This is a genomic window from Ruegeria sp. AH12 (assembly GCF_056541465.1).
In genome coordinates, this window is record NZ_JBQFYL010000002.1 from 336,458 (window position 1) to 391,430 (window position 54,973).

General features: G+C 58.2%; 62 protein-coding genes (1 of these 62 only partly in view). 12 read left to right on the forward strand and 50 right to left on the reverse strand.

The genetic code is table 11. The features are described 5' to 3' along the window. Positions 1-51: 51 nt before the first annotated feature. Complete coding sequence (locus tag ACR0EL_RS05735) at positions 52-744, reverse strand: HAD family hydrolase (protein ID WP_480498829.1); 693 nt, start codon at positions 742-744, stop codon at positions 52-54. Between the two features lie 23 nt (positions 745-767). Then, entirely contained in the window at positions 768-1,049 is a 282-nt protein-coding gene (locus tag ACR0EL_RS05740; RefSeq protein WP_480498830.1) for a DUF3572 domain-containing protein, read from the reverse strand. A gap of 89 nt (positions 1,050-1,138) precedes the next feature. Here ACR0EL_RS05740 and ACR0EL_RS05745 point away from each other — a divergent pair, with 89 nt between their 5' ends. Beyond that, positions 1,139-2,539, forward strand: a complete 1,401-nt coding sequence (locus ACR0EL_RS05745; protein WP_480498831.1) for a diguanylate cyclase — start codon at positions 1,139-1,141, stop codon at positions 2,537-2,539. A 2-nt stretch (positions 2,540-2,541) separates the two neighbouring features. Here the strand turns inward: ACR0EL_RS05745 and ACR0EL_RS05750 are convergent, their stop codons facing one another. From ACR0EL_RS05750 to ACR0EL_RS05765, 4 genes are read right to left on the reverse strand one after another with little or no spacing between them, the layout of a single operon-like run. Next, the gene (locus ACR0EL_RS05750) at positions 2,542-3,015 is read right to left on the reverse strand and encodes a periplasmic heavy metal sensor (RefSeq protein ID WP_480498832.1); all 474 of its coding nucleotides are present in this window, start codon (positions 3,013-3,015) and stop codon (positions 2,542-2,544) included. After that, entirely contained in the window at positions 3,012-3,365 is a 354-nt protein-coding gene (locus ACR0EL_RS05755) for a hypothetical protein (RefSeq protein WP_480498833.1), read from the reverse strand. The genes ACR0EL_RS05750 and ACR0EL_RS05755 overlap by 4 nt, the downstream gene beginning before the upstream one ends. Continuing rightward, positions 3,358-3,972: an RNA polymerase sigma factor gene (locus ACR0EL_RS05760; protein WP_480498834.1), complete on the reverse strand. Its 615-nt coding sequence runs from the start codon at positions 3,970-3,972 to the stop codon at positions 3,358-3,360. The genes ACR0EL_RS05755 and ACR0EL_RS05760 overlap by 8 nt, the downstream gene beginning before the upstream one ends. A 6-nt stretch (positions 3,973-3,978) precedes the next feature. Next, positions 3,979-4,443, reverse strand: a complete 465-nt coding sequence (locus ACR0EL_RS05765; RefSeq protein ID WP_480498835.1) for an EF-hand domain-containing protein — start codon at positions 4,441-4,443, stop codon at positions 3,979-3,981. A 200-nt stretch (positions 4,444-4,643) separates the two neighbouring features. Between ACR0EL_RS05765 and ACR0EL_RS05770 the strand changes: the two genes are divergently transcribed. Continuing rightward, a complete protein-coding gene (locus ACR0EL_RS05770) occupies positions 4,644-5,042 on the forward strand; it encodes a DUF983 domain-containing protein (RefSeq protein ID WP_480498836.1) in 399 nt (132 codons plus the stop codon). Positions 5,043-5,070: 28 nt separating this feature from the next. Then, positions 5,071-5,772, forward strand: a complete 702-nt coding sequence (locus ACR0EL_RS05775; RefSeq protein ID WP_480498837.1) for an NUDIX hydrolase — start codon at positions 5,071-5,073, stop codon at positions 5,770-5,772. 8 nt (positions 5,773-5,780) lie between these two features. Here the strand turns inward: ACR0EL_RS05775 and ACR0EL_RS05780 are convergent, their stop codons facing one another. The 30 genes from ACR0EL_RS05780 to ACR0EL_RS05925 form a co-directional block, all read right to left on the reverse strand. After that, a complete protein-coding gene (locus ACR0EL_RS05780) occupies positions 5,781-7,448 on the reverse strand; it encodes a ribonuclease J (RefSeq protein ID WP_480498838.1) in 1,668 nt (555 codons plus the stop codon). After that, complete coding sequence (locus ACR0EL_RS05785; RefSeq protein ID WP_480498839.1) at positions 7,445-8,224, reverse strand: type III pantothenate kinase; 780 nt, start codon at positions 8,222-8,224, stop codon at positions 7,445-7,447. The genes ACR0EL_RS05780 and ACR0EL_RS05785 overlap by 4 nt, the downstream gene beginning before the upstream one ends. 11 nt (positions 8,225-8,235) lie before the next feature. Next, positions 8,236-8,985: a biotin--[acetyl-CoA-carboxylase] ligase gene (locus ACR0EL_RS05790; protein WP_480498840.1), complete on the reverse strand. Its 750-nt coding sequence runs from the start codon at positions 8,983-8,985 to the stop codon at positions 8,236-8,238. A 30-nt stretch (positions 8,986-9,015) separates the two neighbouring features. Then, positions 9,016-10,458 (reverse strand): NADH-quinone oxidoreductase subunit NuoN, encoded by a 1,443-nt coding sequence (gene nuoN / locus ACR0EL_RS05795; protein ID WP_480498841.1) that lies wholly within the window; start codon positions 10,456-10,458, stop codon positions 9,016-9,018. 15 nt (positions 10,459-10,473) lie between these two features. Then, complete coding sequence (locus ACR0EL_RS05800) at positions 10,474-12,018, reverse strand: NADH-quinone oxidoreductase subunit M (protein WP_480498842.1); 1,545 nt, start codon at positions 12,016-12,018, stop codon at positions 10,474-10,476. Further along, on the reverse strand, positions 12,018-14,153 hold the full coding sequence (nuoL, locus tag ACR0EL_RS05805; RefSeq protein ID WP_480498843.1) for an NADH-quinone oxidoreductase subunit L: 2,136 nt from the start codon (positions 14,151-14,153) through the stop codon (positions 12,018-12,020). The genes ACR0EL_RS05800 and nuoL overlap by 1 nt, the downstream gene beginning before the upstream one ends. A gap of 7 nt (positions 14,154-14,160) precedes the next feature. Further along, the gene (gene nuoK, locus ACR0EL_RS05810; RefSeq protein ID WP_005984024.1) at positions 14,161-14,466 is read right to left on the reverse strand and encodes an NADH-quinone oxidoreductase subunit NuoK; all 306 of its coding nucleotides are present in this window, start codon (positions 14,464-14,466) and stop codon (positions 14,161-14,163) included. Positions 14,467-14,716: 250 nt separating this feature from the next. Beyond that, the gene (locus tag ACR0EL_RS05815; RefSeq protein ID WP_152458578.1) at positions 14,717-15,319 is read right to left on the reverse strand and encodes an NADH-quinone oxidoreductase subunit J; all 603 of its coding nucleotides are present in this window, start codon (positions 15,317-15,319) and stop codon (positions 14,717-14,719) included. Next, positions 15,316-15,726, reverse strand: a complete 411-nt coding sequence (locus tag ACR0EL_RS05820; RefSeq protein ID WP_480498844.1) for a carboxymuconolactone decarboxylase family protein — start codon at positions 15,724-15,726, stop codon at positions 15,316-15,318. Before ACR0EL_RS05820 ends, ACR0EL_RS05815 begins: the two co-directional genes overlap by 4 nt. Further along, positions 15,723-16,217, reverse strand: a complete 495-nt coding sequence (gene nuoI, locus ACR0EL_RS05825) for an NADH-quinone oxidoreductase subunit NuoI (protein WP_353008116.1) — start codon at positions 16,215-16,217, stop codon at positions 15,723-15,725. Before nuoI ends, ACR0EL_RS05820 begins: the two co-directional genes overlap by 4 nt. 3 nt (positions 16,218-16,220) lie before the next feature. Then, complete coding sequence (locus ACR0EL_RS05830; protein WP_480498845.1) at positions 16,221-16,847, reverse strand: hypothetical protein; 627 nt, start codon at positions 16,845-16,847, stop codon at positions 16,221-16,223. After that, positions 16,847-17,881 (reverse strand): NADH-quinone oxidoreductase subunit NuoH, encoded by a 1,035-nt coding sequence (nuoH, locus tag ACR0EL_RS05835; RefSeq protein ID WP_480498846.1) that lies wholly within the window; start codon positions 17,879-17,881, stop codon positions 16,847-16,849. Before nuoH ends, ACR0EL_RS05830 begins: the two co-directional genes overlap by 1 nt. Positions 17,882-17,926: 45 nt before the next feature. Further along, positions 17,927-19,945 carry an NADH-quinone oxidoreductase subunit NuoG gene (nuoG, locus tag ACR0EL_RS05840; RefSeq protein WP_480498847.1) on the reverse strand — a complete coding sequence of 673 codons (2,019 nt, stop codon included), beginning with the start codon at positions 19,943-19,945 and terminating at the stop codon, positions 17,927-17,929. A 7-nt stretch (positions 19,946-19,952) separates the two neighbouring features. Continuing rightward, positions 19,953-20,399 (reverse strand): DUF5333 family protein, encoded by a 447-nt coding sequence (locus ACR0EL_RS05845; protein ID WP_480498848.1) that lies wholly within the window; start codon positions 20,397-20,399, stop codon positions 19,953-19,955. Positions 20,400-20,401: 2 nt separating this feature from the next. Beyond that, complete coding sequence (locus ACR0EL_RS05850; protein ID WP_480498849.1) at positions 20,402-20,806, reverse strand: DUF5333 domain-containing protein; 405 nt, start codon at positions 20,804-20,806, stop codon at positions 20,402-20,404. Positions 20,807-20,904: 98 nt separating this feature from the next. Then, positions 20,905-21,276 carry a hypothetical protein gene (locus tag ACR0EL_RS05855; RefSeq protein ID WP_480498850.1) on the reverse strand — a complete coding sequence of 124 codons (372 nt, stop codon included), beginning with the start codon at positions 21,274-21,276 and terminating at the stop codon, positions 20,905-20,907. Positions 21,277-21,293: 17 nt separating this feature from the next. Further along, entirely contained in the window at positions 21,294-21,710 is a 417-nt protein-coding gene (locus ACR0EL_RS05860) for an MAPEG family protein (protein ID WP_480498851.1), read from the reverse strand. A gap of 5 nt (positions 21,711-21,715) precedes the next feature. Beyond that, entirely contained in the window at positions 21,716-23,014 is a 1,299-nt protein-coding gene (nuoF, locus tag ACR0EL_RS05865) for an NADH-quinone oxidoreductase subunit NuoF (protein WP_480498852.1), read from the reverse strand. Between the two features lie 6 nt (positions 23,015-23,020). Then, the gene (locus ACR0EL_RS05870; protein ID WP_170532293.1) at positions 23,021-23,248 is read right to left on the reverse strand and encodes a DUF5337 domain-containing protein; all 228 of its coding nucleotides are present in this window, start codon (positions 23,246-23,248) and stop codon (positions 23,021-23,023) included. Between the two features lies 1 nt (position 23,249). Beyond that, complete coding sequence (nuoE, locus tag ACR0EL_RS05875) at positions 23,250-24,350, reverse strand: NADH-quinone oxidoreductase subunit NuoE (protein ID WP_480498853.1); 1,101 nt, start codon at positions 24,348-24,350, stop codon at positions 23,250-23,252. After that, complete coding sequence (locus tag ACR0EL_RS05880; RefSeq protein WP_480498854.1) at positions 24,351-24,785, reverse strand: hypothetical protein; 435 nt, start codon at positions 24,783-24,785, stop codon at positions 24,351-24,353. After that, the gene (locus tag ACR0EL_RS05885; RefSeq protein WP_480498855.1) at positions 24,782-26,005 is read right to left on the reverse strand and encodes an NADH-quinone oxidoreductase subunit D; all 1,224 of its coding nucleotides are present in this window, start codon (positions 26,003-26,005) and stop codon (positions 24,782-24,784) included. Before ACR0EL_RS05885 ends, ACR0EL_RS05880 begins: the two co-directional genes overlap by 4 nt. Then, entirely contained in the window at positions 26,005-26,136 is a 132-nt protein-coding gene (locus ACR0EL_RS05890; protein WP_480498856.1) for a hypothetical protein, read from the reverse strand. Before ACR0EL_RS05890 ends, ACR0EL_RS05885 begins: the two co-directional genes overlap by 1 nt. A gap of 1 nt (position 26,137) precedes the next feature. Then, positions 26,138-26,311 carry a hypothetical protein gene (locus tag ACR0EL_RS05895; RefSeq protein ID WP_170532285.1) on the reverse strand — a complete coding sequence of 58 codons (174 nt, stop codon included), beginning with the start codon at positions 26,309-26,311 and terminating at the stop codon, positions 26,138-26,140. Further along, a complete protein-coding gene (locus ACR0EL_RS05900) occupies positions 26,311-26,916 on the reverse strand; it encodes an NADH-quinone oxidoreductase subunit C (protein ID WP_480498857.1) in 606 nt (201 codons plus the stop codon). The genes ACR0EL_RS05895 and ACR0EL_RS05900 overlap by 1 nt, the downstream gene beginning before the upstream one ends. A gap of 11 nt (positions 26,917-26,927) precedes the next feature. Further along, positions 26,928-27,461 carry a NuoB/complex I 20 kDa subunit family protein gene (locus ACR0EL_RS05905; RefSeq protein ID WP_037307875.1) on the reverse strand — a complete coding sequence of 178 codons (534 nt, stop codon included), beginning with the start codon at positions 27,459-27,461 and terminating at the stop codon, positions 26,928-26,930. Continuing rightward, entirely contained in the window at positions 27,452-27,817 is a 366-nt protein-coding gene (locus ACR0EL_RS05910) for an NADH-quinone oxidoreductase subunit A (RefSeq protein ID WP_170532281.1), read from the reverse strand. The genes ACR0EL_RS05905 and ACR0EL_RS05910 overlap by 10 nt, the downstream gene beginning before the upstream one ends. A 185-nt stretch (positions 27,818-28,002) precedes the next feature. Further along, positions 28,003-28,791 (reverse strand): crotonase/enoyl-CoA hydratase family protein, encoded by a 789-nt coding sequence (locus tag ACR0EL_RS05915; RefSeq protein ID WP_480498858.1) that lies wholly within the window; start codon positions 28,789-28,791, stop codon positions 28,003-28,005. Between the two features lies 1 nt (position 28,792). Then, positions 28,793-29,644: a hydroxymethylglutaryl-CoA lyase gene (locus tag ACR0EL_RS05920; protein ID WP_480498859.1), complete on the reverse strand. Its 852-nt coding sequence runs from the start codon at positions 29,642-29,644 to the stop codon at positions 28,793-28,795. Positions 29,645-29,703: 59 nt separating this feature from the next. Further along, entirely contained in the window at positions 29,704-31,635 is a 1,932-nt protein-coding gene (locus tag ACR0EL_RS05925; RefSeq protein ID WP_480498860.1) for an acetyl/propionyl/methylcrotonyl-CoA carboxylase subunit alpha, read from the reverse strand. A 46-nt stretch (positions 31,636-31,681) separates the two neighbouring features. Between ACR0EL_RS05925 and ACR0EL_RS05930 the strand changes: the two genes are divergently transcribed. Next, positions 31,682-32,404, forward strand: coding sequence for a class I SAM-dependent methyltransferase (locus tag ACR0EL_RS05930; protein ID WP_480498861.1), 723 nt, complete (start codon positions 31,682-31,684; stop codon positions 32,402-32,404). A gap of 27 nt (positions 32,405-32,431) precedes the next feature. Here ACR0EL_RS05930 and ACR0EL_RS05935 read toward each other — a convergent pair whose 3' ends face one another. From ACR0EL_RS05935 to ACR0EL_RS05950, 4 genes are read right to left on the reverse strand one after another with little or no spacing between them, the layout of a single operon-like run. Continuing rightward, positions 32,432-32,854: an ASCH domain-containing protein gene (locus ACR0EL_RS05935; protein ID WP_480498862.1), complete on the reverse strand. Its 423-nt coding sequence runs from the start codon at positions 32,852-32,854 to the stop codon at positions 32,432-32,434. Position 32,855: 1 nt separating this feature from the next. Further along, entirely contained in the window at positions 32,856-34,460 is a 1,605-nt protein-coding gene (locus tag ACR0EL_RS05940) for a carboxyl transferase domain-containing protein (RefSeq protein ID WP_480498863.1), read from the reverse strand. Then, a complete protein-coding gene (locus ACR0EL_RS05945; RefSeq protein WP_480498864.1) occupies positions 34,457-35,107 on the reverse strand; it encodes a lysozyme inhibitor LprI family protein in 651 nt (216 codons plus the stop codon). Before ACR0EL_RS05945 ends, ACR0EL_RS05940 begins: the two co-directional genes overlap by 4 nt. Beyond that, entirely contained in the window at positions 35,098-36,630 is a 1,533-nt protein-coding gene (locus ACR0EL_RS05950; protein WP_480498865.1) for an AMP-binding protein, read from the reverse strand. Before ACR0EL_RS05950 ends, ACR0EL_RS05945 begins: the two co-directional genes overlap by 10 nt. 136 nt (positions 36,631-36,766) lie before the next feature. Here ACR0EL_RS05950 and ACR0EL_RS05955 point away from each other — a divergent pair, with 136 nt between their 5' ends. Next, the gene (locus ACR0EL_RS05955; protein WP_170532263.1) at positions 36,767-37,372 is read left to right on the forward strand and encodes an OmpW family outer membrane protein; all 606 of its coding nucleotides are present in this window, start codon (positions 36,767-36,769) and stop codon (positions 37,370-37,372) included. 47 nt (positions 37,373-37,419) lie between these two features. On the opposite strand, the gene ACR0EL_RS05960 is transcribed toward ACR0EL_RS05955, so the two are convergent. From ACR0EL_RS05960 to ACR0EL_RS05975, 4 genes are all read right to left on the reverse strand, one after another. After that, complete coding sequence (locus tag ACR0EL_RS05960) at positions 37,420-38,583, reverse strand: isovaleryl-CoA dehydrogenase (RefSeq protein WP_480498866.1); 1,164 nt, start codon at positions 38,581-38,583, stop codon at positions 37,420-37,422. An 87-nt stretch (positions 38,584-38,670) separates the two neighbouring features. Further along, positions 38,671-39,225 carry an EF-hand domain-containing protein gene (locus tag ACR0EL_RS05965; protein ID WP_170532259.1) on the reverse strand — a complete coding sequence of 185 codons (555 nt, stop codon included), beginning with the start codon at positions 39,223-39,225 and terminating at the stop codon, positions 38,671-38,673. Between the two features lie 287 nt (positions 39,226-39,512). Further along, positions 39,513-40,712 (reverse strand): DegT/DnrJ/EryC1/StrS family aminotransferase, encoded by a 1,200-nt coding sequence (locus tag ACR0EL_RS05970; protein ID WP_480498867.1) that lies wholly within the window; start codon positions 40,710-40,712, stop codon positions 39,513-39,515. Between the two features lie 39 nt (positions 40,713-40,751). Continuing rightward, entirely contained in the window at positions 40,752-41,423 is a 672-nt protein-coding gene (locus ACR0EL_RS05975; protein WP_480498868.1) for an HAD-IA family hydrolase, read from the reverse strand. A gap of 134 nt (positions 41,424-41,557) precedes the next feature. Between ACR0EL_RS05975 and glmU the strand changes: the two genes are divergently transcribed. The 5 genes from glmU (at position 41,558) to ACR0EL_RS06000 (ending at position 46,392) form a co-directional block, all read left to right on the forward strand. After that, positions 41,558-42,910, forward strand: coding sequence for a bifunctional UDP-N-acetylglucosamine diphosphorylase/glucosamine-1-phosphate N-acetyltransferase GlmU (gene glmU / locus ACR0EL_RS05980; RefSeq protein ID WP_480498869.1), 1,353 nt, complete (start codon positions 41,558-41,560; stop codon positions 42,908-42,910). 4 nt (positions 42,911-42,914) lie between these two features. Continuing rightward, complete coding sequence (glmS, locus tag ACR0EL_RS05985) at positions 42,915-44,738, forward strand: glutamine--fructose-6-phosphate transaminase (isomerizing) (protein WP_480498870.1); 1,824 nt, start codon at positions 42,915-42,917, stop codon at positions 44,736-44,738. An 8-nt stretch (positions 44,739-44,746) separates the two neighbouring features. Then, positions 44,747-45,094 (forward strand): hypothetical protein, encoded by a 348-nt coding sequence (locus tag ACR0EL_RS05990; protein ID WP_480498871.1) that lies wholly within the window; start codon positions 44,747-44,749, stop codon positions 45,092-45,094. A gap of 61 nt (positions 45,095-45,155) precedes the next feature. Beyond that, positions 45,156-45,698: a pyridoxamine 5'-phosphate oxidase family protein gene (locus tag ACR0EL_RS05995; RefSeq protein ID WP_480498872.1), complete on the forward strand. Its 543-nt coding sequence runs from the start codon at positions 45,156-45,158 to the stop codon at positions 45,696-45,698. Between the two features lies 1 nt (position 45,699). Continuing rightward, positions 45,700-46,392 (forward strand): DNA alkylation repair protein, encoded by a 693-nt coding sequence (locus ACR0EL_RS06000; RefSeq protein ID WP_480498873.1) that lies wholly within the window; start codon positions 45,700-45,702, stop codon positions 46,390-46,392. On the opposite strand, the gene ACR0EL_RS06005 is transcribed toward ACR0EL_RS06000, so the two are convergent. Next, positions 46,380-46,805 (reverse strand): hypothetical protein, encoded by a 426-nt coding sequence (locus ACR0EL_RS06005; protein WP_480498874.1) that lies wholly within the window; start codon positions 46,803-46,805, stop codon positions 46,380-46,382. The two genes, ACR0EL_RS06000 and ACR0EL_RS06005, sit on opposite strands and share 13 nt — an antisense overlap. Positions 46,806-46,895: 90 nt before the next feature. Between ACR0EL_RS06005 and moaA the strand changes: the two genes are divergently transcribed. Then, positions 46,896-47,903 (forward strand): GTP 3',8-cyclase MoaA, encoded by a 1,008-nt coding sequence (gene moaA / locus ACR0EL_RS06010; RefSeq protein WP_480498875.1) that lies wholly within the window; start codon positions 46,896-46,898, stop codon positions 47,901-47,903. A gap of 1 nt (position 47,904) precedes the next feature. Continuing rightward, the gene (locus ACR0EL_RS06015) at positions 47,905-49,236 is read left to right on the forward strand and encodes a 3-deoxy-D-manno-octulosonic acid transferase (protein ID WP_480498876.1); all 1,332 of its coding nucleotides are present in this window, start codon (positions 47,905-47,907) and stop codon (positions 49,234-49,236) included. Positions 49,237-49,278: 42 nt separating this feature from the next. On the opposite strand, the gene ACR0EL_RS06020 is transcribed toward ACR0EL_RS06015, so the two are convergent. The 5 genes in view from ACR0EL_RS06020 to ACR0EL_RS06040 are tightly spaced (at most 25 nt apart) and all read right to left on the reverse strand, a layout consistent with a single transcriptional unit that may run on beyond the window. Beyond that, positions 49,279-50,442, reverse strand: a complete 1,164-nt coding sequence (locus ACR0EL_RS06020; protein ID WP_480498877.1) for a M20 aminoacylase family protein — start codon at positions 50,440-50,442, stop codon at positions 49,279-49,281. Positions 50,443-50,459: 17 nt separating this feature from the next. Continuing rightward, positions 50,460-51,623, reverse strand: coding sequence for a M20 aminoacylase family protein (locus ACR0EL_RS06025; RefSeq protein WP_480498878.1), 1,164 nt, complete (start codon positions 51,621-51,623; stop codon positions 50,460-50,462). Between the two features lie 15 nt (positions 51,624-51,638). Beyond that, a complete protein-coding gene (locus tag ACR0EL_RS06030; RefSeq protein WP_480498879.1) occupies positions 51,639-52,805 on the reverse strand; it encodes a M20 aminoacylase family protein in 1,167 nt (388 codons plus the stop codon). 25 nt (positions 52,806-52,830) lie between these two features. Beyond that, positions 52,831-53,997: an acetylornithine deacetylase gene (gene argE, locus ACR0EL_RS06035; protein WP_480498880.1), complete on the reverse strand. Its 1,167-nt coding sequence runs from the start codon at positions 53,995-53,997 to the stop codon at positions 52,831-52,833. 5 nt (positions 53,998-54,002) lie between these two features. Further along, positions 54,003-54,973: the 3' portion of an ABC transporter ATP-binding protein gene (locus ACR0EL_RS06040; protein ID WP_480498881.1), read on the reverse strand. Its footprint extends 850 nt past the window's final position; only the last 971 of its 1,821 coding nucleotides appear in the window; its start codon lies off the right edge, out of view; the stop codon is at positions 54,003-54,005.

The window sequence follows — 54,973 nt, forward strand, 5'->3', positions numbered from 1 at the left end:
CAGAAGTTGTCGGTTTTTAATCCCGATGTGCCGAATTTCTAATCGGTGTTGTCAGTTTCTTTCCAACCAGGCCGGGATATGCCCGATATCCGGCAAGACGACATCCGCCATCGGGGCCAACGCATCGGTTTTGGCAACCCCGGTCAGCACACCAATCGTGATCATGCCAGCGGCGCGCCCGGCCTGTAAGTCATGCAGGCTGTCCCCCACCATAGCGATGCGCGACGGATCGATCCCGACATGCGCGGCAAAGGCCAACAACTGACCTGGCCCCGGTTTGTAGCCATGGCCGCTGTCATAGCCTGCGATAAAGTCAAAATGATCCTGAATTCCGACTGACGCCAGATGCTGCATAGCTGGGTGTTCGCTGTCATTTGTGGCCACCCCGAGTTTGAGCCCAGATTTTCGAAGGCCTTCGAGAAATGGTTTGAGCGGCACGGCTGGGGATTGCGTGGCAGCGACGGCTTCGGCATTCATGACGTCGATGAGCCCGGTCAGCGTGAAGCCTTCGACATGTGGCAGCATGAATTCCGCAATCTCTTCGACGGTTGAGGCGATCACGATGCTGTCTTCAACATATCGATCCTGTGCAAGGTCGTAGCCGATCACATCCCCCAGCGCAGCCGCCCGCGTTTCATCATTGTTGGTCAGGCGCATCACAAGGGATCGTCCAAACGCGCCCCAAGTGTTAGCGAAATCGAACAGAGTACCGTCTTTGTCGAAGACAATAGCGTCAATTGGCATCAGATGCTCCTGCAGAGATGGGATCAAGTCCAGTGGATTTCGCCACCCGAAAGTGCGGCGCGCGCCTGGGCTGGACGGTCATAGGGAATGGAATGCGCGTCACAAAACGCAACGATCCACGAATCATCCATGAGCAGAAAATCCAGCACTGATGTCAGAAAGGCCGGATCGCCCGCACTGGCGCGCAAATCCTCGGATACAGCGCCGGTTGAGCCTAAAAAGACCGGCAAAAGCTCCTCATTTCCGACCAGCCACCCCAAGGCGGTTAGGGCTAGAGTTTCGGCGGAATCGGCGGAAAGTGACATGAACAGGCCCTGAAAACGATCTTGGAAAGGGTTTGTTAACCAGACTCATAAACACTTTGTTGACGCATGCAATCAATGGGTGAGCAACAATGTCCGTGCAGGGAACTATCCTTGTCCTCGACGGGGTATCAACCAACCGCATCATGCTGAAGGTTCAGCTGACGGCGGCCTGGTACCATGTGGTACAAGGGGAACGGCTTAAGGGTCTTGGGGCACTCTTGCGGCGGACACGGCCTGATCTGGTGCTGACTGCGCAATCCCTGCCAGATGGGACGGCGGCAGATGTGAAGAAACTGATCCTGAGCGAACCCGACCTGGGCGATGTACCGGTGATTGCCCTTGCCCCGCAGAATGACAAAGCCGCCCGCCTGCGCGCGCTAGAGGACGGTCTTGATGACGTTATGACCCATCCTTTCAAGGATACGTTGCTGCTGGCCCGCGTTCGAAGCCTGTTGCGCGCGCGCGCGGATACGCAGGATCTACGTGTCAATCACGGGACGCAAAGCATTGGATTTGCAGAAGAAACGAGCGCCTTCCTCACACCGTTCAAACCAGCGCGGGTTGACATCCTGTCCCTGTCGCCTCGGACCGGCGCTTCTTGGTGTAAAGACCTTGCAGATAAGTCACCGCATTCCGTTGCCTGGCACACGCAATCAAGTTTGCAGACGCTTTTGTCCGGCCACCCGTCTGACGCGATTATCATCGAACTGGATTCCAGCCCATCGGGGTTGAACATCCTGGCTGATCTCAGGTCACGCGGTGCAACGCGTCATACGGTTCTGATCGGGGTTCTGACCGACAAGAACGCTGCCATGGCATCCGAGGCCTTGGATCGGGGAGCAGATTCAGTTTGCCTCGGGGGTTACTGCGCGCAAGAGATCCAGTTGCGGCTGGCCAATCAACTGGCGCGTAAAACCCGTATCGACAAGATGCGCGCTTCATTGAAACGCGGCATCGCGGATTCATGGATCGATCCTCTGACCGGCTTGCACAACCGTCGCTATGGAATGCACGCGATGGCACAAATAGCGCGTCAGTCTTCCAAATCCGGACGCGGGTTTGTCGTGATGCTGGCCGATCTTGACCATTTCAAAGCAATCAATGACCGTTTTGGGCATGCCAGCGGCGATCTGGTGCTGAAACAAGCTGCCGAACGTATGCAACACGTGCTGGGAGACGCAGGCTTTGTCGCCCGTATCGGCGGTGAGGAATTCATGATCGGCGCATCAAACATGTCGCGCGCCCGCGCGCTGAAGCTTGCCGAAGCGGTATGCGACAGCATCTGCGATCAACCCTTTCACTTGTCTGATCATAAAACCCCAGTCTCTGTTACGATCAGCATTGGCCTAAAGTACGCCTTGCCTTCGGACCTGTTGGCAAAGGAACAATGCGAACCTGTAAACGGGTTACTGAAATCTGCGGACAAAGCGCTTTATGCTGCAAAGAAAGCCGGGCGCAATCAGGTCCGGATCAGGCAAAGCGCAGCCTAATCTCAGTCCCTATCCTTTTTTCCGTTGTGGCCACGTGCGACCACCTCTTGCAGGCGATCGGCGTATTTCTGTCGCTCGGCATCTGACATCGCGGTTACGCGTGCCAGCCAGCGAGTTTTCAGCTCGTCCTGAATTTCGACCATCGAGCGGGTCTGCTGCTGCAGTAGAACCTCAACCGCAGCCGGGTCAAACGGAACAGCCCGCAACGCTTGCGACATGGCGGCGAAATCCTCGGCCCGCTCCTTGGCCCCCTTTCTGTGCAGCGCAGACAATTCCCGCCACATGGCATTGCGCTCGCCTTTCGGCAACGCGCGATACAAGGCAGGCCCGAAGCCAGGCGGCGCCTTGGCGTGATCGCTTCCTTTCAGGCGCCAAGCAGCCCCTGCGGCCATTCCGATGACCAACAGATTCAAAGCCAGCGAGATGACCAGAACAATCGGCATCCAACGCCGCTTCGGTTTGGTTTCCGCGCTCATTCCGCAGCCTCCAGAAAACTTGTGTCAAATCCCAGATCCGAAACCAGATAGGCCGCATCCTGCCCCCCAACAAAGCTGACCGTATCAGGCAGAAATGCAGGCGCTGAGAATCCGATCCAGACCCCGGCTGCACTTGCAGCGACCAAACCGCCCAAACCCTGCCAGCCTCCAAGCTGACCCGTGACGCGAGACCAGAAGCCTTGCGTCGGCCTCGATGATTTCGAAAGACGTTCCAGCCGAACCGCTTCGGCGTCCGTCTGTATCCGTACGACCAGATCATCCGGCAACGCATCCCGGCGCTGTCGGGCCTCGGCGAACAGGTGATCCAATTCCATATCCATATCAGCCATTCTTGTACCCCAGTTCATCCCGTCGTTCGGCCAGAAGTGCGGCCAGACTGCGTTTTCCCCGCGCGGTCAGACTTTCAACCGCTTCTACCGAAATCTCCATGATCCCGGCAATCTCGGGGTTGGACAATTCCTCGATATGGCGCAGCACAACCGCTTGCCGCTGCCGATCCGGCAGCATGTCTAGAGCCGCTTGCAGCGCGTCCTTTCGCGCGACGTCCTGCATTTGCTCGACGACACCGGCGCTGTCATCCTCGGGCTCGGGCACATCTGACAACGGCTCGGGCCGTTTCTTGCGCCGAAGATCGGTACATAGGTTCAGCGTCACCCGATAGAGCCATGTTGAAACCTTGGCCTGCCCCGGCACCCAATCGGGCGCCATCTGCCACAGACGCATCATCGCCTCCTGCGTGACATCCTCGGCCTCAGCCCGGTTTCCCAACACGCGCAATGCCACCGAATAGCAGCGCGGGCCCAGACGGTCGGTTAGAATCCGTGCCGCGCCCGCATCGCCATCGGCAAAGCGCCTTAGCAACGCATCGTCGCCAAGTTCGGTTGCGGCGGAGGTGCCGCCGCAACCGGTCTGTGCGTGGGAGGTCAGATCCTCCATCCCGCATCAGCTATCGTCGCCGTCCGCCTTCTGGCGCTTTTTGTGTCGGCCCATTCTGTCTTTTGCATCAGCAAATTCCTGTTCCGAGATGCCGCCGCTGTCATCGGCATCGATCCGATCAAACATCTTGTCAGCCCGGCGCGGTTTCGGCAACTCATCATCGCTCAGAAAACCATCTCCGTTTGCGTCATGCTTCTCGAACATCTTGGTAACACGGTCGCTGGCTTTTTGCTGCGCAGCGGCCTGCATTTCATCGATGCTCAGCTGACCATCGCCATCCGTATCAGCGGTTGCAAATCGCGCGTTGCGATGGGCCGTCATTTCATCCTTTGTAATCTGGCCGTCCCCGTTTGCATCCAGCTCCTGAAACGACGCCGGCTCACGGTCTTTGGAGCCAGCCGCCAGCGCGGATGTGCCTGTGATGGCGACTGCCGCGAGAACAATCCCCGAAATAAATCTTGAGTTCTTCATAGGTCTTTCCCCTTTTTGAAGCGGCCTCATCACCGCTGCTCATACCTATTCAAACGCACCGCACAGGTATTTCCGTCGCCTGGATCGCATATTTTTTGCGCGGGCCCAAAAAATCAGATCGGCGCAAAGCGACGCACCCCCCTTTTAACTCGCACCATTCAGGCGCAATATCTGCGAAAGGCGAACGCATGAGTATTGCTATGGACCAGACAATCGACAAATCGACTGAAACCGCAGATGAGCGCGAGACTTGGCCCGCGCTGGTCAAGGGATTTCGCTGCAAATGCCCCAAATGCGGTGAAGGTAAGCTACTGCACAGCTATCTGAAGGTGAACGACCACTGCGCGAATTGCGGGCAGGAGCTGTTTCATCACCGCGCCGATGACGGCCCAGCCTATCTGACGATCCTTCTGGTCGGGCACCTGCTGGCACCTGTTCTGCATGTCTCGTATGTGCATTGGCGACCGGATCCCTGGACCATGGCGATCAGCCTCTCGATCGCTTGTGTGGCCTTGTCTTTGTACCTGCTGCCCCGGCTGAAAGGCGCCGTCGTGGCCTATCAATGGGCACGTCGTATGAACGGGTTTGAAAAGGCCTGATGACGCCCACCGCCAGAACCAACCACGCATGAGCATCGATAAGACCGCGATACGAGACGCCGCAACGGTCATCGTGTTGCGCGATAGGCTGTCTGATCCGTCGATACTGATGGGGCAGCGCGGCAAGAATGCGGTGTTCATGCCGAACAAGTTCGTGTTTCCCGGCGGTGCGGTTGATCCGGCAGACGCCGACATCACGCTTGCAAATGCCTTGCCTGCCCTCTGCCATGATCGCCTGGCCGAGCATTCCGACCCCGGTTTGCAATCGGCGCTGGCCGCCGCAGCGATCCGCGAGCTATGGGAGGAAACCGGGCTGATTTTGGGTCAGCCCGGCAACTGGCAAGGAGACGTACCCGCAGACTGGTGCGGCTTTGCTAGATCAGGTTTCCTGCCATCGGCCAATGCATTGCAATTTGTGTTTCGCGCGGTCACCCCACCGGGTCGGCCCCGCAGGTTCGATGCGCGGTTCTTTCTGGTGGATGCAGATCAGATTCAAGGAGATCTGGATGATTTCAGCCGCGCCTCGGATGAGCTTTCGCATCTGCAATGGGTCAAACTGAACCGCGCCCGCGATCTGGACCTGCCCTTCATCACCGAGGTCGTGCTGGCCGAAATCGAAACCCGTGTCGCGGACCCTAGCCCGCCCGCCTCAGTACCATTCTACAGCAACAATGACGAGGCGAGCCTGTTTTTCCGCCTTAGGGGCGTTCCAATGCCGGATGTCGACTGAGGCCTGGCTTACTTCATTCGGCTGATCACAACCGTCACTTCGGGCTTCTTACCGATCTCGGTTTTTGCCGTCTGACGCACGATCCGGCGCATCGCCTCTTCGAGCTTGTCATCGTCTCGCAACGTCTTGGCCTCGGCCCGCATCAGGAACTGATTCAAGTCTTCTTCCAGCACCTCGACCAGCGCCGCACGTGATGTTCCAATCTCAGTCAGACCCATCGTGTCGCACCAGGGCTCACCCAGCGGTTCATCCTCTTCATCCAGAATAACGGTCACTGTCACATGGCCATTTAATGCCATTCGGATTCGGTCGCGCACGATCCCATCCAACGCGCCGATCTTAACGGTACCGTCCAGATAAGTGCGTCCGGTTTCGATATAGTCGACTACTTTGGGCGCGTTGCCAGTCAGGTCAAGCATGGTACCATTCACCGCCAAGACACCCGTCCGTCCGCCGGCTTCTGCCAGCTTGGCATGTTCACGCAGATGGCGGTGTTCCCCATGCATCGGAACCACGAATTGTGGATCAACCAACGCATGCACTTTCTCAAGATCAGGCCGGTTTGCATGGCCCGAGACGTGATAAAGCCCCGAGCTGTCATCCACCACATCGACGCCCTTTTCGCTGAGCTGGTTCATGATGAAAATCACGCCACGCTCATTGCCGGGGATGGTCTTGGATGAAAACAGGAATAAATCACCCTCTTTCAACTCGATCCCACGATATTTGCCGCGTGCCAGCTGCGCACTGGCAGCGCGGCGCTCGCCCTGGCTGCCGGTCACGATCAACATGAGGTTCTGTCGCGGTAGGTCCACCGCCTCTTCAGCGCTGATCACCTTGGGGAAGTCCGATAGGATGCCGGTTTCTGTCGCCGCTTCAATCATCCGACGCATGGCGCGGCCCAGCAAAACAACCGACCGGCCAGCCCGTTGCCCGGCCTCGGCCAGTGTCTTCACCCGCGCCACGTTCGACGCGAAAGTGGTTGCGACGACCATGCTTTCGGCGCTTTCGACCAGCTTGGTGATCTCAGGCCCGACTTCGGATTCTGAACGTCCCGGGTGGGTCGAAAACACATTGGTGCTGTCACAAACCAGCGCCTTTACGCCGGATTTAGCAACCTCGGCCCACAGGTCCGGGTCAAATGCCTCACCCACCACCGGGTTCGCATCCAGCTTGAAATCGCCCGAATGCACGATCCGACCTGCTGGCGTATCGATCACCAGCGCCGCACTTTCGGGGATCGAGTGCGAGACCGGCAGGAACCCAACAGCGAAAGGACCAACCGAGACCTGCTCGGGCCAGGCCGAAGCCGTATGTACGGCATCTTCGGGATGGCCATGCTCTTCCATCTTGCGGCGGGCAATGTTGGCGGTGAAGGCGCGCGCATAGATCGGTGCCCCCAGCGCCTCATAGCAATGCGCAACCGCCCCCACGTGATCCTCATGCGCGTGGGTCACGAACACGGCCTCAAGCCGGTCGGCGCGTTCATGCAGCCACGAGATATCGGCGTGGATCAGATCTACCCCAGGCGTGGTGTCCATATCCGGAAACGTTACGCCCAGATCGACGAGGATCAGACGTTCCTTGCCCGGCTTGCCATAGCCGTACACATAGGCGTTCATGCCGATTTCACCGGCCCCGCCCAGCGGCAGGTAGATCAGTCTTTCGCTGCTCATGTTGAGCCATTTTCCTTGTTATAGCGATGGATCACGGTCAGGCCGTGCATCGTCAGATCATCTTCGATTGCGTCGAACCCCACGTCGGCCTGATCGAACAAGGGTGCAAGCCCTCCGGTTCCAACGACTTTCATCGGCATTCCGTATTCGGTCTTGATGCGGGCAATCAGCCCTTCGATCAGACCGGAATATCCCCAATACACGCCCGATTGGATACAGCCAACCGTATTCGTACCAATCACCTTGTCCGGGCGTGTGATGTCGATATGTGGTAGAGCCGCGGCGCCCTGGTGCAGGGCCTCAAGGCTGAGGTTCACACCCGGTGCAATGATGCCACCGACATAGGCGCCATCTGCGGCCACAACATCGAAATTGGTTGCGGTGCCGAAATCCACGACAACCACATTGCCGCCATGGCGGTCAAACGCACCAACGGCATTGGCCAAACGGTCCGGCCCGGGGACAGTGCCTTCGTCAACTCGCGGTGGCACCGGCAATAAGCAATCGGGCTTACCCACGACCAAAGGACGACAGCCAAAGAACCGATCCGCAAAGATACGCAAGTTGAAGACGACACGCGGCACGGTCGAGGCAATGATGACGTCACTGATCTCGGCCTCGATGCCGTAGTGTTTCACCAGCGTCGAATACCAGGTGAAATAGGCGTCAGCGGTGCGCGAATGATGGGTCGATGTGCGCAGCGTGCACAGGAACTTCTCGCCGTCCCAAATCGAGAACACAGTGTTCGTATTACCGCAGTCGATGGCCAGAAGCATCTGAGCCCCCTTCAGAAAAACACATCCGCCGCAGGAATGCTGACGCGGCCTTTGGCGGTGTTTAGGACAAGGTTGCCCCCCGCGTCTACCGTTTCAAAGGTGCCCACGGTTTCGGACGTCGCAGTACGGGCCGTGATGACCTCACCCAAGCGGGCCGCGCGCGCCAGCCATGCGGTGCGGATCGGCTCGAACCCATAGGACATAAATTGCGCCTCGAACCGCGCAAATGCGGCGGCGAGTTCGGTCAGGAAATCCTCGGGCGATACCTGTGCCCCGGTCTCTGACAAGAGCGAGACAGGGCGCACCGCGCCGGGCTCGACCATATCCGCACCCGGAGCGTCCATCAGGTTCACGCCGATCCCGATCGATAGATGCCCGACATTGCGCCCCTGCCCCGTACTTTCCAGCAGGATACCGGCCAGTTTGCCACCGTTCAGCAACACGTCATTGGGCCATTTCAACGCCAGCCCTTCTGCACGACCTGTCACCGCAACACAGGCATCAAAAAGCGCGAGCGCCGCCACAAAGCTCCGCAGCGCGGCCTGCTCGGGTTCCCCACTAGGGCGCATCAGCAGTGTTGCCGCCAGATTGCCTTTCGGGTGCGTCCAAGCCCGGCCCCGCCTGCCGCGCGCGGCTGTCTGGTGATGTGCCATGATCCAAACAGGCCCTTGCGCCCGCGGTGCCAAACGGGCAGCCTCATTCAGGGTACTGTCGACCTCCTGCATAACGTGCAGGCCATATCCGTCTGGCCAATTGCTCACGACAGGAAAGGCCCGATCGTTCGGAAGGGATCAGTTGACAAGCGTCGCCGCAGCGGCAGCCGCTGCACCCTCAACCCCGAACTGGTAGAATACGCCCACCAGCATCAACGCGGCCGAGCCCATCAGCGCCACCCATAAAACAGGCGTCGAACGCGTCTCGATCGGTTCTTCGTTTTCCGCACCGAAATACATGTAGAACACGATCCGCAGATAATAGAACGCCCCGATGACCGAGGCGATGGCCGAGACGATGACCAGACCGGTCAGCCCCGCGCTGACACCCGCTTGCCAAACGCCGAACTTGGCGAAGAAACCCAGCATCGGCGGCACGCCCGCAAGGCTGAACATCAGGATCAGAACCGCCAGCGCCTTGCCCGGATCGCGCTTGGAATACTGGCGCAGGGCGTCGATATCCGTGATAGGCTTACCATCGCGTTCCATCATCAGGATGAAAGCAAAGGTACCGATATTCATCGTCACATAGATGGCCAGATACATCAGCATGGCTTTGATACCAAGCTCGGTCCCGGCAGCCAGTCCGATCAGTGCGTAACCCATATGGGCAATCGACGAAAACGCCATCAGTCGTTTGATGTCGCGTTGACCTATGGCCGCGACTGCACCCAATAGCATCGACAGAACCGACAGCAACACGATCACCTGCTGCCAATCCTTCACAATGCCACCAAAGGCGTCATGCAACAGCCGCGCAAACAGCGCCATGGCGGCCACTTTGGGTGCGGTCGCGAAGAATGCGGTGATCGGGGTCGGAGAGCCCTCGTACACATCTGGGGTCCACATATGGAACGGCACAGCAGAGACTTTGAAGGCCAGCCCCGAGATCAGGAAGATCAGACCGAACAGCAAACCGATTGAGACCTCTCCGGCCTGCACGGTTCCGATGATGCCCGAGAACAGGGTGGTTCCGGTGAAACCATATACCAGCGACGCCCCGTAGAGCAGCAGTCCTGAACTGAGCGCGCCCAGGACGAAGTATTTCAAACCCGCCTCTGTTGATTTTGCACTGTCGCGGCGCAGTGCAGCTACGACGTAGAGCGCCAGAGACTGCAGCTCCAACCCCATATAGAGCGACATCAGATCGCCCGCGCTGACCATCATCATCATGCCAACAGCCGCCAATGCGACCAGCAACGGGTATTCGAACCGCAACAGATCGCGGCGCGCCATATAGTCCTGACTCATGACCAGAACGGCGGCGGCGGACAGAAGGATGGCAACCTTGGCAAAGCGTGAGAAGCCATCGTCGATGAACATGCCGTTGAAGGCGACATTCGTGCCGTCACCATTGGTGGCGATCCAGAAGGACAACAGAGCCATCAGGCCCGCCGTTGTCCAGACCAGCACCGGGGCCAACCCGTCTTTGGTGGTGTAGACGGCCCCGATCAGAGCCACCATCGCATACACGGCCAGAACGATCTCTGGCAGGATTGTTGTCAGATCAGCCTGGATCATGTCTCCAAAGCTCCCTTAGTGCGAGGCGGCCGACTGGGTCGCGGCCTCTGCCGCGGCCAGAGCCGTGTCATAGTTCGAAATCAGCGCGGCGGTGGATTGCCCGATCACATCAGTCACCAGCGATGGGTAGACGCCCAGCAGGATGGTCATGATGATCAGCGGTGCAAAGATCAGCCGCTCGCGCGCGCTCATGTCGGTCATCGCCTTCAGGCTTTCCTTGATCAGGTCGCCAAACACAACGCGACGATACAGCCACAGCGCATAGCCAGCCGAGAAGATCACACCGGTGGCGGCAACAGCCGTCACCCATGTATTGACCTGAAAGGCCCCCATCAGCGTCAGGAACTCGCCGATAAACCCGGAGGTGCCCGGCAGGCCCACATTGGCCATGGTGAACAGCATGAAGACCAGCGCGTAGGCAGGCATACGGATCACCAGCCCCCCGTAAGCCTCGATATCGCGGGTGTGCATCCGGTCATAGATCACGCCGACACACAGGAAGAGAGCGGCCGAGATGAACCCGTGGCTGAGCATCTGGAAGATCGCACCATCAATGCCCTGCTGGTTCGCCGCGAAAATCCCCATGGTCACAAAGCCCATATGCGCAACCGAGGAATACGCGATCAGCTTCTTCATATCTTCCTGCACCAGCGCGACCAGCGAGGTGTAGACAACCGCAATCGCCGACATCCAGAGCACCAGATCGGTCATCACCGCAGACCCCACGGGGAACATCGGCAGGCTGAACCGCAAAAAGCCATAGCCTCCCATCTTCAACAGGATCGCCGCCAGCACGACCGAGCCTGCAGTCGGGGCCTGTACGTGCGCATCCGGCAACCATGTGTGCACCGGCCACATCGGCATCTTCACAGCGAACGAGGCGAAGAAAGCCAGGAACATCAACGTCTGCATACCGCCGACGATATAGATGCCCAGCACGCTGAACCCTTCAGACGAGAACTGATGAGTCATCAGCGCCTCGATATCCGTAGTGCCCGCATCGGCATACATCGCGACCATCGCCACTAGCATCAGCACCGAGCCGAGGAAGGTATAAAGAAAGAACTTGAAGCTGGCGTAGATGCGGTTCGCTCCGCCCCAGATGCCGATGATCAGGAACATTGGGATCAAACCGGCCTCGAAGAACAGGTAGAACAGCACCAGGTCCAGGGCCATGAACACGCCCAGCATCAGCGTTTCCAGCAACAGGAAGGCCACCATGTATTCCTTGACGCGGTCGGTGACGTTCCAACTGGCCAGAATAGTGAGCGGCATGATGAAGGTGGTCAACAGCACGAACAGAACGCTGATGCCATCCACGCCCATCTTGTATTTCAAGCCCATCAGCCACTCACCCTCTTCCACCATCTGGAAGCCGGTATTCGAGGGGTCGAAACCCGTGTAGATGCCGATGGATACGAGGAAGGTTACCGTGGTCGCCAGCAGGGCGATCCACTTGGCATTCCGCTGTGCCGCCGCATCATCGCCATGCAGAAACAACGCCAGAATGCCTGCTGCAATCGCCGGGATGAAGGTGACGATGGAAAGGATATTGTCCATTACTGCGCCCCTCCGCCGATCGACATCCAGGTCACAAGGGCCGCGATGCCCAGCACCATCCAGAAGGCATAGGTAAAGATGTACCCGGTCTGCGCCTTGCCTGCGAGGCGGGTGAAGAAGGGAACGATGCCCATTGCTACTCCGTTCAGGAAGCCATCGATTGTGTTGCCGTCACCGCGTTTCCACAGGAAGCGGCCGATGGCGATGGTGGGTTTGACGAAGATCGCGTCGTAGATTTCGTCAAAGTACCATTTGTTCAGCAGGAAGAGGTAGAGCGGACGCTGGTTGGCGGCCAAACGCGCGGGCAACGTGGTGTTCACGATGTAGAACCAATAGGCCACGATGAAACCCAACAACATCGCTACGAAGGGCGAGACCTTGACCCATTTCGGGACGGCATGAGCGTCGTCCAGCACCGTGTTGTCGGGTGCGATATACAGCGCGCCCTCGCCCAGCTCACCCGCAAACACATAATGATGCTCGCCATGATCGTCTTTCTCGCCATGACCCGCATCGTCGCCATGTGAGTCATCAGCATGTGCATCGTCGGCGTGACCCTCGCCTGCATGGGCATCGCCATGCGCACCACCATGCTCTGAGGCCTCAGCCACCGGAATGCCGTAGAACTTGCCCACCTTGTCGGTATGGCCGAAGAAATTATTGTACCAGAGCATCCCGGCAAAAACCGCGCCCAGCGATAGAACGCCCAGAGGCACCAGCATCACCATCGGGCTTTCATGCGCATGATCATGCGTATGTTTGTCCCCGCGCGGTTCGCCGTAGAAGGTCAGGAAGATCAGCCGCCAGCTGTAGAACGAAGTGAACACCGCCGCGATGACCAGCATCCAGAAGGCGTATCCTGTGCCACCAGCAAAGGCGCTCTCGATGATGGCGTCTTTCGACAAGAACCCGGCGAACCCAAAGGTTGTAAGCGGGATACCAACACCAGTGATGGCCAGCGTTCCGATCATCATCGCCCAGAAGGTATAGGGGATCTTCTTCCGCAATCCGCCATATTCGGTCATTTCCTGCTCGTGATGCATCGCATGGATCACCGAACCTGCCCCGAGGAACAGCAGCGCCTTGAAGAACGCGTGGGTCAGCAGGTGGAACATCGCCGCCGAGTACATGCCGACACCAGCCGCTACGAACATGTAACCCAGTTGCGAACAGGTCGAATAGGCGATGACGCGTTTGATGTCCGTTTGCACCAGCCCCACGGTCGCCGCAAAGAAAGCAGTCGAGGCCCCAAGGAAGGTGATGAACGCCGTTGCACCCGGTGCGAACTCCATCAGCGGCGACATGCGGCAGACCAAGAACACGCCCGCTGTCACCATTGTCGCGGCGTGGATCAGGGCCGACACAGGGGTCGGGCCTTCCATCGCATCTGGCAACCAGGTGTGCAGGATCAACTGCGCTGACTTGCCCATCGCGCCGATGAACAGCAGCACGCAGATCACTTCGATAGCGGTCCACTCACCCCAGAGGAAGGTCAGTTGCGTTTCGGCCAGTGTCGGGGCCGAGGCGAAAACGTCCGAGAAATTGATACTGTCGGTCAGGAAGAAGATCGCGAAGATCCCCAGCGCAAAGCCGAAATCCCCCACCCGGTTGACGATAAACGCCTTCATGGCCGCCGCATTGGCGCTGGATTTACGGTAATAGAACCCGATCAACAGGTAGGATGCGACGCCCACGCCCTCCCATCCAAAGAACATCTGTACCAGGTTGTCGGCTGTCACCAGCATCAGCATGGCAAAGGTAAAGAAGGACAGATAGGCAAAGAAGCGCGGCTTATAGCTCTCGCCCTCACGCCATTGCGGGTCGTGATCCATGTAGCCGAAGGAATAAAGGTGTACGAGCGCCGAGACGGTCGTCACCACAATCAGCATGATCGCGGTCAGCCGGTCCAGACGGATGGCCCAACTGGTCGACAGCGAGCCGCTCTCGATCCAGCGCAAAATCTCGATCTGTTGCGTCTGGCCGTCGAAGGTTAGGAAGACAATCCATGACAGCAGACAGGCGAGAAACAGCAGGCCCGTTGCGGTCCACATGGCAGCTTTCTCGCCGATGAACTTCCAGCCGAACCCGCAGAGCAGCGCGCCCACCAAAGGGGCAAAGAGGATGGTGGTTTCCATAGTTCTCTTAGCCCTTCATCATATTGACGTCTTCAACCGCGATGGTGCCACGGTTGCGGAAGAAGCAGACCAGAATGGCCAGACCAATCGCCGCCTCAGCCGCCGCAACGGTCAGCACGAACAGCGTGAACACCTGCCCGACCAGATCGCCGAGAAAGCTGGAAAACGCCACGAGGTTGATATTCACCGCCAGCAGCATCAATTCGATACTCATCAGCAGGATGATGACGTTCTTGCGGTTCAGGAAGAGACCGAAGATGCCGATGACGAACAGCGTCGCCGCGACCGTAAGGTAGTGTTCAAGTCCGATCATTGGTCCCCGTTCCCAAAGTAGTCGCGCGCCCACATCGCAATACAAACCGGCTGTAAGAACTTCATGCTATTGAAGCAAACATCCGTTCCGTTTCTGTTGGAACGCCAAATGCCATAAACGTGCGGATGGAGGCCCGGAATATCTGGGCCTTGCATCTTTGCGGGCCACTGCGGCAAACCATCAACGTCCGTGGTCGCAAGAGCGGCGCTCGAAAATGCAGCCAGCATTATGGCAAGAGTTAAGCGTCGCATCACAACCCCTGCCCCGGCTTCACGTCCTTCAGCTCCATCGCCTTGGCCGGGTCGCGCATCATCTGGCCGATGATGTCCTGACGCTTGATGTCCTGACGGTGGCGCAGGGTCAGAACGATGGCGCCGATCATGGCTACCAGCAGGATCAGGCCTGCGAGTTGGAACAGAAGGAAGTATTGATCATAAAGGATGACACCCAGTGCCTCGGTATTATGGCGGTCTGCCGGGACCGGCTGGGCCAGATTGGCTGCGGCTCCCTGCGCACTGTCCCAGGCGCCAAAGGCCATGACGAACTGCATCAGGATCACCAGACCGATCAGCAAGGCCAGTGGCATATAGCGCGCCATCTCGGCCTTGAGCTCGGCAAAGTCCACGTCCAGCATCATCACCACGAACAGGAACAGCACCGCAACCGCGCCGACATAAACGATGATCAGCAGCATCGCCACGAACTCGGCCCCCAGCAGCACGAACAACCCCGCCGAGGACAGGAAGGATAGGATCAGCCACAGCACCGAATGCACCGGCTGGCGGCTGATCACCGTGAACAGCCCGCCGGTGATGGCGCTAATGGCGAACAGGTAGAAGGCAAAGACGGTCATTGATCCTCATCCTCGTTGTCGCCCATGACCTCTTGCGCCAGATCCAGCGCGCGGGTCATGGCCGGAATGCCGGCAAAGACCGACATCTGACCGATCGTTTCCACGATCTCTTGTTTCTTGGCACCCGCTTCCAGTGCATGGCGCACAGTTTGGCGTACGGCACTATCCGCCTGTGCGCCCTGACAGGTCAGCCCGGCCAGCGTCAGCAGCAGGCGGGTTTTGGCATCCAGACCGTCCTTGTTGACAGTATTGCCGAACATCATCTCCATGACCTCTTTGGGCATGGTAGGCCACAGCGCTTCGAACCCTTTGGGCGAGAAACTTTCCATCGCCGGGTTCATCGCCTTGGCCATGTCCTGAGCCTGCTTCATCATCAGCTCGAACGGATTTGTCGGGCTGTCATTCATCGGTACGGCGCGTCCATTTCCAGATTGCGGGCAATTTCGGCTTCCCAGCGTTCGCCATTATCCAGCAGCTTTTCCTTGTCGTAGAACAGCTCTTCCCGGGTTTCGGTGGCGAATTCGAAGTTAGGGCCTTCAACAATGGCATCGACTGGGCAGGCCTCTTGGCAGAAACCGCAATAAATGCACTTGGTCATGTCGATGTCGTACCGTGTAGTGCGGCGGCTGCCGTCTTCGCGCGGTTCCGCATCAATGGTTATGGCTTGCGCCGGGCAAATCGCCTCGCACAGTTTGCAAGCAATGCAACGTTCTTCGCCATTTGGGTAACGGCGCAGGGCGTGTTCGCCCCGAAAGCGCGGGGACAGGGGCCCTTTTTCGTGTGGATAGTTCACGGTGGCCTTGGGTGCGAAGAAGTACTTCATGCCAAGTTTGAAGCCGACCCAGAAGTCCTGCAGAAGAAAGTACTTGGCAGCGCGGGTGTAGTCGATTTGGGTCATGTCCTAGAAATCCTCCTCGCAATGGCCGGCAGTATCTTCGAGAATAAACTGAACTCGGTCTTTCACGTTCTCAGCGCTTGCATCAACTGCTATGATCCGGCGACCGGCCTCTATGATGCGCATACACTCTGCACTGTTTTGCGCCGAAAGCAGGGTTTCCACGTTGACATGGTCGGGTAGGTTTTCAGCCTCCACGCTCACGTTGACGAACTCTGCAAGCTTTTTTTTGTCATCCTTTGTTATTCGGAGGCAATCTACCAAATCCAACAATGCCGACGACTTGCCCCGCATTTTGTCTGAGATTGGTTTCCCGCTCCTCAGCGCTCCCATGTAAGCCGCCATATCCCCCAGTTGGATCGCGTTTACAACAGACCCTATGACGTACTTGTCAAAAACTAGGTGCTGTTTAGCAGTTACGAGTGGGTACTTTTGACCAACTTCATTTGAGAGGGAGGCCCGAAGGCTTTCGTCGAATTGAAAAACTTTTGTGAACTCAGGCGCGCAAACTTCTTGAGCAACGTCAAGCAAACTCCGCAATTGACCAGATTCAGTTTCGGCGGCGTAAGCGGGTGCGTTCAAAAAAGTGAACGCAATAAGCGCGGCAAGTTCCAGTCGCGTTTTTCGCTTCATCAGCCCACACTCCAACGCGCAAACGCGCCCCAGAACCAGTCGAATTTCGCCGCAAAGGCCACGAACACCACCCAGACCAGCGAGAACGGCAGGAACACTTTCCAGCCCAGCCGCATCAGTTGGTCATAGCGGTAGCGCGGTGTGATCGCTTTGACCATCGCGAAGAGGAAGAAGAAGAACGCCATCTTGGCGACCATCCATAGCACACCGTCTGGCAGGCCTGGGATCGGCGACAGCCAGCCGCCGAAGAACAGCAGAGTGGTCAGGGCGCACATCAGGAAGATGGCGATGTACTCACCGGCCATGAACAGCAGGAAGGGCGTGGCTGAATATTCGACCTGATAGCCTGCGACCAGCTCCGACTCCGCCTCGGGCAAGTCGAACGGCGGACGGTTTGTCTCAGCCAGCGCCGAAATGAAGAACAGGAAGACCATTGGGAAATGCGGTAGCCAGTACCAGCTGAAGAACCCGAAGGACCCATCCTGTGCACGCACGATGTCGCCAAAGTTCATCGACCCGGTCGAGATGATGATGCCGATAATGATCAAGCCAATGGAGACTTCATAGGAAATCATCTGCGCGGCTGATCGCAGCGACCCAAGGAACGGGTACTTTGAGTTCGACGCCCAACCACCCATAATCACGCCATAAACCTCTAACGAGGAGACAGCGAAGACATACAGAATGGCGACGTTGATATCCGACAGGACCCAGCCATCGTTGAACGGGATCACCGCCCAGGCGATCATGGCTAGAACAAAGGATGTCAGCGGTGCAAGAATAAAAACCGAGCGATCCGCACCCGCCGGGATCACGACCTCTTTGACCACATATTTCAGCGCATCTGCCACCGTTTGCAAAAGGCCGTAAGCGCCCACAACATTGGGGCCTCGGCGCATTTGGACGGCGGCCCAGATCTTGCGGTCGCCATAGACAAGGAACAATAGCGAGATCATCACAAAGGCAACAACCGCAAGCACTTGGGCAAGGATGATCAGGGCGATGCCGCCTGGGGTGTTAAAGAAATCAGCCATTGGTCCTCACACCGTGGGTCGTCGGGGATATATCAGCGGTTCGGATCATTCTGCGGCGATCCTGTCGGTTTTCAGGGCTTTGGCTTGCGCCGAAAGCTCGGCCATCAGTTGCGAGGCGCGGGCGATAGGGTTGGTCAGGTAGAAATCCTTGACCGCATTGCGGAATGTCGCGTCGCCCAATGCACCAGCTTCCAGCGGCTGCATCTCGTTTTCGATCACCTCGTCGATGCGGGCCAGATGTGGAACCGCTTCGATCAGGGCCGTGCGCAATTGCGCCAATGAGTCATAGGGCAGCGTTGCGCCCAGTTCTGCGGAAAGGGCCCGCAGGATAGCCCAGTTCTCCTTGGCCTCGCCCGGTGCAAACCCGGCGCGCATCGCCAGTTGCGGGCGGCCTTCGGTGTTTACGAACAGACCGTTTTCTTCGGTATAGGCCGCGCCCGGCAGGATCACATCGGCACGATGCGCGCCCCGGTCGCCGTGGCTGCCTTGATAGATGACAAACGCCCCATCATCGATTTCGACCTCATCCGCACCGAGGTTATAGATCACCTCTGCTCCGTCGATTGCCGCCTCGAGCCCGCCTTCCGTCACAGCACCTACGTCCATTGCTCCGACACGACCCGCAGCAGTATGCAGGACCATCAGTTTACCGTTGGTCCGGGCCGCTGCCTCCATGGCATGCCCCAGCACCGCTGCGCCATCTGCTTCACGCAAAGCGCCCATTCCGACGATGATCACCGAGGGCTTTTCCAGAATATCGTCGAACTCGTGCTTTTGAAGATCAATCAATGCATCGCGCCCGCTGCCCATCTGGAAGACGTCGTAGGTCAGATCAGCCTGAGCTCCGATATTGGCGATCTTGGCCCCGTTCAGCCACGCCTTTCGGATGCGGGCATTCAGAACCGGTGCTTCGTCACGCGGGTTGGTTCCGATCAGAAGGATGTATTTTGCGTCATCCACATCTTCGATTGACGCCGTCCCGACATATCCCGAACGGTTGCCAGCGGGCAAACGCGCATTGTCCACGCGGCATTCAATGTTGCCGTCCAGACCCTCGACCAATTGCTTTAGCGCAAAGGCAGCTTCAACCGGCACAAGATCACCCACTAAGGCCGCAACTTTCTTGCCCTTCAGCGCCTCAGCCGCTTTGGTCAACGCCTCGGGCCATGACGCAGGCCGCAGCTTGCCGTTTTCACGGATATAAGGCGTATCCAGACGCTGACGGCGCAGGCCGTCCCAGACAAAACGGGTTTTGTCACTGATCCATTCCTCGTTCACGCCATCATGGTTCCGCGGCAGGAAACGCATCACTTCGCGACCCTTAGTGTCCACGCGAATGTTCGAACCCAGAGCATCCATTACATCGATGCTCTCGGTCTTGGTCAGTTCCCAGGGACGGGCGGTGAAGGCGTAAGGCTTCGAGGTCAGTGCCCCGACCGGGCAAAGATCGATGATGTTGCCCTGAAGGTTCGATTGCAGCGTCTGGTTCAGATACGACGTGATTTCAGCATCTTCCCCGCGCCCGGTCTGACCCATCTGAGTGATACCAGCAACCTCGGTGGTGAAGCGCACGCAGCGGGTGCAGCTGATACAGCGGGTCATCGCGGTGCCTACCAGCGGCCCCAGATCCAAATCATCCACCGCACGCTTCGCTTCCTTGAAGCGCGAACCCGAGACGCCATAGGCCATGGCCTGATCCTGCAGGTCGCACTCACCGCCTTGGTCACAGATCGGGCAGTCCAGAGGGTGGTTGATCAGCAAAAACTCCATCACCCCTTCGCGGGCCTTTTTGACCATGGGTGAGTTCGTCTTGACCTGAGGTGCCTGACCTTCCGGACCGGGGCGCAGATCGCGCACCTGCATCGCGCAAGAGGCCGCAGGTTTCGGCGGACCGCCCACGACCTCGACCAGACACATCCGGCAGTTTCCGGCAATCGACAGACGCTCGTGATAGCAAAAGCGCGGAACCTCGACCCCGGCTTGTTCACAAGCCTGGATCAGGGTCATCGCGCCATCGACTTCGATTTCCTGGCCGTCGATATTGATCTTGCGGAGGTCAGACATTGTGACGTTACCCTTTTAGGAATGTGCCAATGGCAGAGCCTTTGGCGATCTCGCGACGGCCCGCCGAACACATGGTTTCCGGCACACCGATGACGATCCCGTTGCTTTGGATGTACCGGATTGCATCGTCCTGAATCCGTTTCCGAGGTAGATTTTGTTCAAGATACTTAAAGTCGTTTTCCTGATACCCTTTGGATTCAAGATCGTCAGCGACCGCTTTCATACTGCTCGCGATCTGTGGCCGGTTCATCGACAATGACGGGCATCCGATTGAGATTTGTTCGGCCATCGCATTGGCGAAGGCAACATTGTACAGGTTGTCCGGCATTTCGGTGCGGAACGGCGCACGTGCAGCCGCCACCTCGGGTGACTCGCTGGTGGTGGTCTGACACCCTGCCACAACAAGCAGAAGCAATCCGCCAAGAAGAGTTTTTTGCGCTGCCCTGAACCGCATCGTCAATTCGCCCTCAGATAGACGCCGATGGCGCTGTTTCTTTGGATTTCGGACTGACCCAGTGCGCAAAATGAGTTCGGTGTGTCATAAGACACTCCGTTTTGCGCCAGATAGGCCTCGCCCTTGGCGCGCATCCGGTCTTTTTCCGCGTCCGATTCCACATAGGCGCGGATTTCCTTGTCGGAATATCCCAGTTTGTGCGCCTTGGACCGCAGCCCCCACATCACGTTGATCGCCTTGAGGCGCCGACCACTGATCGAGGGGCAATATTCAGAAATCTCATTGGCAATGGCGATATAGTATAGTTCGTTGTCGATCTCTGGAACATCGCGCAGGGGCGGTTTTGCCTCGGCCGCAACTGGCAGTGTCATCAAAACGGCCAGGCTTAGGGATTTTGCTACAGACATGTTCTTTCCTTTTGTTTTGGGTTCCCCAAAACAAAAGGCTGACGGTCTGCTATGCGATAGCAAACACGCTTTCACGCGCTGATATGCAAAAACACAGATCATGGTCGCTGACACGTTCCTGCAAAAGACAGTTTATCGTCGCTGATCTGAAGCTGATCCGGCTCGGTATCAGGCCCGACCTTCCATTCGATACGGGAGGAGCCGAATTGCTCGATACAGTATTTCGTGCCCTCATAGCGCCCGGCTTCACGCGCGCCGTTCAGGGACTGCGAGACGCCGTTCACGACAACGGTAAAGTCAGTCGGGGCCTTTTTCTTGTCCACAGGTTTGGCCTTGGCACGGAAGAAGTTGCCTTCGAACTGAACCCGGTCACTTGACTTTGTGATCGTACCACAGGCCGACACAAGCGCTACGGCTGCAATAGCAACGCAGGTACCTGAACGAATGCGCCCAACCGTCGACCAGTTCACTTTACCCTTGCTCCTCATCAAAACGCCGCCATCAAAGCCATGACCCCAATCACAAACATGCAGGCCCAGCTCAGCACATAAAAGACCGAACGGATGCCTGAATTTGGCTTACCCGTTCCGCGGATATGGACCACCAGCATCGCCAACCGCGCAACCAGTGCCACCGAAGCCAACAGGTTCACCCAAAACGGGCTCGCCCCTAGCAAAATCGCGGCAATTGTTACCGCGACGAAAGCAGGCAGCGTTTCTGTTCCGTTCAGATAGGCCCGGTTCAGACGATAGGCCCGGTCTGCATAGTCCTGATCAGGCGTCGCACCCGGTGCCAACCCCTTGCTCTGTTTTGCCATCGCCGTGAAGGGCGACAACAACAACACGACCAGTGTGAAAATCACAACCGAAGCGACAGCATGAGAATAATCTGTGAATAGGTCCATGTTTCCTACTCCGCTGCTATCGCGCTTGAACGGCCTGATTTCTGGGCCTTGATGCGATCTTCGATTTCGTCCCGGAAATTGCGGATCAGGCCCTGGATCGGCCAGGCCGCCGCATCACCAAGGGCGCAGATCGTGTGACCTTCGACCTGTTTGGTCACATCAAACAGCATGTCGATCTCTTCCAGCTCGGCCTCGCCGCGCACCAAACGATCCATCACGCGCATCATCCAACCTGTGCCTTCGCGGCAGGGCGTACACTGACCGCAGCTTTCGTGCTTGTAGAACTTGGACAGACGCCAGATCGCCTTGATGATGTCGGTGGACTTGTCCATCACGATCACCGCCGCCGTACCAAGGCCCGAGCCCAGATCGTTGCGCAGATAGTCGAAATCCATGATCGCATCGCGCATGTTCTCACCGCGCACACAAGGCACTGAGGAACCGCCGGGGATCACAGCCAGTAGATTGTCCCAGCCACCGCGAATGCCGCCGCAATGGGTTTCGATCAATTCCTCAAAGGAAATCGACATCGCCTCTTCGACGACGCAGGGGTTGTTCACATGGCCCGAGATCGCAAACAGCTTGGTGCCCGCATTGTTCTGACGACCAAAGCCCGCAAACCAATCTGCGCCCCGGCGTAGGATGGTGGGCACAACCGCGATGGATTCCACGTTGTTCACTGTGGTCGGGCAACCATAAAGGCCTGCCCCCGCCGGGAACGGAGGTTTCATACGCGGCATGCCCTTCTTGCCCTCAAGGCTTTCGATCAGGGCTGTTTCCTCACCGCAAATATAGGCCCCGGCCCCGTGATGCAGGAACAGATCGAAATCCCAGCCCGAACCAGCGGCATTCCTGCCCAGCAGACCAGCGTCATAAGCCTCATCAATCGCGGCCTGCAACGCCTCACGCTCGCGGATATATTCGCCGCGCAGGTAGATGTAGCAGGTATGTGCATTCATCGCGAAGGATGCGATCAGGCAGCCTTCGATCAGAGTATGCGGATCATGGCGCATGATCTCACGGTCCTTGCATGTGCCAGGCTCGGATTCATCCGCGTTCACGACCAGATAGGCCGGACGTCCGTCGCTTTCCTTGGGCATGAAGGACCATTTCAAACCGGTGGGGAAACCCGCGCCACCGCGACCGCGCAAGCCGGAATCCTTCATCGTCTGGATGATCCAGTCGCGCCCCTTTTCGATCAATCCAGCGGTGCCATCCCAATGCCCGCGAGCTTGTGCACCGCGCAGCGTACGCTCATGCATCCCGTAGATGTTGGTAAAGATCCGGTCCTGATCCTTCAGCATCGCGTGTTACCTTCGGCTTTCCTGACGCATGCGCCAGAGTTGAAATATGTTGACGCCCGCATAGATGAACCCGGCCAGGGCGGCGAGGTCAAAAAACAATGCGTGGCGCGTTGTCAGCCCCAAAGCGGGACCGATGAACAGGTTCATGGCAAGCCAGATCGCCATCGTCACGGCAATGACGATGCCAATATGTCGACCCTTGCGGGCGATGGCTTGTTCTTTATCCGTGTCCATCTCAGTCTTCGTACATACCGTCTTTCTTGGCGCGCTTGGCAAACTCGGTCTCTTCCCCCGTCGCCAGCTTGGCCGCCTGTGCGATCCAACCGTCGCGTTCGATCCGGCCTTTGAATTTCAACCGTGTATCGACCCAAGCCACATGTTCCGGCGTCCAAGCTGCGATCTGGTCGAAATGGTAAAAACCCAACTCATTCAGCGTCTGCTCAAGCTTCGGGCCGACACCTTTCAGCATTTTCAGATCATCTGCCTTACCATCCCGCGCTGCGGTCAGCGTTTCTGGCTGATCTTCCTTGGCGGCCTTCGCCTCCTCCGCCTGTTTCACAGCAGGTTTGGCCGGTTTCGGCGCTTTGGGCGGTTTCGGGGCCGATTTGGTCGCCGCGGCCTTGCCATCCTTGCCCAGCCATGGGGTCAGGATCGGAACCTCAGTCCCGTCGATGCGCTTGACCGTGTCGCCCAGATCGGTGGCCAAAGCCACGCTGGCATTGTATTGCGGCTTGCCGGCGTCATGGTCCGTCAGGCTGGTCAGCCCGCCCAGTGGTTCAGCTGCGTATCGCCCGTTCTGAGGGCCCGGTGTTGGCACCTTGCCTGCGGCCAGATCGTCAATGATCTTACCAAAGCTCGCGGCGGTAAGATCTTCGTAGTAGTCCTTGCCGATCTGCGCCATCGGTGCATTCGCGCAGGACCCGAGGCATTCGACCTCTTCCCAGCTCAGCTTGCCATCGACGGACAGCTCGTGCGGTTTGGCGGCAATCTTTTCCTTGCAGACCGCGATCAGGTCTTCGGCCCCGCAGATCATGCAGGAGGTCGTGCCACAGACCTGAATATGCGCCACAGAACCAACCGGTTGCAGCTGGAACATGAAGTAGAACGAGGCGACCTCAAGCACGCGAATATAGGCCATACCCAGCATGTCAGCGACGGATTCAATCGCCGGACGGGTCAGCCACCCCTCCTGCTCTTGCGCGCGCCACAGCAGTGGGATCACCGCACTGGCCTGACGACCTTCTGGGTACTTGGTGACCTGCGCTTCGGCCCATTGCTGGTTGGCAGCGGTGAAAGCAAAGCTCTCGGGTTGTTCGGGGTGAAGACGGCGGAGCATTTAGTCTATTCCTACTTTCCGAATGAAACATCCGCTGTCTGAATCCTGAGCGGATGTCATCACAACAAAGAAATCATCACCAGCGCTTAAACTCGGTCCTGTCACTGGGAAACCACTTCTTTTCACTTCGCAATCGTTCGATTGAAAAAGCCCGTCCATTCCAACTGCAAGGGCATTCAAAGACGCAACAAACCGGACTTTATTGCGGCTGCTTTCGGCGATCTCTACAAGCTGCAAGCACGAGCTATCCGGCAATACGCATCCATCAAGAGCATCCAGCATGTCGGACATAACTACCGAGACAGGTTTGTCGGCACCGCTTTCGATGGATTTTGACCAATCAAAAAAACGGGACTGCCCATCCGTCAACGCGGCAACGGACGAACCGCTGATCCCCAGAGCCGCAGCAACAATGATGGTGCGTTTGAAACTCACCGATCTATCTCCCCGAACACGACATCCATCGTTCCGATGATCGCGGCAACGTCGGCCAGCTGGTGTCCTCCGGCGACGTGGTCCATGGCTTGCAGGTGTAGGAACCCGGGCGCACGCAGCTTGGCGCGGTAGGGTTTGTTGGTTCCGTCGGCGACCAGATAGACGCCGAATTCGCCCTTGGGGGCCTCGACGGCGGCGTAAACCTCGCCTGCGGGGACGTGGAACCCTTCGGTGTAGAGCTTGAAGTGATGGATCAGGCTCTCCATCGAGGTCTTCATATCCGAGCGTTTCGGCGGGGTGATCTTGCCGCGTGCCAGAACGTCGCCTGGGCATTCACGGATTTTGGCGATGGCCTGACGGATGATCAGCAGCGACTGGCGCATCTCTTCCATGCGGCAGAGATAACGGTCGTAGCAGTCGCCATTCTTACCGACGGGGATCTGGAATTCGAACTCGTCATAGCATTCATAGGGCTGCGCGCGGCGCAGGTCCCATGCGAGGCCCGAGCCACGGACCATCACGCCCGAGAAACCGTATTTCTGGATGTCATCCTCGGTCACCACGCCAATATCGGCGTTGCGCTGTTTGAAGATGCGGTTTTCGGTCAGAAGACCGTCGATATCGTCCAGTACAGCGGGGAATTCGTGGCTCCACGCTTCGATATCGTCCAGCAGTTCCGGTGGCAGATCCTGATGAACGCCACCGGGGCGGAAATAGGCAGCGTGCAGGCGGGCCCCGCAGGCACGCTCGTAGAACACCATCAATTTTTCGCGCTCTTCAAAGCCCCAAAGCGGCGGGGTTAGCGCGCCCACGTCCATCGCCTGCGTGGTCACGTTCAGCAGGTGGTTCAGGATGCGCCCGATCTCGGAATACAGCACCCGGATCAGCGAGCCGCGGCGCGGCACTTCAACCCCGGTCAGCTTTTCGATGGCCAGACACCAGGCATGCTCCTGATTCATCGGCGCGACGTAGTCCAGACGGTCGAAATACGGCAGGTTCTGCAGATACGTCCGGCTTTCCATCAGCTTTTCGGTGCCACGGTGCAGCAGACCGATATGCGGATCGCAACGCTCCACAATCTCGCCGTCCAGCTCAAGCACCAAGCGCAAAACCCCGTGCGCCGCAGGGTGTTGTGGGCCGAAGTTGATGTTGAAGTTGCGAATCTTCTGCTCGCCGCTCAGCGCATCCGCGCTGCCGTCATCATATCTTGAGCCGTCCATCAACGCCTCCGTCTTTTCTTTGCTTCAGCCCGAACCCGGACCTTTTTTGCCTCAACGGCTTTGGCAGCAGCCCCGGCCAGCAATACACCCAGCGCGCCCAATGTGATCAGTTCGCCCAACATCGTCAGCATATTAACGGCGCTCCATTTCCTGTAGCTTGATCCCGACCCACCAGAGCAGGGCAATCGTGCCAAAAGGGACCAGACATAGCAGGCACCAGACCTTGTTGATCCCGAAGAACGGCAAAATCTTTACCATCGGAATGATGGTCAGCGCGGAAAGGATCAGCCACCAGATACCCCCCATCACTCGGCCTCCTGCTTCTCATCCCCCGGCAGGATGTAGTTCGCACCTTCCCACGGGGACATGAAATCAAACTGACGGTATTCCTGCACGAGGCTGACGGGTTCGTAGACCACGCGTTTTTGCGCCTCGTCATAGCGTACTTCGGTATAACCGGTGGTCGGGAAATCCTTGCGCAGCGGATAGCCCCGGAAGCCGTAATCGGTCAGGATGCGCCGCAAATCCGGATGGCCCGAGAACAGGATGCCGAACATATCGAACACCTCACGCTCAAACCAGTTGGCCGAGGGGTGCACGTCAACGATCGAGGGCACCATGTCTTCTTCACGGATCGAGACCCGCAGACGGATGCGCTGGTTCTGGTACATCGACAAGAAGTGGTACACCACGTCGAACCGTTTAGCCCGCTCTGGGTAGTCCACGCCGGTGATATCCACTAAGGTCGAGAATTGACAGGACCGGTCGCTTTTCAGGAATTCAGTGAATTCGACAAGGTTCGACAGCGCAACATCAACGTTCAATTCTCCATGGGTCACATCCCAGGACAGAACACAATCCGAGCGTTTCAGTTCAAGCTGTGCGCCGAGTTCTTTGAGTGCTTCGCTCATCTGCCCCTCCCTCAGCGTACAATCGTGCCGGTGCGGCGGATCTTACGTTGCAGTTGCATCAGGCCATAGAGCAGCGCCTCGGCGGTCGGAGGGCAGCCGGGTACGTAGATGTCCACCGGGACGATCCGGTCACAGCCGCGCACGACCGAATAGGAATAGTGGTAGTAGCCACCGCCATTCGCGCAGGAGCCCATCGAGATCACATAGCGCGGTTCGGGCATCTGATCGTAAACCTTGCGCAACGCCGGGGCCATCTTGTTGGTCAGGGTACCAGCCACGATCATCACGTCCGACTGACGTGGGGACGCGCGGGGCGCGATGCCGAACCGTTCCGCGTCATAGCGCGGCATCGAGGTGTGCATCATTTCGACCGCGCAACAGGCCAGACCAAAGGTCATCCAGTGCAAGCTGCCAGTGCGCGCCCAGTTGATGATGTCCTCGGTCGAAGTCAGCAGGAACCCTTTGTCCTGAAGCTCGGCGTTCAGGGCCTGGGTGGCGACCTCTTTATCGACGCCAGCGGTGTTTGCACCCGTCATCACTCCCATTCCAGGGCCCCTTTCTTCCACTCATAGGCAAAGCCAATGGTTAGAACGCCCAGGAACACCATCATGGACCAGAAACCAACATCGCTGATGTCCTTGAAGCCGACGGCCCAGGGAAACAGAAAGGCGATTTCAAGATCGAAGATGATGAAGAGAATCGCGACCAGATAGAATCGGACATCAAATTTCATCCGCGCGTCATCAAATGCGTTGAAGCCGCATTCATATGCGCTGACTTTTTCGGGATCGGGATTGCGGACGGCCAAAACGACAGCCGCCAGAATCAGTACGATTCCAAGGCCCACGGCCACGGCCAGAAACACCAGGATCGGGAGATATTCCCGCAACAGCTCTTCCAAGAGTAGCTCCTTTCCTGCGCGATCCATATTGAGCGCGCGGTCAATTGGCGAGTTGACTGGACATTCTCTATCTCTGCAGGGTCAGAGGGTCAACCGATCACAAGCGCGCAGGTCATCAACCTTGAACTTGACAAACACCCAAAGGCGCTCGCGCGTTCAGTAACCAACTGCGCTCGGAATCAGGGTTAAACTTTGTTGATCCACTTGGGCTTACGTTTCTCAAAGAAAGCGTTAATGCCCTCATGCGCTTCTTCTGTTTCCCAGCGCGAAACCAGCGCATTGATCGTATGGTCAATCACCTGATCGTCAATCTGAGGCCCAAGATCCTGCACCAGCGCCTTGGCCGAGGCAACCGCCCCCGGTGCGCAGTTCAGATAGGGAAGAACTTCGCCCTCGATGGCCTGATCCAACCCGTCTGCCGCGACCGTTTTGGCCAAAAGCCCAAGCCTCACCGCCTCGGCCGCATCAAACAGACGCGCTGACATGAAAACCCGGCGGGCCTTGGCCGCCCCCATACGTGCGATAACATAGGGCCCAATCGTCGCCGGGATCAGGCCCAGCTTTGTCTCGGTCAGTCCCATCTTCAGAGTTTCGACACCAATCGCCACATCGCAGACCGCTGCCAGACCCACGCCACCGCCGAACGCATTGCCCTGCAACGCTCCGATCAGGGGTTTCGGCATCGTGTTGAGCGCTTGCAGCATCTCCGCAAGCTTGCGTGCTTCGATGAAACGCGTTGAGGGATCGGCTGCCATCTGATCCTGCATCCAACCCAAATCCCCTCCGGCGCAGAAGGATTTACCAGCGGCTGTCAGTACGACAACCCGCACAGTGGGGTCTTGCCCCAAATCCTGCGCTGCGCGCGTCAGTTCGGCGATCATCGTGGCCGACATCGCGTTGTGTTTTTCCGGGCGGTTTAGGCACAGGGTCGCAACGCCGCGTGCATCTGTGACGACAGAGATCGTTTCGTACATTTTAGCCCCTCATGGCGCGCGCCATTTGCGCGGCTTGATCCAACACTTTGGCATCCAAGCCGGTGGCATATCCCAACCGTTCCAGATGCGCCGCAACGGCTTCAGTCGCGACATTGCCCGCTGCACCGGGGGCGTAGGGGCAACCACCAAGGCCACCAACGGCGGCATCGAATACACGGACGCCCAGTGAAAGCGAGGCATCTATATTGTCCAACGCCCTGCCATTCGTGTCGTGAAAATGACCGGCCAGTCGGGTCACGGGAACACGCTCGCGCACCGCCATCAGCATCCGCGCGATCTTGTCTGGCGTCCCCTGCCCGATTGTATCGCCCAAAGACACCTCATAGCAGCCGTGTGAGAACAAAAGATCCGCGACCTCGGCCACCTTTTCGGGCGGTGTCGGCCCATCATACGGGCAGTCGGTCACGCAAGAGACATAGCCGCGCACTGGCAGGTCGATGTGCCGCGCGGCGTCCAGGATCGGCGTGAACCGTTCAATCGACTCGGCAATGGTGGCATTGATATTGGCTTTCGAGAATCCCTCGGACGCCGAGGCAAAAACCGCGATCTCATCCGCTTTGGCCGCCAATGCATCTTCATACCCCCGCATATTGGGGGTCAGGGCCGCATATCGCATGCCCTTTGCGCGCGTTATGCCGGCCAGAACCTCGGCGCTGCCTGCCATCTGGGGAACCCATTTGGGTGAAACAAAGCTGGCCACTTCGATCCGGTTGAACCCGGCATCCGACAGGCAATCGACAAGCGTAATCTTCTCGGCCACCGGAATGTCGCGCGTTTCGTTCTGCAACCCGTCCCGAGGCCCGACTTCAAAAATTTCTACCCGTTCGCCCATGCCTCAACTCCCTTTGGTGTCCAAACTGATCGTGACACATGCTCAGACTTTCGAACAGCCTAGCTATCTTCCAACCGGACCAAGGCGGCACCGGCTTCGACCTGAGCACCTTCTTCGGCCAGAACCTCTGCGACAACACCATCCCGAGCAACAAGCAGGGAATGTTCCATCTTCATCGCCTCCAGCACCGCCAAACGGTCGCCCTCCTTGACGGTTTGACCGACCACTGCAAAGACCGCTTTGACAAGTCCGGGCATCGGCGCCTCAATCAGGTTGGTATCCCCAGCCGCGCTGGCCTCGCGATCCAACGGATCGACCATGTCAAAACCCTGACCATAATCCTGGAAGACCGTGATCCGGGGACCAGTGATCGCGACATTGGGCATCGGTTTTCCGTTGATCAGCCAGCGCCCGTCCTGGCGTTGAGCCGTGACGACCGTCTCGCCCACCTGCCATTCCTGTCGCTCGGCGCTGATGACTTGAACATCAAGCTCGATACGATCCTCACCGGATATCAACTGAACCGCCCGATGCAGAGGCGCCCAAAGCGAGAAACCAGCGTCTGCCTGCATGTCCACCAAGTTCGAAGCCCGCATGGCTGCCGCCACAAGGGTTTCAGGCCGTGGCGGTACCGCCCGCACCAATTCGTCAAGGTCGCGCCCGATCAGCCCCGTATCGACATCGCCCGAGGCAAAGCCAGTATGCCGGGTCAAGGCCCCCAGGAATGATAGGTTGGTAACCGTTCCGGCGACCTCAGTCCCTTGCAACGCGCGGTGTAACTGTTCAAGTGCGACCGCCCGCGTTGGCCCGTGCACAATCACCTTTGCAATCATCGGGTCATACCAGGGGCTGATCGTGTCCCCTGCCCGCACGCCGCTATCCGCCCGGCACCCTTGAGGAAAGCGCAGATGGGTCAGGGTACCTGTTGCTGGCAGGAATCCCTTGGGTACATCTTCGGCATAGAGCCGCGCCTCGAACGCGTGGCCGTTGATTGACAGTTCATTTTGCTGTTTCGGCAAGCTCTCGCCCGCTGCCACACGCAACTGCCATTCGACCAGATCGACGCCCGTGATCGCCTCGGTCACCGGGTGTTCAACCTGTAGGCGCGTGTTCATTTCCATGAACCAGAACCGATCCGGGCGCAGTCCCTCGGACGCGTCGACGATGAACTCAACCGTTCCTGCCCCTTTGTAGCCAATCGCCTCAGCCGCGCGGACACCTGCCTGTCCCATGGCGTCGCGCATTTCAGTGGTCATGCCGGGGGCCGGAGCCTCTTCGATCACCTTCTGATGCCGTCGCTGCAACGAGCAGTCCCGTTCGAATAGGTGAACTGCGTGCGTGCCGTCACCAAAGACCTGCACCTCGATATGGCGGGGCTTCGCAACGAATTTCTCAACCAATACAGCATCATTGCCGAAGGCGGTTTTCGCCTCACCGCGCGCGCTGTCGAGAGCCGGCAGAAAATCCTCGGGATTTTCGACCAGCCGCATCCCCTTGCCGCCGCCGCCTGCCACGGCCTTGATCAACACAGGATAGCCGATGGTTTCCGCCGCTACGGCCAGATGCTCGGGGTCCTGATTGTCCCCGTGATAGCCTGGCACCACAGGCACGCCTGCCTCCTCCATAAGAACCTTGGCCGCGTCTTTAAGGCCCATCTTGCAGATCGCCTCCGCCGATGGTCCGATGAACGTCAAACCCGCAGCCTCAACCGCATCCACGAATTCGGGATTCTCGGACAGAAACCCATAGCCCGGATGGATCGCCTGCGCACCAGTGTCCAGCGCCGCCTGAATGATCACATCACCCTTCAGATAACTTTCAGCCGGGGCCGCGCCACCGATATGCACCGCCTCATCCGCCATCTGCACATGCTTGGTCGAGGCATCGGCATCGGAATAAACAGCGACACAGGACACGCCCATTTTCTGAGCCGTCTCCATAACTCTGCAAGCAATCTCGCCACGGTTGGCAATCAGGATTTTATTGAACATTGGTAACCCCTTGAAATCCGGTTCTCCTCTCCGCAGGGTCCAGACCATGAGCAATGACATCTATGACCCCGACTTTGTGGCAGGCGTGTTCGACCGGTGTTCGGATTCCTACCGAAATTGGAGCGCAGTCGCGTCCTTCGGCCTGGTTCGCGCATGGCGCAGAGCATGTGTGAAAGGGCTGACCTTGTCCAAGGACACGCAAGCGTCCGGAGTCGATCTCATGGCCGGCACCGGAGAAGCTTGGCCTCATCTGCTTGCCGAGTTTCCTAGAATCGCGAACGTTACCGCGGTCGACATAAGCCCGGGGATGCACAAACATGCTATGAGCCGTTTGCACAAAAGCCGGGATGGCCGCATCACCCACCTCTGTGCCAATATGTTGACGACAGATCTTCCAACCGCCTCGGCGGATTTTGCGATTTCTACCTTTGGATTGAAAACCTTTAACGCACAGCAGCATCAGGTTTTCGCCAATCAGCTTTGTCGTATTCTCAAACCCGGCGCTCCGTTTTCGTTGATCGAGGCAACGGACCCTGTGGATTGGTTTTTGCGGCCTGTTTACCGTTTCTATCTTGATGGAGTGCTTCCGCAAGTTGAGCGTTTCTTTCTGAATGGTGCGCAAGACTTCACCATGATCGGTGAATACACACGGAATTTCGGAAAAGGTGAGACCGTTTTGACAGCCCTTAAATCCGCAGGGCTGAACGTCGAAATGACCTACTATGTAAGTGGCAGCGCTGTTCGGTTTTCTGGAACCAAACCAAACTGAGCGGCGCGTTTCCGTAAGCATCCCCATCTACCGTTTGCCCGCCAGATCTTCGACAAGACGAAATCGCTCGCAGACCAACTCCATCTCAGGATCGAACCCGCCATTGCGCTCGAAATAGCGGCGGTGATCATCGCGCCACCCCGCAAGCGTTTCATTCTCGCCCTCGGCCAGCGCAAAACCTTCGGTCACATCGCAATAGCGACAGATCGTAACCTCGACCGTTTCGATCACCAGCGCCGGGCGATCATCCCAGCTCAGAGCAATATCGCGCCGCCCGACCACGGGCATGTCGAGAGAGCCCTCGGGATAGTTCCGCAGCGCATCGCAGGTCGCTGTCTTCTTTCCTGCGCGCACAAGGGCCAGCAGTTCGGCACTCAGCGCCGCGTTGTCCCCAAACTTGAAGGTCTGTGCGCCTGGGTAGCGGTTTCTTAGCTGTTCCAGATCGGTCATCTTACATCCTGAACACGCCGAAACGTGTCTCCTCAATCGGGGCATTCAGCGCAGCGCTGAGCGATAAGGCCAACACATCACGGCTTTTGCGCGGATCAATGATGCCGTCATCCCAGAGCCGGGCCGAGGCGTAGAGCGGGTGTGACTGTTCCTCGAACATCTGCAGTGTCGGGCGTTTGAATTCGGCTTCTTCCTCGGCGGACCATGTACCGCCCTGCCGTTCGATCCCGTCGCGTTTGACGGTGGCCAGAACACCCGCTGCCTGCTCGCCACCCATCACGGAAATCCGAGAATTCGGCCAAGTCCACAGGAACCGAGGCTGATAGGCCCGCCCCGCCATGCCATAGTTTCCGGCCCCGAATGAGCCTCCGACAAGCATCGTGACCTTCGGCACCGAGGTTGTTGCCACCGCCGTCACCATCTTGGCCCCGTGCCGCGCGATGCCCTCGTTTTCGTATTTGCGACCGACCATAAAGCCGGTGATGTTCTGCAGGAACACCAGTGGGGTTTTGCGTTGCGAGCACAGCTCGACAAAATGCGCGCCCTTCTGGGCAGCTTCGGAAAACAGCACGCCATTATTGGCGATGATGCCGACCGGGCAGCCTTTGACATGGGCAAAGCCGGTCACCAGCGTTTCCCCGAACCGCGGCTTGAACTCATCGAACCGAGAGCCATCGACCAACCGCGCGATCACCTCGCGGATATCATAAGGCGTGCGCAGATCAGCCGGAACAACGCCGAGGATTTCCTCGGGGTCATAGGCCGGGTCTTCGGGGCTGGCCCAATCGACCGTTTGCGGCTTGCGCAGGTTCAACGAGCCGACAGCCCGTCGCGCCAAAGCCAGAGCGTGGGCGTCATCCTCGGCGAGATAGTCTGCCACGCCGGACAGGCGGGTATGCACGTCACCGCCGCCCAGATCTTCGGCACTGACGACCTCGCCGGTCGCTGCTTTCACCAGAGGCGGACCGGCCAAGAAGATCGTGCCTTGTTCTTTCACAATGATGGTCACGTCCGACATTGCGGGTACATAGGCCCCACCAGCCGTACAGGACCCCATCACCACAGCGATCTGAGCGATCCCCTTCGCGCTCATCCGCGCTTGGTTATAAAAGATACGGCCAAAGTGATCGCGGTCGGGGAAGACCTCATCCTGATTTGGCAGGTTCGCACCGCCGCTGTCGACCAGATAGATGCAGGGCAGATGATTTTCCTCGGCGATCTCCTGCGCGCGCAGGTGTTTCTTCACCGACATCGGATAATAGGTGCCGCCCTTCACCGTGGCGTCGTTGCACACGACCATGACCTCGAGCCCCTGCACCCGACCGATCCCTGCGATCACCCCGGCACAAGGCGCGGCATCACCATACATCCCATGCGCCGCCGTCGCGCTGATCTCTAGAAACGGAGACCCTGGATCGAGCAGGTTCGCCACCCTGCGCCGAGGCAGCATCTTGCCCCGAGATATGTGCCGCGAACGGGATTTCTCGCCCCCGCCCATGCGGGCGGCTTCGGCAGCTTCGGAGATTTGCGCTAGCGCGCCGAGATGGGCGATGCGGTTTGCCTTGAAACCCTCGGAGGTGGGCATGGCTTTGGAGGTTAGTTTCATCGTTCAGCTACCCCGCGTGCTTCACAAATTTCCCGTATAATACTGCCTTGTTGCCAGCTACAGATTCCCACTATCTTTCGCTCCATCTTTAGAGCCTGCTCAGCCGTTCTGCGCATCCAGCATGCGCCTCTGGTCGGCCCAGCAGCTGTTCCACCCCAATAAACACTGGCTCGAAAACGGCAGTCAGCTTCGGAATACACTTTCCATTCGGCTTGCATCTTTTTTAATGTCTCAGGCGCAGTCCCTTTGAACGCATGATCATCTTGGGAGACATGGCCATGAAGTCTATGAGCCCATTCTGCCAAATCTGAGTAATTTTCTTCCAGCATTCTATCCCAAAAAACGGTCTCGGCGTCCAAACACACAATCATTCCATAGGTCGAATAGTCAGTCCGCTCCATGCAGTCTTGGGCAGCAATACCAATGCACTCATAAACCGCGTCTGGGATTGCTCGCAGAGGCTTTTTCTTTTCGAGACCCACTCGGGCATCAACTAAGCATTCCTCAATGATTTCAGATTCCACCCAATAGCTGTCGTTTTGTGCTGAAGCGATCTCATAAGCATGAGAGGTTTGAGCAAGAACGCCTACACCCGACGCAAACATGATAAGAATACATACTAATCTTGAAGACTCTTTCAGCGGCATTTCCTTATCTCCCCAGCCGCCCGCGCCTTCAGTTCCTTCCGGATCACCTTCCCCGTGACCGTCATTGGCAATTCCTCCAAAAACGCCACCTCGCGCGGATACGAATAATGCGCCAGACGGTCCTTGACCCAATCCTGCAACTCGCGCTCCGCCGCCTCAGCCCCCGGTTTCAGCACCACATAAGCCTTAACGATCTCTGTCCGCAGCGGGTCGGGCTTGCCGACCACGCCGACCGTTGCCACCGCCGGATGGGTCAGCAGGCAATCCTCGATTTCGGCCGGGCCAATGCGGTATCCGGCTGAGGTAATCACGTCATCATCGCGACCGACGAAGCGCAGATAGTCGCCCTCCCAAACGCCGCGATCCCCGGTGATCAGCCAATTCCCCCGGAATTTCTCGGCCGTCGCTTGCGGATTGTTCCAGTATTCCAAAAGCATCGAGGCCGATCCACGCCGGATAGCGACGTCGCCTTCCTCGCTCGTCGGATTGCCATCCTCGTCAATCACCGCCACCTTATGCCCCTGAACAGGCTTACCGATACAACCGGGGTTCACCGGGAAATCCTGAGCGCAGGAAGACACCACCATGTTGCATTCGGTCTGACCGTAGAATTCGTTGATCGTCAATCCGAACGCCTGTTGCCCCCATGCTAGAATCTCGGCGCCCAGAGGCTCACCCCCTGAAGCGACCGAGCGCAAGCCGGGGATGCTCTGATCCGCCGCTTTCAGCATCCGCAGCGCGGTCGGAGGGAAGAACACGTTTCGCACCCCAACCTGCGCGATGACATCTGCGCAAGCCTCCGCCGAGAACTTATCCAGCCGTGCCGCAACCACTGGGACGCCCAACGCCAATCCCGGCATCAGCACATCGAACAAACCACCAATCCAGGCCCAATCGGCAGGGGTCCACAGGCAGTCCCCGTCGCGCAGGTGATTATGGCTGATTGAAACGCCGGGCAAATGGCCCGTCAGCACCCGATGCCCGTGCAGCGCGCCCTTGGGGCTGCCGGTTGTGCCCGACGTATAGATGAGCACCGCCGGATCATCCGGCCCAGTCTGAGCAAAGGGAAGTGGAGCGCCGGGCACCCCTACCTCGGATGCGATCAGAGGCTTTGCGATCCCTTCGAGCAGCCCGGCGCCTTCGACATCGGTCAGCACAACACTTGCACCCGCATCACTGACACGAGACCGCAAAGCCTCCTGTTTGAACAGCTTGAACAGGGGAACCGAGATCGCGCCCATCTTCCAGATCGCCAGATGTGCGGCGGCACACCATTGGGATTGGCTGAGCAGGACACCGATCCGGTCACCTGGCTGCACCTGCTGCTGCAAGGCACGGGCGATCCCGTCGGTCATCTGATGCAGCTGTTCATAGGTCACACGCTGTTCGGAAAGGCCGGTCAGATCGATCACGGCAATACGATCATTAGGATGATCCAGACACTGACGCGCCATGTTCAACCGGTCGGGCAGATCCCAGCCACCCTCTGGGCGCAAACCAGGTATGCGCGTAGGGTCAAGCATCTGCTAGGCCTCTTTTTTCATTGAATTTTCCCGCTGGACACAGGCAACCAGAACCAAGCGAAACTTGATGCAGATCAGAGCGCGGATGGGCCTTTGCCGTCACACACGGGGCATCAACAAAACCAAAGGCAAGATCATGATGAAAACGCTCGCCGCTTTGACATTCTCGACCGCACTGGCCGCTTTGGCCGTGCCCGCATTTGCCCAATCGCAGGGCGACTGGACCCTTGGCGTAGGTGTGGGATATCTGGACCCGAAATCCGACAACGGAACGCTTGCGGGGCTTAGCGCAGATATCGACGCGGATACCCGCCCGATCTTCACCGCCGAATACTTTATCCGTGACAATCTGGGGATCGAGCTTTTGGCTGCAACGCCCTTCAGCCACGACATCACTCTGGGAGGCAGCACTGATGCGGGCAGCGTCAAGCACCTGCCCCCGACCCTGTCGCTGAACTATCACTTCCCGACCAACAGCGCCTGGAAACCCTATGTCGGGGCCGGTCTGAACTACACGATCTTCTTCGACGAAAGTTCTCCGCTGGGTGATCTCAAAGTCGACAACTCGTTCGGGGTCGCGCTGCAGGCCGGGCTGGACTATCAGGTCACCCAAAACGGGGCAGTCCGACTGAATGTGCGCTGGTTCGACATCGACTCTGACGTGACCCTGGATGGCGCCGATATCGGCACCGCCGAAATCGATCCCTGGCTGGTCGGTGTGTCCTACGTCCATCGGTTCTGATCCAATCCAGAGCGCCCCGCCGACCCAAAGTCAGCGGGGCGTTTTCTTCACTGCATCTCACTCATCAGCTCGCGACCAATCAGCATCCGGCGAATTTCGCTGGTGCCTGCACCGATCTCCATCAGTTTGGCATCTCGGAAAATCCGGCTGACCGGCGCGTCCGACAGGAACCCGGCCCCACCCATTGCCTGAACCGCCTGATGCGCCTGCGTCATCGCCGCCTCTGAGGCATAGAGACAGCACGCCGCTGCATCCTGCCGCGTCACATCCCCACGATCGCAGGCCTTTGCAACCTCGTAGACATAGGCCCGGGCAGAGTTCATCGCGGTGTACATATCTGCGATCTTGCCCTGCATCAGCTGGAAGCTGCCAATGGGTTTGCCGAACTGTTTGCGTTCGGCCAGATAGGGCATGATCTCATCAAGACAGGCCGCCATGATCCCGGTTCCGATCCCGGCCAGAACGACACGTTCGTAGTCGAGCCCAGACATCAGAACGGCAACGCCCTTGCCTTCTTCGCCCAGAACATTTTCGAACGGCACTTCGACATCTTCAAAGATCAGTTCCGCTGTATTGGACCCGCGCATTCCAAGCTTGTCGAAATGCGGTGAGGTCGAGAAGCCCTTCATCTCTTTTTCGATCAGAAACGCGGTGATCCCTTTAGAGCCCGCCTCTGGGTCTGTCTTGGCGTAGACGACCAGCGTATCCGCATCCGGCCCGTTGGTGATCCAGTATTTGTTGCCATTCAGCCGGTAGTGATCGTTGCGTTTTTCCGCGCGCAGCTTCATCGAAACCACATCCGATCCTGCCGAAGCCTCTGACATCGCCAATGCACCCACATGCGCGCCAGAAATCAGGCGCGGCAGGTACTTTTGCTTTTGCTCCTCATTGCCGTTCAGCTTGATCTGATTCACACACAGGTTGGAATGCGCCCCATATGACAGCGAAACCGAGGCCGAGGCACGCGCCACTTCCTCGACCGCAATTGTATGAGCCAAATACGACATTCCGGCCCCACCATATTCCTCGGGCACCGTCACGCCCAGAAGGCCAAGCTCTCCCATCTCCGCCCATAGCTCATTGGGAAAAGCATTAGACGCGTCGATCTCGGCGGCCATCGGCTTGACCCGTTCCTGCGCCCAGCGATGCACCATCTCGCGCAGCGCGTTTACATCCTCGCCGAGATCAAAAGTCATTGCCGCCTGGAACATTTAGTCTGCCTTTGCGCTATACATCAGTAATTGAACACATGTTCATTTATAGCGAGGCGAAGAGTGTCTGTCCAGTTGGAATGCGGTCTAGTGGTTCACGAACTCACCCAAGCTGATCCGCCCATCACCATCTGTATCTATTTGCTCCAAAATCTCAGAAGCGCGGGCGGCGCTGTGCATACCAATGGCCGCTCTGCATTCCGCGCTGACTTTGGCTTCGTCTTCACGAAAGCCGAACTCCAACTCTGCCAAGGTCACAAATCCGTCCTCGTTGGTATCGGCGGATGTGAAATCGTCAGCCCGGTAGCGTTCGTTTGCCGCTACGACTTCAGACAAGGTAATGCGGCCATCGTTGTCAGCATCTGAGAAGCCAATAGCATCATCTGCCAGTTCTTCCGGCGACATTGACCAAACCTTCGCCAGTTCGGTTCCATCACAATCGCTAGGTAAGTTCACCTGTTCGGCCTGCTGCGTCATGTAACTCAGCATTTCGATCCGATCGACAAATCCATCGCCATTGGTATCCTTGGCACGAAAGTTGCCAGCGAAATCGGTTTTTGCAGATGCTCCAGACATCGATACAGCGGCTAAGATAGCGATCGTCAGAATTACTGGAGACGCCGCAACTACTGTCTTTTTCATGGTCGAAACCTCCTTCGAGTTTGAATGAGGCACTCCATCTTCAGCGATCAACCGGCGCAAAGCCGCGCTCATGGTTTCCCCGCGCGCAGCAACCCGTGCGGCGAACGCGTTTTTTTCCGACAGGCTTAGCCTGACTTCCAGAGATTCAGATTTTTTCTCTTTGGTCATGGTTCCGCAATAATATCTGATGGTGTGCCCGCTCAAAGAAGCAAAGACACCTCAATTTGCCAGCATCATAACGTCCGTACGCAAGCGAAATCGTGTCCGGACAAAAGAGTTTGCTGTTTTTATGCCGTCGCCAGATTGTGGATCCGCGCGACTTCTTCCCGAATTATTCGAGCGATCAGATCACAGTCCTGTAAAGAGAACGTAAGAGGGACACGCATATCCAAAATACCCGTAAGGATACGATCCGATCCCGGCATACGTTCGCTTTCGACATAGCGCCAGCTGTCATAGCGAGAGGTGAAGCCTGTCGGTTCAGCCCCACCAAACCATTTCAACTCGACCCCCCGTTTTGCGCACCGTTCAATAACCTCGGTGATCCGATCGGGCGCCCAGTCCAGAAGCAGGAACTGGATCGACGAACCGACATAGGTTTCTTCCTCTGGCCGGTCCACAATTGTCAGCCCCGGTGTTCCGCGCAAGCCAGCCTCGATGGCCCGGTATCTTTCATTCCAACGCCCTACCTGCCGGTCCAGATCGCGCAACTGCGGACGTAGGATCGCGGCGCGCAGATTATCCATCCGGCCCGAAACATTGGGGGTGTTGTATTTGACGCGCTCGAACACCTCGGGTGATGGTGCGGCCAGATGACGTTCGTACAGCATGTAGGACCCCGACAACATCGTGGCCTTGGCTGCAAGCTCCTCATCATCGGTGATCAGCAGGCCGCCTTCGCCGGAATTCACGTGCTTGTAGGTCTGGCAGGAATAGCAGCCGATTGCCCCCTGCCGACCGGACAATTGCCCCCTCCAAGCTGCGCCCATCGTGTGTGCGCAGTCTTCGATCACAACGACGCCAGCGGCATCGCACATCTGCATCAGGCGATCCATGTCGCACAAATGCCCCCGCATATGACTGAGCATCAGAACCCGCGCCTGATCCAGTTTGGCCGAAAGATCGTCCAGATCGATGGTCAGGTTCTCGGACACGCCCACGAACACAGGCTTGGCCCCGACCGAGGCAATCGAGCCCGGCACAGGTGCAAGAGTAAAGGCATTCGTCAAAACCGGGTCACCCGGTTGAACACCCACCGCGCGCAAGGCAGTTGCAAGCGCATACCCGCCCGAAGACACGGCGAGACAAAATTTAGCCCCCATCTGGGCGGCAAATTCCTGTTCCAACAATGCGGTCTCGCCCAACTCACCCGGTGCGACGTTATAGCGATGCAGACGCCCGTGACGCAGCACGGCCAGCGCGGCCTCGATCGCTTCGTCGGGGATCGGTTCTTGCTGGGTGAAACTGCCGGTGAATGTCTCAGTCATGGCTCAGTCATGGGGCTCTATCCGCTTCGGGTCAAGAGATCACGCCGCCGCACCGATCAGATCGATCACAACACCCGGCAGATCGTCAAAATGATGCAGCAAAGCCTCGGGCTCCAACGCGGCCATATCATCCCCCGAAGGACCGAAGGTAACCAACACAGATGGCACGCCTGCGGCCTTGGCTGTGTTGCGGTCAGTATCGGAATCTCCGATCAAAACACACAGATCAGGATGTCCCCCGGCCCGACGCGCTGCTTCGCGCAGGGGTTCAGGGTCCGGTTTGCGCACCGGCAGTGTGTCGGCCCCCACCAGCGCGGCGAACTGATCCCGAACACCCATCTGAGACAAAAGCTGATGCGCTAAGGCCTCAGGCTTGTTGGTGCAAATGCCAACGCCGTAACCGGCCGTCTTCAGGGTTTCGACCGCTTCCAGCGCACCCGGGTAGAACCGCGTGTAGGTGTCGATATCGCTGGAATAGGCCTCAAGTAATACGGGGTAATAGGCGTTTACAGTTGCCTCATCATAGGCCCCGACCCGTTTCAACCCGTGCGTCAGCATCATCCGACCACCACGCACCGCAATGCCCGCATCCTGTCCACGAACCAGCACATCCCCATGACCCATCGCGCGAAAACAATGGTTTGCGGCGGCCAGCAAATCACCGGATGTATCCGCCAAAGTCCCATCCAGATCGAAGATGACCGTGCGCATCGCGCCTCCTTGCTCGGCAGTTTTTCGCCATGTCATGTTGCAAACGGCAATCTTGTTTGATGGCCGAACGGCTTGCGCCTTTGCCCTCAGCGGATAAAACGGTCGGCAAGAAAACACAAAGAGAAAACGATTTCATGACCACTGCCCTTGTCATCCTTGCCGCCGGAAAAGGCACCCGGATGAATTCGGATATTCCAAAGGTTCTGCATCCCATCGCCCAAGTTCCGATGCTGATCCACGCCATGCGCGCCGGATCGGTGCTGTCGCCCGAGCGCACCGTGATCGTCACAGGCCATGGGTCCGAAGCCGTCGCCAAGGTCGCGCAGGCAGAGGATGAGACGGCGCAAATCGCCGTGCAAGAAGAGCAGTTGGGTACCGCGCATGCGGTTGCGCAAGCGCGCGACGCGCTGCAGGGGTTCGAGGGCGACGTCGTGGTCCTGTATGGTGACACTCCGTTCTTGAGGCCCGATACGCTGGAACGCATGATCGAGGCCCGCGCGCAGAATGATCTTGTGATCCTGGGCTTTGAGGCCGCAGATCCCGCACGCTATGGGCGTCTGGTCATGAATGGTGACACGCTGGAGCGGATTGTCGAATTCAAAGAAGCATCAGATGAAGAACGCGCGATAAGTTTCTGCAATTCAGGGCTTTTGGCATGCAACGCAGAAACACTGTTGTCGCTGATTGATGCGGTGAGCAATGACAATGCCGCGGGCGAGTATTACCTGACGGATGTGGTCGAAATCGCTCGCAGTCGTGGTCTGAGCGTAACCGCCGTAGCTTGTGACGAAGCCCAGACACTGGGTGTGAATTCTCGCGCTGATCTGGCTGCGGCGGATGCTGTGTTTCAGACGCAGGCGCGGGCCGAATTGCTGGATCTGGGCGTGACTCTGATGGCGCCGGAAACGGTTTATCTGGCCGCCGATACGGTCATCGGGCGCGATACGGTAATCGAACCCAACGTGGTCTTTGGCCCCGGCGTGACCGTAGAAAGCGGCGCGACGATCCGGGCTTTTTCGCATCTGGAAGGCTGCCATGTCAGCCGAGGTGCCGTCGTGGGCCCCTATGCCCGCCTGCGCCCCGGTGCGGAACTCGCAGAAAACGCGAAGATCGGCAACTTTGTCGAGATCAAGAACGCTGAGATTGCCGAAGGCGCGAAGGTCAATCACCTTAGCTATGTCGGTGATGCTGTAGTTGGGGCCGCAACGAATATCGGCGCGGGCACGATCACCTGCAACTATGACGGCGTGATGAAGCACAAAACCACGATTGGTCAGAATGTCTTTATCGGTTCTAACACCATGCTGGTTGCTCCGGTGACGGTGGGCGATGGTGCGATGACGGCGACCGGTACGGTGGTGACCAAAGATGTCGAAGCCGATGCCTTGGCCGTTGCGCGGGCCAAGCAAGAAAACAAACCCGGCTATGCGCGTAAATTGTTTGATATGTTAAAGGCGAAAAAGGCTCGCCGCGATAAAGAGGCCTGAGTTTATGTGTGGAATTGTAGGTGTTCTGGGGCAGCATGAGGTCGCCCCTATTTTGGTTGAAGCGCTGAAACGGCTGGAATATCGCGGCTATGACAGCGCGGGGATCGCCACGGTGAATGACGGAGCGTTGGGGCGTCGCCGGGCGGTAGGCAAGCTGGTCAACCTGAGTGACCTGCTGGTCCACGACCCACTGCCCGGCAAGTCCGGGATCGGCCATACCCGCTGGGCTACCCATGGCGCGCCATCGGTCAACAACGCCCACCCGCACAAGGCCGGTCCGGTCGCCGTTGTGCACAACGGCATCGTCGAAAACTACCGCGAACTGCGCGCCGAACTGGCCGAAAACGGGATCGGATTTGAGACCGAGACCGACACCGAGACCGTCGCACTGATGGCCGAACATTTGCTGAATTCAGGCCTGTCCCCGGTCGAAGCGGCATTCAAGACCATCGATCAGTTGGAAGGTGCATTTGCGCTGGCCTTTCTGTTTGATGGTCAGGATGACCTGATTGTCGCAGCGCGCAAGGGCTCACCCTTGGCCATCGGGCACGGAGATGGAGAGATGTTTGTGGGTTCCGACGCCATCGCATTGGCCCCTCTGACAAACAAGATCACCTATCTTGAGGAAGGCGACCGCGCGGTGTTAACCCGCACCTCGCTTGAAATCCGCAATGAGGCCGGTGAATTGGCCAATCGGGAAATGCGCAAGATCAAGCTGGATCATGCGCGGGCCGATAAGGGCGAACACAAACATTTCATGGCCAAAGAAATCGCCGAACAACCGGTTGTTGTGGCCGAGGCGATCCGGTCTTACCTACCAACCGGCGGGGATCGGGTGGTTCTGCCAGATATCGATCTGGATTTCACCAAGCTTGACCGCCTAACCATGGTCGCCTGCGGAACCGCATTTTACGCTTGCCTGACGGCGAAGTACTGGTTCGAACAACTGGCCAAAATGCCGGTCGAGGTCGATATCGCCAGCGAATTCCGCTATCGCGAACCTCCGATCAGCGACCGCACCATGGCCCTGTTTGTCAGCCAGTCGGGCGAAACTGCCGATACGCTGGCTGCCCTTCGCTATTGCGAAGGTAAGGCTGACAAGATCGTCTCTGTTGTTAACGTCCCCGAAAGCTCGATCGCACGGGAAAGCGATGTGGCACTGCCCATCCACGCAGGTATCGAGATCGGTGTCGCCTCGACCAAGGCCTTCACCTGCCAACTCAGCGTCTTGCTGATGCTGGCGCTCAAAGCCGCCGCCGACCGGGGCACTCTGACCGATGAGGAACTGGCCGATCACGCCGCCGCCTTGCGTGGGCTGCCCTCGGTTCTGAACTCGGCGCTGGATCAAAATCGCGCCATCCGCAAATCCGCCCAGCGATTGTCCGAGGCGCGCGATGTCCTGTTCTTGGGGCGCGGCCTCATGTACCCGCTGGCCATGGAAGGCGCGCTAAAACTGAAGGAAATCAGCTATATCCACGCCGAAGGGTATGCATCAGGTGAGCTGAAACATGGCCCAATCGCGCTGATCGACAAACATATGCCGGTTGTGGTGATGGCACCCAAAGATACCGTGTTCGACAAGACCGTGTCCAATATGCAAGAGGTCATGGCGCGCAAGGGAAAGGTCATCCTGGTCTCAGACGATGATGGCATTGCCGAGGCCGAGGACGGGGTTTGGAGCACGATCCGAATGCCGCATATCCACCCCAGCCTTGCCCCGATCCTGTATTCTGTCCCCGCACAGCTGCTGGCCTATCACACGGCGGTGGCCAAGGGCACGGATGTGGATCAGCCGCGCAATCTGGCAAAGTCAGTGACGGTGGAATAGGCGGGAACATGGTTCAGCAGGACGCAATTGCGCAACTGATGTCCCTGATGCGTGCGTCCCGCGCGGAATACGAGCGCTATTTGGCACTTGGCAAGACCTTTGGTCCTGCGCGGGCATTGCGTGCGACCAACCAAAAGGTGCTGGATTTCATCGAAGGCACTCCATTCAAAGCCGCCCCTGAACTGATTTCGGCGCTGGAAGACCTGCAAGAGCATTTGCGGGATTGGGCCCGAATCTGGGATCAAGAGGCCAAATTGCGCGCCCCGGCAGATGAGGACGAATTCATATTCACAGGGTACAAAACCTATCCCAGACATCTGGATGCCCTGCTCGCAGAACGGCGCTCAATCTCCTGAGTGCTGGACGGCCCATCCGTACGCGCTTAGGTTTGCCGCAACCCCTTACCCGGAGCGCATCATGGCCAAGCAATTCCCGCAACTCGATCCGCCGCATCAGGCCTTTATCGAAGATCAGCACATGTTCTTTGTCGGAACCGCTGGGTCTGAGGGGCGAGTCAATATCTCGCCCAAGGGGATGGATTCCCTGCGCGTTCTGGACCCCAACCGGATCATCTGGATGAACCTGACCGGCAGCGGCAACGAAACGGCGGGGCATCTGCTGGACGTCAATCGCATGACCCTGATGTGGTGTTCCTTCACGACCCGCCCTTTGATCCTGCGCGCCTATGGTACCGCCAGAACGTTCCACATAGGCGATGAAGGTTGGGATGAGTTGGCCCGGCATTTCCCCACCCATCGCAGCGCCCGGCAGATTTATGACCTGAGCATCGACATGGTTCAGACCTCATGCGGCTACGCGGTGCCGTTCATGGAATACACTTCGGAACGTGACACCATGCAGAAATGGGTCGATGGCAAGTCCGATGACGATATCCGCGCCTATTGGGCGGACAAGAACCAGCAGACGATTGACGGCAAACCCACCGGGGTTCCCGCCTGAGATGCAACTGCTTGATCCCTATCTGGCCCAGATCAAGGCCCATGCCGATCCTGAACGCGGTGCCCAGATGGCGGCCTATCACAAGGCGGACCGCCCCTATCTAGGCGTCGCAAACCCCGTTCTGAATGATTTGACCAAGGCTTGGCGGCAAGAGCTGGACGTGCCGCAACGCGTGCAGTTGGCGGATGAGCTGTGGCAATTCAATACTCACGAAACCCGCCTCGCCGCCTCAAAACTACTCACCCAGGCGCGCATCCGACCTGACGACGCGGTCTGGGAGCTGCTGCAAAGCTGGCTGCCGGATTTCGATGCCTGGGCCGTGGCCGATCATGCGGCTATGGCGATGCAAAAACGGCTGACGGCCGATCCCACCCGGCTGGATCAGGTCGAGGGATGGACGACATCGGATCACATGTGGACACGCCGCGCCGCTTTGGTGGCCACCCTGCCCTGGACCAAGCAAAACCATCCCAAACCTGATGATCTGGACCGCCGAGACCGCATCTTGGGTTGGGCCGCCAGCTACGTTCCGGATCGCGACTGGTTCATCCAGAAAGCCATCGCCTGGTGGCTGCGTGAACTGTCAAAACACGATGCCCCGCGCGTTGTCGCGTTTCTGGAGCAACATGGCCCGGCGATGAAACCCTTTGCGCGGCGGGAAGCCGGGAAATACTTGAAAGATCAGTTGGCGTAGACGTCAACCTCAACCAGCGCATCCAGCGGCACCAGAAGTGTACGCATCGCGTCCAGTGACAACTGGCTGCCGCCCCCTTCGGGCCCCCGCGACGGTATAAGCGTGATATAAGCCTGCGCCCCGGTGCGGGGCACAACCACACGCGCAGTGACTTCGGTGTCCACAAGCGACGTTTGCATCCAGCGACCGGGTGTTGAGGGGTCCCCTAGAACAGCGGTAGTGGATTTGGCACCGACCCAGTTTGGTCGCGTCGTGACCGGCTCAGCTTCGGGTGCGGCCTCTGCCGCTTCGGGTTCTGCATTGGCCTCTGTCTCAGGCGCGGCCTCGCTGCGCCCAAACACACGATCCGTCGTCGTCCGCACTGTTTCGCAGCCAGCAAGCAGAACACACAGGAAAACAAGAACGTACTTCATGCCCAACACCTACAGCCCTCAAACAATCTGTTCCAGCCCAAAGCGCGTTAGCCCCTTGCCGTGAAGGGGATACCAAATTACCTATATCGCATGACTGCTCCGCTGATAGATCCCTTCGCACGTGCCATCACGTATCTCCGCGTCTCGGTAACGGACCGCTGCGATTTCCGCTGCGTCTACTGCATGTCCGAGAACATGACCTTTCTGCCGAAGAAAGATCTTCTGACCCTGGAAGAGTTGGACAGGATGTGTTCGACCTTTGTGAATCTGGGCGTTCAAAAGCTGCGGATCACCGGGGGTGAACCTCTGGTGCGTCGCAACATCATGAGTTTCTTCCACTCCATGACGCGGCATCTGGACAGCGGCGCGCTGAAGGAACTGACGCTGACAACCAACGGCTCGCAACTTCATCGGTTTGCCGATGATCTCTATGCTGCCGGTGTGCGGCGTGTGAACGTCTCGCTGGATACGCTGGATGAAGACAAGTTCGCCAAAGTCACCCGTTGGGGCCGCCTGAAACAGGTGCTGAACGGGATTGATGCGGCGCAAAAGGCCGGTTTGCGGGTGAAGATCAACGCGGTTGCTTTGAAGGGCTTCAACGAACCCGAACTGCCCCGCATCACCGAATGGTGTGCCGAGCGCGATATGGATCTGACCTGGATCGAGGTGATGCCCATGGGCGATATCGGCAACGAGGATCGTCTGGATCAGTACTGGTCGCTGAAGGACGTTCGCAAGGAATATGAAAACCACTACAGCGTCACCGATCTGGCCGAACGGACCGGTGGACCCGCGCGCTATGTAAGGTTGGAAGAAACCGCGCAGAAGATTGGGTTCATCACGCCCCTGTCCCATAATTTCTGCGAAAGCTGCAACCGGGTGCGCCTAACCTGCACGGGTGAGCTCTATATGTGTCTCGGCCAGGAAGACATGGCTGACCTGCGCGCCCCGCTGCGTGATCACCCTGACAGCGAAGCGCCCTTGGAGCATGCGATCCGCGCCGCCATCAACCTGAAACCCAAAGGCCATGATTTCGACTATTCCCGCCAAGCCGTTGATGGCCAGATGACGCGCCATATGAGCCATACGGGCGGCTAGGATGCCCGACCATCGCCCCGGTCGTCCGACATTGCTGTATCATTTGTACTGTGGGATCATTAATGTCACAGCGCCCTTGTTGTGGCGCACCGTGCGCCGCAAACTTGAAGCTGCAGCTGTTCCAAACGAGAGACAGCAGGAACGGCTGGGTCATGCGAGCCTACCGCGACCCTCAGGACGTCTGATCTGGTTTCACGCGGCCAGCGTTGGCGAAAGCCTGTCGGTCCTCAGCCTGATCAGACGGATAGGCACGCTTTTGCCCGATGTCGAGTTTCTGATTACATCCGGCACGCCCACATCTGCTGCGCTAGTTAAAAAACGCCTGCCCCCCCGGACACGGCATCAATACCCGCCTCTGGATACGCATAGCTCAGTGCAGCGCTTTCTCTCGCACTGGAAACCCGATGCAGGCGTGTTTGTCGAAAGTGAAATCTGGCCTCAGCTGATCGTCGAAAGCGCCAGGGCCGGCGTGCCACTGGCCCTGCTGAACGCCCGTCTTTCGCAGAAATCTGTCGAGGGTTGGAAAAAGCGGCCTAAAACTGCGCGTTTCATACTGGACAGTTTTTGTCTCTTCCTGACCCAGAATGACCGAACCGCAGCCAATCTGATCGACATGGGTGCCAAGCCTGAGCGCGTGAAACCCGGCACCAATCTCAAAGCCATGTCCGATCCGTTGGACATCGATGAACAGGCGCTGTCCGACATCCGCACGCAACTCTCAGGCCGCCCTGTCTGGATCGCCAGTTCTACCCATGACGGCGAAGAGGAAACCGTGTTCGCAGCGCATACAACGCTGCTTGAACGCTGGCCCGATTTGCTCCTGCTTCTGATCCCGCGCCATCCGGAACGCCGTGACGAAGTCGCCAAACTTCTACATCAGGCCAATCTCACAGCCGCTTTCCGCACGACGGGTGAACCGATAACGGACCAAACTCAAACCTACGTCGCCGACACACTGGGCGAAACCGGCACGTGGTACGCGCTCTGCCCCATCGTGTTCCTTGGTGGATCGTTGAAAGAGATCGGCGGCCACAACCCGTTTGAACCCGCCCAAGCTGGGGCCGCCATCCTCACCGGCCCGGGCTATTTCAACTTCGCCGAAACCTTCGCGCCCCTGATCAAGAGCGGAGGCGCAATCGAAGTCCAAACCGCCCACGACCTCTCCGATGCCGTTGCAACCTGGCTATCCGACGACAGCGCCCTGACCACCGCGCGCAGCGCTGCCCAAACCTGCGTCAGCACTCAAAAAGACGCTCTGAACAAGGTTGCGGAAACGCTCTGCACGCACCTGAACCTTGCACCAAAGGCGCAGGATCCCTCTTCATCTGGCTAAAAATATCTCGGGGGTGTGGGGGCAGAGCCCCCACCCTCACCATCAGGCCGCCGGCATCCGCTGTTCAACGATCTCGGCCCACCAGCTGCACCCTGCAGGAATAGCCTCATCGTTAAAATTGTACTCGGGATGGTGAACCATGGCGGTGTCGCCATTGCCAACCAGAATATACGCCCCCGGGCGCTCCTCGAGCATAAATGCGAAGTCTTCACCGCCCATCACCAACGGAGCCTCTTCGCAGGCCCCAGATACGGACTCGGCCACTTCTGCGGCAAATTCGGTCTGTGCGTCGCTGTTCACCATGACCGGATAGCCGCGGATATAGGTCACATCCGCCATACCTCCGAAGGTCGCCGCCACCCCGTTGCAGATCTCATTGATCCGCTTTTCGGCCAGATCACGCATGTCGCTGCTCATCGTACGCACCGTGCCTTTGATCTGCACCGTCTGCGGGATCACGTTGAACGCCTTCGACGATGTCTCGAACGAGGTCACTGAGACCACCACCTGATCAATCGGATCTGCGTTGCGCGACGCGATGGTTTGCAAGGCCAGCACCGCCTGCGCTGTCATCACGGTTGTATCGACGGTTTCCTGCGGTTTCGCCGCATGTCCGCCGCGCCCTTCAAAAGTGATGTCGAACTGATCAGTTGCGGCAAAGAATGAGCCCGGACGGATCGCGAAGCTGCCAACCGGTTTACCCGGCCAGTTGTGCATTCCGTAGACCTCCTGAATGTTCCAGCGGTCCATCATACCGTCTTCGCACATCTCGCGACCACCGCCGCCTCCCTCTTCAGCGGGCTGGAAGATTACGACAACGGTGCCGTCGAAGTTCCGCGTTTCCGACAGGTACTTCGCAGCCCCCAACAACATCGCCGTATGACCGTCATGCCCACAGGCATGCATGGCCCCGTCTGTTTTTGAGGCATAGTCCAGACCTGTCGCCTCGTGGATTGGCAACGCATCCATATCCGCGCGCAGGCCAATGACCTTTCCCTTGCTGTCAGACTTGCCCTTGATCACACCCACAACGCCGGTGCGGCCAATTCCGGTGACCACCTCATCACAGCCGAACTCTTTCAGCTTCTCCGCAACCATTGCGCTGGTACGATGCGTTTCGAACAGAATTTCGGGGTTCTCGTGCAAATCCCGTCGCCATTCGGTGATTTCGGCCTGCAATTCGGCAAAGCGGTTTTTAACTGGCATGTCTTCTCTCTCCTAATTCAAGCCGCCGGCATCCGGCGCTCGACCATTTCGGCGAACCACGAGCATCCGATTGGAATGATCTCGTCATTGAAATTGTATTCGGGGTGGTGCAGCCCGGCGCTGTCGCCGTTGCCCAGAATGATGAAGGCCCCAGGACGTTCTTCGAGCATGAACGAGAAATCCTCGCCACCCATAACCATAGGAGCCTCGCCGCAGCTTCCACCAACCGCAATCGCGGCCTCTTCGGCGTAGCCGGTTTGTTCTTCGGCGTTGATCGTGACCGGAACGCCTTTGTTGTAAGTCACGGTCGCGGTGCCGCCCATCGTGGCTGCGATGCCGGTGGCAACTTCGGTCAGCCGCTTTTCGATCATGGCGCGCATCTCATTGGAATGGGTGCGCACCGTTCCCCGCACGCGGGCCGATTGCGGGATCACGTTGAACGCCTTCGATGATGTCTCAACCGAGGTCACAGACAAAACACCCTGTTCAATCGGGTCAGCGTTGCGCGAGACAATTGTTTGCAGCGCCACGATCAACTGAGACAACATCACCGTCGTATCCACCGTCTCCTGCGGTTTGGCGGCGTGGCCGCCATGACCTTCCAAATGAATGTCGAACTCGTCCGCCGCCGCCAGCAACGGGCCCGAGCGGATCGCGAACTGCCCCGTGGGCAGGCCCGGCACATTGTGCATCGCATAGACTTCCTGAATGCCAAACCGGTCCATTAGCCCGTCCTGACACATGGCCTCGGCCCCATTGCCACCCTCTTCGGCAGGTTGGAAAATCACAACCGCAGTGCCGTCGAAATTGCGTGTTTCGGCCAGGTATTTCGCAGCCCCAAGAACCATCGCTGTATGACCATCATGCCCGCAGGCATGCATCGCATCAGGCGTTTTCGAGGCGTAGTCCAGCCCGGTCTGCTCCTGCATGGGCAGCGCATCCATATCCGCCCGCAACCCAATGGCCCGACCTTGCGTATCAGTCTTGCCCCTAATAATGCCAACCACACCGGTGCGACCGATGCCGGTGACAACCTCGTCGCAGCCGAATTCTTTCAGCTTCTCCGCCACCAACGCACTGGTGCGGTGGGTGTCGTAGAGGATTTCGGGGTGTTCATGAATGTCACGCCGCCAACCGGTGATCTCTTCATGCAGCTCTGCAAGGCGGTTTCTGATCGGCATGGCATTCTCCCTATGTTAGGCGATGGGCAATCGTCGTTCCACAAGCTCGGCAAACCAGCTGCAGCCGGCGGGAATCGCGTCGTCATCGAAATTGTATTCCGGGTGGTGGCACATGGCCGTATCCCCGTTTCCAACAAAGATGTAGGCTCCGGGCCGTTCTTCAAGCATGTAGGCGAAATCTTCTGACGGCATGATGGGATCGGTGCTATCGTTCACCTTGCCTGCAACAGCGACGGCGGCTTCGGCGGCGTATCCCGTTTCCGCCTCGGAATTCACGGTCACCGGATACCCAGGCGTCCATGTTACCTGTGCGGTCGCACCAAAGGCCGAGGCCGTGTCTTCGGCAATCCGACGCACACGTTCCTCGGCGATGGCGCGATATTCGGGGTCAAGCGTCCGGACAGTGCCCTTTAACCTGACCGTATGTGCAATCACGTTCGAGGCCACACTGTCCGTCTCGAACGTACCGACGGTCAGTACAACGCGTTTAATCGGATCGACAGTTCGTGCTACAACCGACTGCAAAGAAACAACAATATGCGAAGCAACGAGCGTTGTATCGACAGCTTCATGCGGGGCCGCAGCGTGGCCGCCTTTGCCTGTCACAACGATCTCGAACTCATCGGACGACGCGAGCAACGCACCGGGCCGGATCGCGAACTCGCCCACCGGAAGGCCGGGCATATTGTGCATACCATAGACCTCGTGAATGCCCCAACGATCCATCAACCCATCCTGACACATGGCCAATCCCCCGGCCCCGCCTTCTTCGGCCGGTTGAAAAATCAGCACCACAGTGCCATCAAAGTTCCGCGTCTCTGCCAAATATTGCGCCGCCCCCAGCAGCATCGAGGTATGGCCGTCATGCCCACACGCATGCATTTTGCCGGGAACTGTCGAGGCATAGTCCAATCCCGTTGCCTCTTCGATCGGCAAGGCATCCATATCTGCGCGCAGCCCGATCACGCGACCTTTGGTATCCGTGCGGCCCTTGATCACAGCAACAACACCGGTTTTGCCGATGCCGGGCGTGATGTCATCGACGCCAAACTCTTTAAGGCGGTCGATCACAAAACCCGCAGTCTCGTGGACGTCATACATCAGTTCGGGATGCATATGCAGATGGCGGCGCCATTTGGTGATCTCATCCTGCATCTCGGCAAGTCTGTTTTTTACCGGCATCGGATGCCTCCTTTCAAAGGGCTGGTCAGCCTGAAAGTTTATCGACCAGTCGCTGCATGAACGCGCGCCCTGCTTCGAACTGCGAAACCGAGATAAACTCGTTCGGTTGATGCGCCTGCGCGATGTCGCCAGGGCCACAAATGACCGCGGAATACCCTGCTTCCTGAAACTGGCCCGCTTCGGTGCCGTAACTGACCACATGGCTAGCATTGTCACCGGTCAGAGCGCGCACCAGAGCTTCGGCCTCACCATCCTGTTCCGGTACCAGACCGGGGATCGAGAAGTTCTCGGAAATCTCGATCCGGGCCTCGGGATGTACGACCTGCATCCGCGTCTCAACCGCGCGCACCTGCTGGAAATACGCATCTCGCCAGTCGGCCTTGGCCTCATCCGGGACTGTGCGGAAATCCAGCATGAAATGGCAATCCTTGGCCGTGATGTTATGAGCCGTACCGCCTTCGATCATACCCACATGAACGGTGGTCCAGGGCGGATCAAACACCGCCGCCGTGTCACTTGGCGTCGCAGCCCGGTTGCGGGCGTTCTGTTCGTTGGCCCAATTGATCAGAGGCGCCGCCTCCATGATCGCATTGACGCCTGTATGCATGATTGAGCTATGGACCTCGAACCCGATCATATGCGTGTCATAGCCAAAACCGCCCTTGTGACCCGTGACAGCCTGCATCACCGATGGCTCACCGACGATCACAGCCGACCCTTTGGGCAAAACCTTCTGCATTGCCTCAATCATGGGCGGCGCGCCGGTGCAACCGACCTCTTCATCAAAGCTCAGCGCCAATTGAAGCGGGCGTTTGAGATCGGCATATTGAGCCTCGACGAAGGCCCAGATGGCCAGCGCGTCAAATCCCTTCATATCGCAGGTGCCGCGGCCAAAATATTTACCATCTTTCTCGGTCACAACAAACGGGTCGGTATCCCAAGGTTGCCCGTCGACCGGCACCACATCTGTGTGGCCAGAAAGGACGACCGCGCCTTCCTCCCAAGGACCCACATGCGCAAAGATCGCGGCCTTGTGCGGTTGGTTCGGGTCAGGCCAGCGATGCGCCTTGATCCCGTGCTCGCCCAGATATCCTTCGACCCAATCGACCAGCGGCAGGTTGCTTTCGCGGCTTACAGTTGGAAACGAGATCAGCTTGGTCATGATCTCAAGCGGCGTCAGACGCTGTGCCATGTGGGTCAGTATCCGCTATCCGTGGTCAGGATAAAGTGCCCGGGTTCGACCTCGCGATACGTAGACGGTTCCGGCTTGTAGTCAATCGGATGAATGGGCGACGGGATCGATTTGAAATTCAAGTCTTTTTCCGATTTTCGCTGATTTGGATCAGCAATCGGCACAGCCTTCATCAGCGCCTGTGTATAGGGGTGCTGCGGGTTTTCGAATACACGCGCGCGCGGTCCAAGTTCCACGATGCGCCCCAGATACATAACGCCCACATAGTGGCTGACACGCTCGACCACGGCCATGTCGTGGCTGATGAACAGGTAGGACAGGCCAAGTTCAGATTGCAGCTCCATCATCAGGTTCAGAACCTGAGCCTGCACAGATACATCCAGCGCCGAAACCGCCTCATCCGCGATGATCAGTTTGGGGTTCAGGGCCAGTGCACGGGCGATGGCAATCCGCTGACGTTGACCGCCTGACATCTCGTGCGGGAAGCGACGCATGAAGCTGCGAGGCAATTGTACCTTGTCGAACAGTTGCGCGACCCGGTCCTGCAATTCCGACCCTGAGGCGACGCCGTAGTTGCGCATCGGCTCGGCCACCTGATCGACCAGTTGCATCTGCGGATTGAGCGAGGCAAATGGGTCCTGAAAGATCATCTGCATATCCAGCCGTGCCTTGCGTAGGCCGGACGGATCCAGTTTCATAATGTCGACGCCGTCCAGATTGATCTCGCCCGCCATAGGCTCGACCAGCCGCAGGATCGAGCGTCCAGCCGAGGATTTTCCACACCCCGATTCGCCCACAAGGCTCAGCGTTTGTCCCCTGTTGAGGGTAAAGGACACATCTTCGACCGCATGAACGTTCGAGATAGTACGACGTAGCAAGCCCCCTTTGACCGGGAACCGCGTTGTCAGATTGTTGACGGTCAGCAGAACCTCTTCGGTGCCCGGAATGGGGGCGATGTTCTGCCCTTCGACCCCCA

Excerpts from the sequence above, each read along its gene's own strand:
- ACR0EL_RS05735 (WP_480498829.1), bottom strand. The coding sequence starts at position 744 with ATGCCAATTGACGCTATTGTCTTCGACAAAGACGGTACTCTGTTCGAT.
- ACR0EL_RS05740 (WP_480498830.1), bottom strand. The coding sequence starts at position 1,049 with ATGTCACTTTCCGCCGATTCCGCCGAAACTCTAGCCCTAACCGCCTTG.
- ACR0EL_RS05745 (WP_480498831.1), top strand. The coding sequence starts at position 1,139 with ATGTCCGTGCAGGGAACTATCCTTGTCCTCGACGGGGTATCAACCAAC.
- ACR0EL_RS05750 (WP_480498832.1), bottom strand. The coding sequence starts at position 3,015 with ATGAGCGCGGAAACCAAACCGAAGCGGCGTTGGATGCCGATTGTTCTG.
- ACR0EL_RS05755 (WP_480498833.1), bottom strand. The coding sequence starts at position 3,365 with ATGGCTGATATGGATATGGAATTGGATCACCTGTTCGCCGAGGCCCGA.
- ACR0EL_RS05760 (WP_480498834.1), bottom strand. The coding sequence starts at position 3,972 with ATGGAGGATCTGACCTCCCACGCACAGACCGGTTGCGGCGGCACCTCC.
- ACR0EL_RS05765 (WP_480498835.1), bottom strand. The coding sequence starts at position 4,443 with ATGAAGAACTCAAGATTTATTTCGGGGATTGTTCTCGCGGCAGTCGCC.
- ACR0EL_RS05770 (WP_480498836.1), top strand. The coding sequence starts at position 4,644 with ATGGACCAGACAATCGACAAATCGACTGAAACCGCAGATGAGCGCGAG.
- ACR0EL_RS05775 (WP_480498837.1), top strand. The coding sequence starts at position 5,071 with ATGAGCATCGATAAGACCGCGATACGAGACGCCGCAACGGTCATCGTG.
- ACR0EL_RS05780 (WP_480498838.1), bottom strand. The coding sequence starts at position 7,448 with ATGAGCAGCGAAAGACTGATCTACCTGCCGCTGGGCGGGGCCGGTGAA.
- ACR0EL_RS05785 (WP_480498839.1), bottom strand. The coding sequence starts at position 8,224 with ATGCTTCTGGCCATCGACTGCGGTAATACGAACACTGTGTTCTCGATT.
- nuoN (WP_480498841.1), bottom strand. The coding sequence starts at position 10,458 with ATGATCCAGGCTGATCTGACAACAATCCTGCCAGAGATCGTTCTGGCC.
- ACR0EL_RS05800 (WP_480498842.1), bottom strand. The coding sequence starts at position 12,018 with ATGGACAATATCCTTTCCATCGTCACCTTCATCCCGGCGATTGCAGCA.
- nuoL (WP_480498843.1), bottom strand. The coding sequence starts at position 14,153 with ATGGAAACCACCATCCTCTTTGCCCCTTTGGTGGGCGCGCTGCTCTGC.
- nuoK (WP_005984024.1), bottom strand. The coding sequence starts at position 14,466 with ATGATCGGACTTGAACACTACCTTACGGTCGCGGCGACGCTGTTCGTC.
- ACR0EL_RS05815 (WP_152458578.1), bottom strand. The coding sequence starts at position 15,319 with ATGACCGTCTTTGCCTTCTACCTGTTCGCCATTAGCGCCATCACCGGC.
- ACR0EL_RS05820 (WP_480498844.1), bottom strand. The coding sequence starts at position 15,726 with ATGAATGACAGCCCGACAAATCCGTTCGAGCTGATGATGAAGCAGGCT.
- nuoI (WP_353008116.1), bottom strand. The coding sequence starts at position 16,217 with ATGACCCAAATCGACTACACCCGCGCTGCCAAGTACTTTCTTCTGCAG.
- ACR0EL_RS05830 (WP_480498845.1), bottom strand. The coding sequence starts at position 16,847 with ATGAAGCGAAAAACGCGACTGGAACTTGCCGCGCTTATTGCGTTCACT.
- nuoH (WP_480498846.1), bottom strand. The coding sequence starts at position 17,881 with ATGGCTGATTTCTTTAACACCCCAGGCGGCATCGCCCTGATCATCCTT.
- nuoG (WP_480498847.1), bottom strand. The coding sequence starts at position 19,945 with ATGTCTGACCTCCGCAAGATCAATATCGACGGCCAGGAAATCGAAGTC.
- ACR0EL_RS05845 (WP_480498848.1), bottom strand. The coding sequence starts at position 20,399 with ATGCGGTTCAGGGCAGCGCAAAAAACTCTTCTTGGCGGATTGCTTCTG.
- ACR0EL_RS05850 (WP_480498849.1), bottom strand. The coding sequence starts at position 20,806 with ATGTCTGTAGCAAAATCCCTAAGCCTGGCCGTTTTGATGACACTGCCA.
- ACR0EL_RS05860 (WP_480498851.1), bottom strand. The coding sequence starts at position 21,710 with ATGGACCTATTCACAGATTATTCTCATGCTGTCGCTTCGGTTGTGATT.
- nuoF (WP_480498852.1), bottom strand. The coding sequence starts at position 23,014 with ATGCTGAAGGATCAGGACCGGATCTTTACCAACATCTACGGGATGCAT.
- ACR0EL_RS05870 (WP_170532293.1), bottom strand. The coding sequence starts at position 23,248 with ATGGACACGGATAAAGAACAAGCCATCGCCCGCAAGGGTCGACATATT.
- nuoE (WP_480498853.1), bottom strand. The coding sequence starts at position 24,350 with ATGCTCCGCCGTCTTCACCCCGAACAACCCGAGAGCTTTGCTTTCACC.
- ACR0EL_RS05885 (WP_480498855.1), bottom strand. The coding sequence starts at position 26,005 with ATGGACGGCTCAAGATATGATGACGGCAGCGCGGATGCGCTGAGCGGC.
- ACR0EL_RS05890 (WP_480498856.1), bottom strand. The coding sequence starts at position 26,136 with ATGCTGACGATGTTGGGCGAACTGATCACATTGGGCGCGCTGGGTGTA.
- ACR0EL_RS05895 (WP_170532285.1), bottom strand. The coding sequence starts at position 26,311 with ATGGGGGGTATCTGGTGGCTGATCCTTTCCGCGCTGACCATCATTCCG.
- ACR0EL_RS05900 (WP_480498857.1), bottom strand. The coding sequence starts at position 26,916 with ATGAGCGAAGCACTCAAAGAACTCGGCGCACAGCTTGAACTGAAACGC.
- ACR0EL_RS05905 (WP_037307875.1), bottom strand. The coding sequence starts at position 27,461 with ATGGGAGTGATGACGGGTGCAAACACCGCTGGCGTCGATAAAGAGGTC.
- ACR0EL_RS05915 (WP_480498858.1), bottom strand. The coding sequence starts at position 28,791 with ATGTACGAAACGATCTCTGTCGTCACAGATGCACGCGGCGTTGCGACC.
- ACR0EL_RS05920 (WP_480498859.1), bottom strand. The coding sequence starts at position 29,644 with ATGGGCGAACGGGTAGAAATTTTTGAAGTCGGGCCTCGGGACGGGTTG.
- ACR0EL_RS05925 (WP_480498860.1), bottom strand. The coding sequence starts at position 31,635 with ATGTTCAATAAAATCCTGATTGCCAACCGTGGCGAGATTGCTTGCAGA.
- ACR0EL_RS05930 (WP_480498861.1), top strand. The coding sequence starts at position 31,682 with ATGAGCAATGACATCTATGACCCCGACTTTGTGGCAGGCGTGTTCGAC.
- ACR0EL_RS05935 (WP_480498862.1), bottom strand. The coding sequence starts at position 32,854 with ATGACCGATCTGGAACAGCTAAGAAACCGCTACCCAGGCGCACAGACC.
- ACR0EL_RS05940 (WP_480498863.1), bottom strand. The coding sequence starts at position 34,460 with ATGAAACTAACCTCCAAAGCCATGCCCACCTCCGAGGGTTTCAAGGCA.
- ACR0EL_RS05945 (WP_480498864.1), bottom strand. The coding sequence starts at position 35,107 with ATGCCGCTGAAAGAGTCTTCAAGATTAGTATGTATTCTTATCATGTTT.
- ACR0EL_RS05950 (WP_480498865.1), bottom strand. The coding sequence starts at position 36,630 with ATGCTTGACCCTACGCGCATACCTGGTTTGCGCCCAGAGGGTGGCTGG.
- ACR0EL_RS05955 (WP_170532263.1), top strand. The coding sequence starts at position 36,767 with ATGATGAAAACGCTCGCCGCTTTGACATTCTCGACCGCACTGGCCGCT.
- ACR0EL_RS05960 (WP_480498866.1), bottom strand. The coding sequence starts at position 38,583 with ATGTTCCAGGCGGCAATGACTTTTGATCTCGGCGAGGATGTAAACGCG.
- ACR0EL_RS05965 (WP_170532259.1), bottom strand. The coding sequence starts at position 39,225 with ATGAAAAAGACAGTAGTTGCGGCGTCTCCAGTAATTCTGACGATCGCT.
- ACR0EL_RS05970 (WP_480498867.1), bottom strand. The coding sequence starts at position 40,712 with ATGACTGAGACATTCACCGGCAGTTTCACCCAGCAAGAACCGATCCCC.
- ACR0EL_RS05975 (WP_480498868.1), bottom strand. The coding sequence starts at position 41,423 with ATGCGCACGGTCATCTTCGATCTGGATGGGACTTTGGCGGATACATCC.
- glmU (WP_480498869.1), top strand. The coding sequence starts at position 41,558 with ATGACCACTGCCCTTGTCATCCTTGCCGCCGGAAAAGGCACCCGGATG.
- glmS (WP_480498870.1), top strand. The coding sequence starts at position 42,915 with ATGTGTGGAATTGTAGGTGTTCTGGGGCAGCATGAGGTCGCCCCTATT.
- ACR0EL_RS05990 (WP_480498871.1), top strand. The coding sequence starts at position 44,747 with ATGGTTCAGCAGGACGCAATTGCGCAACTGATGTCCCTGATGCGTGCG.
- ACR0EL_RS05995 (WP_480498872.1), top strand. The coding sequence starts at position 45,156 with ATGGCCAAGCAATTCCCGCAACTCGATCCGCCGCATCAGGCCTTTATC.
- ACR0EL_RS06000 (WP_480498873.1), top strand. The coding sequence starts at position 45,700 with ATGCAACTGCTTGATCCCTATCTGGCCCAGATCAAGGCCCATGCCGAT.
- ACR0EL_RS06005 (WP_480498874.1), bottom strand. The coding sequence starts at position 46,805 with ATGAAGTACGTTCTTGTTTTCCTGTGTGTTCTGCTTGCTGGCTGCGAA.
- moaA (WP_480498875.1), top strand. The coding sequence starts at position 46,896 with ATGACTGCTCCGCTGATAGATCCCTTCGCACGTGCCATCACGTATCTC.
- ACR0EL_RS06015 (WP_480498876.1), top strand. The coding sequence starts at position 47,905 with ATGCCCGACCATCGCCCCGGTCGTCCGACATTGCTGTATCATTTGTAC.
- ACR0EL_RS06020 (WP_480498877.1), bottom strand. The coding sequence starts at position 50,442 with ATGCCAGTTAAAAACCGCTTTGCCGAATTGCAGGCCGAAATCACCGAA.
- ACR0EL_RS06025 (WP_480498878.1), bottom strand. The coding sequence starts at position 51,623 with ATGCCGATCAGAAACCGCCTTGCAGAGCTGCATGAAGAGATCACCGGT.
- ACR0EL_RS06030 (WP_480498879.1), bottom strand. The coding sequence starts at position 52,805 with ATGCCGGTAAAAAACAGACTTGCCGAGATGCAGGATGAGATCACCAAA.
- argE (WP_480498880.1), bottom strand. The coding sequence starts at position 53,997 with ATGGCACAGCGTCTGACGCCGCTTGAGATCATGACCAAGCTGATCTCG.